This is a genomic window from Streptomyces sp. NPDC002156 (genome assembly GCF_053593675.1).
The window spans coordinates 1-50,108 of record NZ_JBSFDA010000072.1; the positions used below are offsets into that span (position 1 = coordinate 1).

The 50,108-nt window shown below is 69.4% G+C and carries 48 protein-coding genes and 1 pseudogene; 31 read left to right on the top strand and 18 right to left on the bottom strand.

The window, feature by feature from the left end; translation table 11 throughout:
- Positions 1-98 precede the first annotated feature (98 nt).
- Positions 99-1,478 (bottom strand): FG-GAP and VCBS repeat-containing protein, encoded by a 1,380-nt coding sequence (locus tag ACWCRB_RS26630; RefSeq protein ID WP_450998440.1) that lies wholly within the window; start codon positions 1,476-1,478, stop codon positions 99-101.
- A 360-nt stretch (positions 1,479-1,838) separates the two neighbouring features.
- Here ACWCRB_RS26630 and ACWCRB_RS26635 point away from each other — a divergent pair, with 360 nt between their 5' ends.
- Positions 1,839-2,501 (top strand): Uma2 family endonuclease, encoded by a 663-nt coding sequence (locus tag ACWCRB_RS26635; protein ID WP_450998480.1) that lies wholly within the window; start codon positions 1,839-1,841, stop codon positions 2,499-2,501.
- A 90-nt stretch (positions 2,502-2,591) separates the two neighbouring features.
- Here the strand turns inward: ACWCRB_RS26635 and ACWCRB_RS26640 are convergent, their stop codons facing one another.
- The 8 genes from ACWCRB_RS26640 to ACWCRB_RS26675 all read right to left on the bottom strand — a co-directional run bounded on the left by ACWCRB_RS26640 (position 2,592) and on the right by ACWCRB_RS26675 (position 8,779).
- Positions 2,592-2,741 carry a hypothetical protein gene (locus ACWCRB_RS26640; RefSeq protein WP_450998441.1) on the bottom strand — a complete coding sequence of 50 codons (150 nt, stop codon included), beginning with the start codon at positions 2,739-2,741 and terminating at the stop codon, positions 2,592-2,594.
- A 108-nt stretch (positions 2,742-2,849) separates the two neighbouring features.
- Complete coding sequence (locus tag ACWCRB_RS26645) at positions 2,850-3,650, bottom strand: hypothetical protein (protein WP_450998442.1); 801 nt, start codon at positions 3,648-3,650, stop codon at positions 2,850-2,852.
- Positions 3,651-3,721: 71 nt separating this feature from the next.
- On the bottom strand, positions 3,722-4,420 hold the full coding sequence (locus ACWCRB_RS26650) for a hypothetical protein (RefSeq protein ID WP_450998443.1): 699 nt from the start codon (positions 4,418-4,420) through the stop codon (positions 3,722-3,724).
- Between the two features lie 180 nt (positions 4,421-4,600).
- Positions 4,601-5,380: a succinate dehydrogenase iron-sulfur subunit gene (locus tag ACWCRB_RS26655; RefSeq protein ID WP_319092408.1), complete on the bottom strand. Its 780-nt coding sequence runs from the start codon at positions 5,378-5,380 to the stop codon at positions 4,601-4,603.
- Positions 5,380-7,134: a succinate dehydrogenase flavoprotein subunit gene (gene sdhA / locus ACWCRB_RS26660; RefSeq protein WP_450998444.1), complete on the bottom strand. Its 1,755-nt coding sequence runs from the start codon at positions 7,132-7,134 to the stop codon at positions 5,380-5,382. The genes ACWCRB_RS26655 and sdhA overlap by 1 nt, the downstream gene beginning before the upstream one ends.
- A 41-nt stretch (positions 7,135-7,175) precedes the next feature.
- Positions 7,176-7,673: a succinate dehydrogenase hydrophobic membrane anchor subunit gene (locus tag ACWCRB_RS26665; protein WP_450998445.1), complete on the bottom strand. Its 498-nt coding sequence runs from the start codon at positions 7,671-7,673 to the stop codon at positions 7,176-7,178.
- A gap of 5 nt (positions 7,674-7,678) precedes the next feature.
- Positions 7,679-8,059, bottom strand: a complete 381-nt coding sequence (gene sdhC / locus ACWCRB_RS26670) for a succinate dehydrogenase, cytochrome b556 subunit (RefSeq protein WP_105973587.1) — start codon at positions 8,057-8,059, stop codon at positions 7,679-7,681.
- Between the two features lie 198 nt (positions 8,060-8,257).
- Positions 8,258-8,779: a 2-oxo-4-hydroxy-4-carboxy-5-ureidoimidazoline decarboxylase gene (locus ACWCRB_RS26675; protein ID WP_450998446.1), complete on the bottom strand. Its 522-nt coding sequence runs from the start codon at positions 8,777-8,779 to the stop codon at positions 8,258-8,260.
- 292 nt (positions 8,780-9,071) lie between these two features.
- Between ACWCRB_RS26675 and ACWCRB_RS26680 the strand changes: the two genes are divergently transcribed.
- From ACWCRB_RS26680 to ACWCRB_RS26720, 9 genes are all read left to right on the top strand, one after another.
- The gene (locus ACWCRB_RS26680; protein WP_450998447.1) at positions 9,072-10,721 is read left to right on the top strand and encodes a beta-N-acetylhexosaminidase; all 1,650 of its coding nucleotides are present in this window, start codon (positions 9,072-9,074) and stop codon (positions 10,719-10,721) included.
- 145 nt (positions 10,722-10,866) lie between these two features.
- Positions 10,867-11,586, top strand: coding sequence for a DUF4328 domain-containing protein (locus ACWCRB_RS26685; protein ID WP_450998448.1), 720 nt, complete (start codon positions 10,867-10,869; stop codon positions 11,584-11,586).
- 130 nt (positions 11,587-11,716) lie between these two features.
- Positions 11,717-12,253, top strand: coding sequence for a hypothetical protein (locus tag ACWCRB_RS26690; protein WP_450998449.1), 537 nt, complete (start codon positions 11,717-11,719; stop codon positions 12,251-12,253).
- A 76-nt stretch (positions 12,254-12,329) separates the two neighbouring features.
- Complete coding sequence (locus tag ACWCRB_RS26695) at positions 12,330-12,914, top strand: hypothetical protein (protein ID WP_450998450.1); 585 nt, start codon at positions 12,330-12,332, stop codon at positions 12,912-12,914.
- 121 nt (positions 12,915-13,035) lie between these two features.
- Entirely contained in the window at positions 13,036-13,446 is a 411-nt protein-coding gene (locus ACWCRB_RS26700; protein ID WP_450998451.1) for a hypothetical protein, read from the top strand.
- 113 nt (positions 13,447-13,559) lie between these two features.
- Positions 13,560-14,150, top strand: coding sequence for an RNA polymerase sigma factor (locus ACWCRB_RS26705; RefSeq protein WP_450998452.1), 591 nt, complete (start codon positions 13,560-13,562; stop codon positions 14,148-14,150).
- On the top strand, positions 14,147-14,332 hold the full coding sequence (locus tag ACWCRB_RS26710) for a hypothetical protein (protein ID WP_450998453.1): 186 nt from the start codon (positions 14,147-14,149) through the stop codon (positions 14,330-14,332). The genes ACWCRB_RS26705 and ACWCRB_RS26710 overlap by 4 nt, the downstream gene beginning before the upstream one ends.
- Positions 14,333-14,621: 289 nt before the next feature.
- Complete coding sequence (locus tag ACWCRB_RS26715) at positions 14,622-15,284, top strand: RNA polymerase sigma factor (protein WP_450998454.1); 663 nt, start codon at positions 14,622-14,624, stop codon at positions 15,282-15,284.
- Positions 15,284-16,402 carry a hypothetical protein gene (locus ACWCRB_RS26720; RefSeq protein WP_450998455.1) on the top strand — a complete coding sequence of 373 codons (1,119 nt, stop codon included), beginning with the start codon at positions 15,284-15,286 and terminating at the stop codon, positions 16,400-16,402. The genes ACWCRB_RS26715 and ACWCRB_RS26720 overlap by 1 nt, the downstream gene beginning before the upstream one ends.
- 302 nt (positions 16,403-16,704) lie before the next feature.
- Here ACWCRB_RS26720 and ACWCRB_RS26725 read toward each other — a convergent pair whose 3' ends face one another.
- Positions 16,705-17,529 (bottom strand): L,D-transpeptidase family protein, encoded by an 825-nt coding sequence (locus tag ACWCRB_RS26725; RefSeq protein ID WP_450998456.1) that lies wholly within the window; start codon positions 17,527-17,529, stop codon positions 16,705-16,707.
- 80 nt (positions 17,530-17,609) lie between these two features.
- On the opposite strand from ACWCRB_RS26725, the gene ACWCRB_RS26730 reads away from it, so the two are divergent.
- On the top strand, positions 17,610-19,190 hold the full coding sequence (locus ACWCRB_RS26730) for an acyl-CoA mutase large subunit family protein (protein WP_450998457.1): 1,581 nt from the start codon (positions 17,610-17,612) through the stop codon (positions 19,188-19,190).
- Positions 19,191-19,264: 74 nt separating this feature from the next.
- Positions 19,265-19,915 carry a leucine efflux protein LeuE gene (gene leuE, locus ACWCRB_RS26735; protein ID WP_450998458.1) on the top strand — a complete coding sequence of 217 codons (651 nt, stop codon included), beginning with the start codon at positions 19,265-19,267 and terminating at the stop codon, positions 19,913-19,915.
- Here the strand turns inward: leuE and ACWCRB_RS26740 are convergent.
- Complete coding sequence (locus ACWCRB_RS26740; protein ID WP_450998459.1) at positions 19,912-21,336, bottom strand: FAD-dependent oxidoreductase; 1,425 nt, start codon at positions 21,334-21,336, stop codon at positions 19,912-19,914. The genes leuE and ACWCRB_RS26740 overlap by 4 nt on opposite strands.
- Before the next feature lie 74 nt (positions 21,337-21,410).
- Between ACWCRB_RS26740 and ACWCRB_RS26745 the strand changes: the two genes are divergently transcribed.
- From ACWCRB_RS26745 to ACWCRB_RS26755, 3 genes are all read left to right on the top strand, one after another.
- Positions 21,411-22,076, top strand: coding sequence for a TetR/AcrR family transcriptional regulator (locus ACWCRB_RS26745; RefSeq protein WP_450998460.1), 666 nt, complete (start codon positions 21,411-21,413; stop codon positions 22,074-22,076).
- Between the two features lie 124 nt (positions 22,077-22,200).
- Positions 22,201-23,187 carry a glycosyltransferase family 2 protein gene (locus ACWCRB_RS26750; RefSeq protein ID WP_450998461.1) on the top strand — a complete coding sequence of 329 codons (987 nt, stop codon included), beginning with the start codon at positions 22,201-22,203 and terminating at the stop codon, positions 23,185-23,187.
- Complete coding sequence (locus tag ACWCRB_RS26755; protein WP_450998462.1) at positions 23,184-24,533, top strand: polysialyltransferase family glycosyltransferase; 1,350 nt, start codon at positions 23,184-23,186, stop codon at positions 24,531-24,533. Before ACWCRB_RS26750 ends, ACWCRB_RS26755 begins: the two co-directional genes overlap by 4 nt.
- A 65-nt stretch (positions 24,534-24,598) precedes the next feature.
- Here the strand turns inward: ACWCRB_RS26755 and ACWCRB_RS26760 are convergent, their stop codons facing one another.
- The 3 genes from ACWCRB_RS26760 to ACWCRB_RS26770 form a co-directional block, all read right to left on the bottom strand.
- Positions 24,599-25,801 carry an acyltransferase family protein gene (locus ACWCRB_RS26760; RefSeq protein WP_450998463.1) on the bottom strand — a complete coding sequence of 401 codons (1,203 nt, stop codon included), beginning with the start codon at positions 25,799-25,801 and terminating at the stop codon, positions 24,599-24,601.
- A 244-nt stretch (positions 25,802-26,045) separates the two neighbouring features.
- Positions 26,046-27,416: a polysialyltransferase family glycosyltransferase gene (locus tag ACWCRB_RS26765; protein ID WP_450998464.1), complete on the bottom strand. Its 1,371-nt coding sequence runs from the start codon at positions 27,414-27,416 to the stop codon at positions 26,046-26,048.
- Positions 27,416-28,402, bottom strand: coding sequence for a glycosyltransferase family 2 protein (locus ACWCRB_RS26770; protein ID WP_369036597.1), 987 nt, complete (start codon positions 28,400-28,402; stop codon positions 27,416-27,418). The genes ACWCRB_RS26765 and ACWCRB_RS26770 overlap by 1 nt, the downstream gene beginning before the upstream one ends.
- A 198-nt stretch (positions 28,403-28,600) precedes the next feature.
- Here ACWCRB_RS26770 and ACWCRB_RS26775 point away from each other — a divergent pair, with 198 nt between their 5' ends.
- The 7 genes from ACWCRB_RS26775 to ACWCRB_RS26805 all read left to right on the top strand — a co-directional run bounded on the left by ACWCRB_RS26775 (position 28,601) and on the right by ACWCRB_RS26805 (position 35,624).
- Positions 28,601-29,917 (top strand): DUF6716 putative glycosyltransferase, encoded by a 1,317-nt coding sequence (locus ACWCRB_RS26775; protein ID WP_450998465.1) that lies wholly within the window; start codon positions 28,601-28,603, stop codon positions 29,915-29,917.
- A gap of 65 nt (positions 29,918-29,982) precedes the next feature.
- The gene (locus tag ACWCRB_RS26780) at positions 29,983-31,302 is read left to right on the top strand and encodes a cytidylyltransferase domain-containing protein (protein WP_450998466.1); all 1,320 of its coding nucleotides are present in this window, start codon (positions 29,983-29,985) and stop codon (positions 31,300-31,302) included.
- 12 nt (positions 31,303-31,314) lie between these two features.
- Positions 31,315-32,250 carry an N-acetylneuraminate synthase family protein gene (locus ACWCRB_RS26785; RefSeq protein WP_369036600.1) on the top strand — a complete coding sequence of 312 codons (936 nt, stop codon included), beginning with the start codon at positions 31,315-31,317 and terminating at the stop codon, positions 32,248-32,250.
- A 97-nt stretch (positions 32,251-32,347) separates the two neighbouring features.
- Positions 32,348-33,571, top strand: a complete 1,224-nt coding sequence (locus ACWCRB_RS26790) for a hypothetical protein (RefSeq protein ID WP_450998467.1) — start codon at positions 32,348-32,350, stop codon at positions 33,569-33,571.
- A 490-nt stretch (positions 33,572-34,061) separates the two neighbouring features.
- Positions 34,062-34,292 (top strand): hypothetical protein, encoded by a 231-nt coding sequence (locus ACWCRB_RS26795; RefSeq protein ID WP_450998468.1) that lies wholly within the window; start codon positions 34,062-34,064, stop codon positions 34,290-34,292.
- Positions 34,289-34,909: an RNA polymerase sigma factor gene (locus tag ACWCRB_RS26800; protein ID WP_235475321.1), complete on the top strand. Its 621-nt coding sequence runs from the start codon at positions 34,289-34,291 to the stop codon at positions 34,907-34,909. The genes ACWCRB_RS26795 and ACWCRB_RS26800 overlap by 4 nt, the downstream gene beginning before the upstream one ends.
- 7 nt (positions 34,910-34,916) lie before the next feature.
- Positions 34,917-35,624, top strand: coding sequence for a hypothetical protein (locus ACWCRB_RS26805; protein ID WP_450998469.1), 708 nt, complete (start codon positions 34,917-34,919; stop codon positions 35,622-35,624).
- 16 nt (positions 35,625-35,640) lie between these two features.
- Here the strand turns inward: ACWCRB_RS26805 and ACWCRB_RS26810 are convergent, their stop codons facing one another.
- Positions 35,641-36,303, bottom strand: a complete 663-nt coding sequence (locus tag ACWCRB_RS26810) for a class I SAM-dependent DNA methyltransferase (protein WP_450998470.1) — start codon at positions 36,301-36,303, stop codon at positions 35,641-35,643.
- 368 nt (positions 36,304-36,671) lie between these two features.
- Between ACWCRB_RS26810 and ACWCRB_RS26815 the strand changes: the two genes are divergently transcribed.
- Both ACWCRB_RS26815 and ACWCRB_RS26820 read left to right on the top strand, forming a co-directional pair.
- The gene (locus tag ACWCRB_RS26815; protein WP_450998471.1) at positions 36,672-37,919 is read left to right on the top strand and encodes a M20 family metallopeptidase; all 1,248 of its coding nucleotides are present in this window, start codon (positions 36,672-36,674) and stop codon (positions 37,917-37,919) included.
- A 308-nt stretch (positions 37,920-38,227) separates the two neighbouring features.
- On the top strand, positions 38,228-39,256 hold the full coding sequence (locus ACWCRB_RS26820) for a BMP family lipoprotein (RefSeq protein ID WP_450998472.1): 1,029 nt from the start codon (positions 38,228-38,230) through the stop codon (positions 39,254-39,256).
- A 102-nt stretch (positions 39,257-39,358) separates the two neighbouring features.
- Here ACWCRB_RS26820 and ACWCRB_RS26825 read toward each other — a convergent pair whose 3' ends face one another.
- Positions 39,359-40,051, bottom strand: a complete 693-nt coding sequence (locus ACWCRB_RS26825) for a DUF6445 family protein (protein WP_450998473.1) — start codon at positions 40,049-40,051, stop codon at positions 39,359-39,361.
- Between the two features lie 310 nt (positions 40,052-40,361).
- On the opposite strand from ACWCRB_RS26825, the gene ACWCRB_RS26830 reads away from it, so the two are divergent.
- From ACWCRB_RS26830 to ACWCRB_RS26855, 6 genes are all read left to right on the top strand, one after another.
- Complete coding sequence (locus ACWCRB_RS26830) at positions 40,362-41,408, top strand: BMP family lipoprotein (RefSeq protein WP_450998474.1); 1,047 nt, start codon at positions 40,362-40,364, stop codon at positions 41,406-41,408.
- 228 nt (positions 41,409-41,636) lie between these two features.
- The gene (locus ACWCRB_RS26835) at positions 41,637-43,286 is read left to right on the top strand and encodes an ABC transporter ATP-binding protein (protein WP_450998481.1); all 1,650 of its coding nucleotides are present in this window, start codon (positions 41,637-41,639) and stop codon (positions 43,284-43,286) included.
- The gene (locus ACWCRB_RS26840) at positions 43,283-44,413 is read left to right on the top strand and encodes an ABC transporter permease (RefSeq protein ID WP_450998475.1); all 1,131 of its coding nucleotides are present in this window, start codon (positions 43,283-43,285) and stop codon (positions 44,411-44,413) included. Before ACWCRB_RS26835 ends, ACWCRB_RS26840 begins: the two co-directional genes overlap by 4 nt.
- Positions 44,410-45,672, top strand: a complete 1,263-nt coding sequence (locus ACWCRB_RS26845; RefSeq protein ID WP_450998476.1) for an ABC transporter permease — start codon at positions 44,410-44,412, stop codon at positions 45,670-45,672. Before ACWCRB_RS26840 ends, ACWCRB_RS26845 begins: the two co-directional genes overlap by 4 nt.
- Entirely contained in the window at positions 45,669-46,067 is a 399-nt protein-coding gene (locus ACWCRB_RS26850; protein WP_450998477.1) for a cytidine deaminase, read from the top strand. The genes ACWCRB_RS26845 and ACWCRB_RS26850 overlap by 4 nt, the downstream gene beginning before the upstream one ends.
- A gap of 125 nt (positions 46,068-46,192) precedes the next feature.
- The gene (locus tag ACWCRB_RS26855) at positions 46,193-47,476 is read left to right on the top strand and encodes a thymidine phosphorylase (RefSeq protein WP_369036610.1); all 1,284 of its coding nucleotides are present in this window, start codon (positions 46,193-46,195) and stop codon (positions 47,474-47,476) included.
- A 48-nt stretch (positions 47,477-47,524) separates the two neighbouring features.
- On the opposite strand, the gene ACWCRB_RS26860 is transcribed toward ACWCRB_RS26855, so the two are convergent.
- Positions 47,525-48,445 (bottom strand): AEC family transporter, encoded by a 921-nt coding sequence (locus tag ACWCRB_RS26860; protein WP_450998478.1) that lies wholly within the window; start codon positions 48,443-48,445, stop codon positions 47,525-47,527.
- A 193-nt stretch (positions 48,446-48,638) separates the two neighbouring features.
- On the opposite strand from ACWCRB_RS26860, the pseudogene ACWCRB_RS26865 reads away from it, so the two are divergent.
- Positions 48,639-48,836: pseudogene (locus ACWCRB_RS26865) on the top strand (STAS domain-containing protein); the annotation flags it as partial.
- A 30-nt stretch (positions 48,837-48,866) separates the two neighbouring features.
- Here ACWCRB_RS26865 and ACWCRB_RS26870 read toward each other — a convergent pair.
- Entirely contained in the window at positions 48,867-49,898 is a 1,032-nt protein-coding gene (locus tag ACWCRB_RS26870; RefSeq protein ID WP_450998479.1) for a sigma-70 family RNA polymerase sigma factor, read from the bottom strand.
- Positions 49,899-50,108 lie beyond the last annotated feature (210 nt).

The following is a 50,108-nucleotide window of genomic DNA, read 5'->3' on the forward strand; positions in this document are numbered from 1 at the left end:
TGGCTGCCGGGCCAGCAGCAGCCCCGCGTCGACCAGTTCGGTGATCGTGTCCACGTCGGTCACCGGGCCCCTCACCGGGAGTATCGGGTCGAGGTCCCCTACTGCGGGAACCCGGCCCGAACGCCCACCTCACTCGCAGCCCCCACCGTCACACCACTCGCCCCCGCCGACCGAAGCAGCACGTTCCCGCTGCCGTTCTGCCCCGAGATCAGAAGGTCGGCATCACCATCCCCGTCGATGTCGCGCAGGCGGACGCCGAGGCCGAACATCTGGGACTGTGCGGTGTCTCCCGGCACGCCCGCCGTAGCCCGCGTGAACCACTTGGAACCGGCGCCGGTCAGGCCGTTCCTGCTGCCGCGCAGGACGTGGACGCCACCGGCGTCCGAGACCGAACCGACCTTCTCCGACACGGCGCTGACCGCCAGGTCGGGATAGCCGTCGCGGTTGGTGTCGCCCGCCGAGAGGGAGTAGCCGAAGCCGTCGCCCGTCGTGGGGTTCGTGGCGACGCCCGAAGTCGCCTGCGTGAGGCGGGAGTACGTGCTCACGGGGCCGGTGCCGCTCCCGCGCAGGATGACGACCGAGCCCGCGTTCTTGCTGTGCCGGATGTCGCTGACAGCCAGGTCGCCGTAGCCGTTCTTGTCGAAGTCGGCGATGACGCCCGTCGGGCTGTAGTCGGGCTGTGCGTTGTTGTACGTCGTGAGCCTGCCCGACGTGATCGTGGCGCCGCCGCGCAGGAACCAGGCGGCCTGGGTCATCCCGCTGTCGCCCTTGTACCCCTGGCCGAGGACGTACAGGTCCGTGGCCTTGTCCTTCGTGACCTTGCCGGCGACGAGCGCGGTGGTCTCGCCCAGGTCGCGGTGGTCGTGCTTGGTGACCTTGCCCGTCGTACCGGCCGGGCCGATGCCGCCGCGGTAGATGTAGACCGTGCCTACCCCGTCGGCCACCGCCAGGTCGGGCTTGCCGTCGCCGTTGAAGTCGCCGGTCGCGAGTGCGGCGCCGAAGCCGTAGTAGGAGTTGGCCGTGACGGGGATACGGGTTGCCTTGGCGCCCAGACCGGCCTTGGCGCCCCACAGGATGGTGACCGCGCCGGCAGCGGTCTTGCCGCTCACCCTCTCGGAGCGGTCGCCGACGACCAGGTCGGCGTACCCGTCCCGGTTGAGGTCGGCGTTCGCGAGGGAGTCGCCGAACAGGTCGGCGTACCCTCCGGCGTCTCCGGACGTGCCCGGGATGCCCGCGCTGTTCTGCGTGAACCTCTTGCTCTTCGTACCGGGGCCCGTCGCGGTCCCGTAGGTCACGGTGACGGAGTCGCCGCCGTCCCCGAACGCGTAGTCGCGGTAGCCGTCGCCGTTGTAGTCGTCGGCGTACTTGGCCTGGGTGGCCGCGGTCACGGGGCCCGCCGACAGGGTGAGCAGCCCGCCGGACAGCGCGACGGAGGTCGCCGTCGCGAGGACCAGGCGACCGGTGGTTCGTATGGACATGTGTCTCCTGCGGTACGCGGGGCCTTGCGGCTGCCCGCGGTGGGGCTTGGTCGTACCCGTCCGGACAGAGGCCGTACGGCCAGGCGTCGCCTCCGGAACGGGAAGCGCAGATAGGACCCGCGATGTGCCCAGAAGGTTGTACGCCGGGGTTCAGCGGGTTTCCTGCAGCAGGCGGCTCTCTCGTGAGGCTCTTTCGTGCGGCGATCGGTTCCGTCCGGCAGCCCTGCTCATCGCGAGTCCCGGCGCGGTGCAAATACTTCCAGGGGCTGGATCGAGCGCAGGGCGGCGGGTGTCACAGCCCGGCGCTATGGTGGAAGGCACGACACGCTCTGTAACCAGTGGAGAACTGTGGTGACCATCATGAGCGAGCGTCCGACAGTCATGGACGTAGACGCTCCTGCGGCCGGATCCTTCGAGGACATGCTCCGGATCGTCGAGGAGATGGACACACCTGCCGGCTACAAGGCCGAACTCATCCGGGGGAAGATCGTCGTGTCGCAGTGGTCGACGCTGCATTACAAGAGGGTGATGAAGGCTCTGCGGCTGCAACTGGAGCCCGACGTCCCAGAGGGGCACGACGCCGATGTGGCGCCCTTTCTCTTCAGGTTCCCTGGATCCGAGCGAGGCTTCGGGCCCGACCTCCACGTCGCAGACGAAGCCGCCTTCGACGACGAAGGCCGCCACGCCGATGGGGCCGCCCTCTCCCTTGCCGCCGAGCTGACCTCCGACTCCACAAAAGACGTCGACTGGCTCGACAAGGTGGACACCTACGGGCGGATCGTGCCCGTCTATCTCCTGCTCGACATGAAGATGCAGGAGATCAACGTCTTCTGGGATCCGTCTCCGAAGGGTTACCGGTCGCGGACCAATGTGCCCTTCGGGCGGCGCGTGCGTGTCCCCGCCCCGTTCGACTTCGAACTCGACACATCGGCGTTCATCCTCGCGGCCAATGCGGAAGCCCAGGGAACAGCCGACGGGAACGACGACGACAACGACACCGGTCGGGGAACACCGGACGCTTGACACACGTACAGGGCCTCGCTCCGGCGCGTAACCGGGAAACGGGGCCCTGACCGCCGTCCTGGAACCATACGTAGTCGGCAGTGGTCGCGGTCAGTCCCACCAGAACTCCCATTCGCGGCGCTCCATCAGCTCCTCCGGGCACCAGGAACCCCCGCGTGAGGCTCCTGCGGCGATCACGTCCAGGTCCTCGGCGTCGAAGCCCTCTCCTTTGACTTCGTCCCACGAGTGGAAGGTGGTCATGGACGTGCCCCTTTCTGCTGCCGCTTCACCCGGCGAACGATCACCCAGCGGATCGAGTCTCAGCCGGTGGGCGGAGCGGCCGACCACTCCGCCCAACGGGCTGCCTTGTCAGCCCCCGCAGCCCCCGACCCGTCCCGTACTCAACGCGATGTCATCCACCCGCATCTCGTACGACGAAGGCGACGGACCCCCCTGATACAGCTGCCACCCCACCCTCAGCTCATCGAACGTCGGGAAGACGAAGTCCGAGTCCTGCGCGCCCCCGTGATGGGTCGCGTCGACCGTCAGGTCGGACTGCTCGACCCCGTCGAAGTACACCGTGACCCGGTTGTCCGCGCCGTCGAGGTGGAATTCCACGCACTGCCAACCACCCGCCACCGCCGGCGCCGACGTCCTCCACGACGTCCAGTCGCCCGTCGGGCCCAGGTCGGAGCCGACGCCCCAGAAGTTGCCGTTGTCCGTGGGGGCGTACTGGCCGCCCAGCGGACGTACGAGGGTGGGGGAGTCGGCGCCCGAGGCCTCCGCGATCGTCCAGTGGGCCCAGTCGGGGGCCGTCGGGAACGCGGCCACGCGTAGGCGCAGGCGGGCCCAGTAGCTGTTGCCGGGTATCGACGGGGTGGGGAAGACGACGAACGCGCGGCCGTTGCCCTCCGTACGGATGCGGAGTTCGCGGCCCTTGCCGGTCGAACTCGGGGCGACGGTCAGGGTGCCGTCGGAGGTGTCCGTCGTCCAGCCACGGCCTGCCGTGACCGGGCCGAGGGGGAGGTGGTCGAAGTTCTCCCGCGCGAACGTCGCATGCGGAGCTGGGGTTGCCGAGGCTGTCGTGGGGGATGTCGCGAGCAGCGTGGCCGTCGTGGCCGCTACGGCCGACAGCGCTGCGATCGCTTTCCTCAGGCTCAGGTTGGTCATGTGCCCAGTCTGTAACGGGAGTTGACCGAGTTCCTAGTGGTACTGGTGGGTATCCGGAGGCACTTGCTCCGTCACACCCGCACGATGCCCACCGCGCCGCAGACTCCCACCACATGGATCGTGAACCCCTTTGCGGAATCCGGGGAGGCAGCCGGTTCTACCGGGTCCGCCCCCGTCTCCCCTACGTGCGTCAGCACCGCCCCCGACATGTGCACCCGCACCGCCCGATCCCTCGGCACCGTCACCTGGACATGCCCCCCGATCGCCGTGACGCGCACCGTCGTCTCGTCGTCGGGCGAAGCCTGGGTCAGATCGGCGCGCAGGTCGCCCAGTACCGCGCGGACGGTGACCGTCCCGTGCGCCCCCTTCGGCAAGACGACCCGGCCGGTCGTCAGGAACCGGCTCCAGCTGGTCGTCCGTACATCGTGCGAGGCCGCCAGCGCGAGCCCGGCACCGGCGATCACGAGTATGCCGGGCAGGCCGATGTCCTCCACCTCCTGCGGGCCGACGCTGTCGGACATCGCCAGCCCGACCAGGGCCACGGCACCGAGGACGAGCGGGCCGATGTACGAACCCGTCGGCATCGCCGAGCGGAGCAGGTTGAGTACAGCAACCGTCAGGAGGATCCACGGCCACCAGTGGGCGCCGAACGCCAGTGCCTCGCCGACCCTCCGGGCCGCGTCCCCGGCGACGAAACAGCCCACCGCGAGCAGGACGAGCCCGACCCACACCCGAAACCGTGCCGCCCGGTTCTCGACGCCGTTCACCATCGCCCGTCCACTCCCATCCGACTTCCGCCGCAATCGTAGTGACCGGTTGTGAGGCTCCTGTGGGCAGGGCGCAAACGCCAGGTGGCCATGCCTCTGTCGATACAGAAGCATGGCCACCGGAGGGCAACCAGAGTAAGAAACCCGGAAAGGAAACCCAGAGAGATCAGAACCGCCGAGTGATCAGAACCGCCGAGTGATCAGCGCCCTCTTCACTTCCTGGATCGCCTTCGTGACCTCGATGCCTCGCGGGCACGCGTCCGTGCAGTTGAAGGTGGTGCGGCAGCGCCACACACCGTCCCGGTCGTTCAGGATCTCCAGCCGCTGCTCACCCGCCTCGTCACGGCTGTCGAAGATGAACCGATGCGCGTTGACGATCGCGGCCGGGCCGAAGTACTGGCCGTCGTTCCAGAACACCGGGCACGACGACGTGCACGCCGCGCACAGGATGCACTTGGTCGTGTCGTCGAACCGCTCCCGGTCCTCCGCCGTCTGGAAGCGCTCGCGCGTCGGCTCGTTGGTGTCCTTCGTGATCAGGAAGGGCATCACGTCGCGGTACGCCTGGAAGAACGGCTCCATGTCGACGACGAGGTCCTTCAGGACCGTCAGGCCCTTGATGGGCTCGACCGTGATCGGCTTCGCGGGGTTGATGTCCTTGATCAGGGTCTTGCAGGCAAGACGGTTCTTGCCGTTGATCCGCATGGCGTCCGAGCCGCAGATGCCGTGCGCGCAGGAGCGACGGAACGTCAGCGAACCGTCCTGGTCCCACTTGATCTTGTGGAGGGCGTCGAGGACGCGTTCCTTCGGGTCGATCTCCAGCTGGAAGTCTTCCCAGACCGCCTCGGCCGCCAGCTCCGGGTTGAAGCGGCGGATGCGGAAGGTGACCGTGATGTACGGGGAGTCGGCGAAGCCGGGCTCGGGCTCGCCGGCCGCGTCCGCCTTGTCCAGAACAGGGGTTGCCATCAGTACTTACGCTCCATCGGCTGGTAGCGGGTCTGGACGACCGGCTTGTAGTCGAGACGGATGGACTCGGTGCCGTTGTCGCCGACTTCGCGGTACGCCATGGTGTGGCGCATGAAGTTGACGTCGTCGCGGTTCGGGTAGTCCTCGCGGTAGTGACCGCCGCGCGACTCCTTGCGGGCCAGGGCCGACACCGCCATGACCTCGGCGAGGTCCAGCAGGTTGCCCAGCTCGATCGCTTCCAGCAGGTCCGTGTTGAACCGCTTGCCCTTGTCCTGGATCGACACGTTCCGGTAGCGCTCGCGGAGTTCCGCGATCTTCTCCACCGCCGTCTTGATCGTCTGCTCGGTACGGAACACCATGACGTTCGCGTCCATGGTCTCCTGCAGTTCCAGGCGCAGCGCGGCGACCCGCTCCGTGCCCGTGGAGTCGCGCAGGTGCTCCACCTGGGAGACCACCAACTCCGCCGGGTTCTCGGGGAGTTCGACGAAGTCGGCCTTCTGGCTGTACTCCGCCGCCGCGATCCCGGCCCGCTTCCCGAACACGTTGATGTCCAGGAGGCTGTTCGTGCCCAGGCGGTTGGCGCCGTGGACCGATACGCAGGCGACCTCGCCGGCCGCGTACAGGCCCGGGACGACCGTCGTGTTGTCGGACAGGACCTCACCCTCGACGTTCGTCGGGATGCCGCCCATCGCGTAGTGCGCGGTGGGCTGGATCGGGATCGGGTCCGTGTACGGCTCGATACCGAGGTACGTCCGCGCGAACTCGGTGATGTCCGGGAGCTTGGCGTCCAGCTGCTCCGGCGGGAGGTGAGTCAGGTCCAGGTACACGTGGTCGCCCTCGGGGCCGCAGCCACGGCCCTCACGGATCTCCGTGTAGATCGAGCGCGAGACCACGTCCCGGCTCGCCAGGTCCTTCATCACCGGCGCGTACTTCTCCATGAAGCGCTCGCCGTCCTTGTTGCGGAGGATGCCGCCCTCACCACGGGCGCCCTCCGTCAGCAGGATGCCCATGCGCCAGATGCCGGTCGGGTGGAACTGGAAGAACTCCATGTCCTCCAGCGGCAGCCCGCGACGGTACACGGCCGCCTGGCCGTCACCGGTCAGGGTGTGCGCGTTCGACGTCACCTTGAAGAACTTGCCGCAGCCGCCGGACGCGTAGATCACGGCCTTCGCCTGGAAGACGTGGATCTCGCCGGTCGCCAGTTCGTACGCGACGACGCCGGCCGACCGCTTCACGCCGTCGACCTCGACGATCAGCTGGTCGAGGACGTAGAACTCGTTGAAGAACTCCACGCCCTCTTTCACGCAGTTCTGGTACAGCGTCTGGAGGATCATGTGACCGGTGCGGTCGGCCGCGTAGCAGGAGCGGCGGACGGGCGCCTCTCCGTGGTTACGGGAGTGGCCACCAAATCGCCGCTGGTCGATCGTCCCGTTGGGCGTCCGGTTGAACGGCAGGCCCATCTTCTCCAGGTCGAGGACCGAGTCGATGGCCTCCTTCGCCAGGATCTCGGCGGCGTCCTGGTCGACCAGGTAGTCACCGCCCTTGATCGTGTCGAAGGTGTGCCACTCCCAGTTGTCCTCCTCCACGTTGGCGAGCGCGGCGGCCATACCGCCCTGCGCGGCGCCCGTGTGGGAGCGGGTCGGGTAGAGCTTCGTCAGTACGGCGGTACGGCTGCGCTTCGTCGACTCGATCGCGGCGCGCATACCGGCGCCGCCCGCGCCGACGATGACGGTGTCGTATTTGTGGATCTTCATCAGGATTTCCTCAGTCCCTCAGCACCGTGGCCATCAGACTTCTAGCGGATGTTCGGGTCGAAGGTGAAGATCACCAGCGTGCCCAGCAGGATCGTGAACACCGTGGCGGTGTAGAGCAGGCCCTTGAGCCACAGCCGGGTGTTCGCGCGCTCCGCGTAGTCGTTGATGACGGTGCGCAGGCCGTTGGCGCCGTGCAGCATCGCCAGCCACAGCATCAGCAGGTCCCAGACCTGCCAGAACGGGGAGGCCCAGCGGCCGGCCACGAAGGCGAAGCCGATCTTGGAGACACCGCCGTCCAGCACCAGCTGGATCAGGAGGTGGCCCAGGACCAGCACGACCAGGACGATGCCGGACAGCCGCATGAACAGCCAGCCGTACATCTCGAAGTTGCCCCGGGTGGACTTGGGGGTCTTCTTCGTGCGCTTGCGCGGGGCCTCGATCAGGGGCGCCGGGTTGTCGGCGTCGTATCCCGACCCCGAGAGCGCGCCCGCGCCCTCTACGGGGCCGATGCCCGAGGCGGTGGTTTCAGTCGTCGCCATGTGCGTCAGCTCCCGAACAGTTCACGAGCGGCGTGGCCGAGGACGGGGTAGATCGCCCCGATCATCAGCACGACCCACAGGCCGACGACGGTCCACAGCATCTGCTTCTGGTAGCGCGGGCCCTTCGACCAGAAGTCGACGGCGATGACGCGGAGACCGTTGAGCGCGTGGAAGAGGATTGCGGCGACGAGGCCGTACTCCAGCACGGCGACGATCGGCGTCTTGTACGTGGCCACGACCTTGTCGTAGGCCTCGGGGGAGACACGGACGAGAGCGGTGTCCAGGACGTGTACGAACAGGAAGAAGAAGATGAGGACGCCGGTGACTCGATGAGCCACCCAGGACCACATTCCTTCCCGGCCGCGGTACAGCGTTCCAGCCGGCACGGAAAACCCTCCGGGAGCGGGGATTGGGGCCGCGCCGGCTTCGGTGTCGGACGGGCCCGGCCGGGTACGGTCCACCGGCCCTCGCCATCGTAGCGACGACTTGTCGGAACGCTTACAGCGGGCCTACTGATGTGATCAAACAGGCTTCGTACGGGCTACTGGGGGAGGGGGTGCGGTGTGTGTGCCGGGTGCGGGCCGTCAGTGGCTGGTCGCGCAGTTCCCCGCGCCCCTGAGGGAGTTCCCCAGCCGCTCTCTTGCCAGGCCACGGAGTTCCTCTGCCGCCACCACCCGTTCCTCCTCCGGGTCGTTTGTCAAACGTGACCGGATTGCCGCCAGGATCGTGTTCAACACCTCTGTGGGAGGGGTGCCGTCCAGGCAGATGACGAACACGTGTCCGAACCGGGCCTCGTACGCCGCATGTGCCGCCCCCAACGCCGTGTGGGCCGCCGCGTACACCCCGTCCGGGAGGTCGGGCAGGGACTCTGCCGACAGTGCCTCCGACAGGTCGCCCGGGGTCAGGTCGTACGCCGCCTCGTCCGCTGCCGCCAGGAGGGAGTCCAGGTCCGGGTAGGGGCGGTGGTCGGTGAGGCGGCGGGCCCAGCGGAGGCTGCGCAGGCAGGTGAGGAGTGCGCGCTCGATGTCCGCGGCGGGGTCGGTGTTGAACCGCTCCAGGCTTGTCGGCGTAGGAGAGGGGGACTCGCTGCGCGTCTGGGCCGGCATGGCGAGCCGACCGGTGAGGTGGGGAAGACGGTGCGCGGGCAGCGTGAGTCCTCGGAGTTCTGGGTTGCCGTGTGAGAAGTACCGCTCACACTATCGAGAGTGGTCAGGAGCTGTCCCTCGGGCGTCTGAAATTCACCCGAACGGGATAGTTTCGGAACATACGGTGGACCTAGGAGGTGCGTGGCATGCGGGCGATACGTGAGGCTCGGGCAGGTGGGAACCGATGACCGGGCGGAGGCGACGAGCCCCCGAGCGAACCCCTGACCGGAAGACGCACGGACAGGGGTCCCGGTTGCTTCTCGGGGCCGGTGTTCTCGTCGCCGTCGGTGCCGTGGGAGTGACCGTCGCCCTCTGGCCGGTCGGCGACACCGGCCCGGACACCGGCAGCGACACCGCGTCGACCGGCGCGGCCCGCTCCTCGGACATACCCGGAGCCACCGCCTCCGCCCCCGACGCGGCCCGCGCCCCTTCCGCCGCCGCACCCTCCTCGACCGCCCCCTCCCGCGTCTACCCCCTGTCCAGGACGCCCCGCACCATCCCCGCCGTACGCGAGCACACACCCGCCCGAGGTCCCGGCTGGCGCCCCGCCTCGACCGCCCGGGTGGTCGTCACCGCCGGTGCCCTCGCCGACGAGGGGAAGCTGCTCGCCGGTGAGCTGAAGATGACGTACGGCGGGACCGGCGCCCCTCGTGCCGGGGACGTCCAGCTCAAGCTGGCCCCGGGGCAGGCGAAGAGCGGGCCCGAGTCCTACACCCTCACCGTCACGAACGGCCGCGTCACCGTCGCCGCCCCCGCCGAGGCCGGCGTCTTCTACGGCACCCGCACCCTCAAGCAGGAGGTCAGCGGCAAGGGCACCGCCCCCGAGGGCGTCGTCCGCGACCGGCCAGCCAAGGCGCAGCGCGGGCTGATGCTGGACATCGCGCGCAAGCACTTCACGGCGGGCTGGATCGAGGACCGCATCCGTGAACTGGGCGACCTCAAGTTCAACGAGCTGGGCCTGCACTTCTCTGACGACCAGGGCTTCCGGATCGCCTCCGACAGCCACCCCGAGGTCGTCTCCGCGCAGCACCTCACCAAGGCCGAGGTCCGCGGCATCCTCGCCCTCGCCGCGAGCCGCCACATCACCGTCGTGCCCGAGATCGACTCCCCGGGCCACCTGGGCGCGGTCCTCGCCGCCCACCCCGACCTACAGCTGACCAACGCGCAGGGCACGGCGGCACGCGGGGCGATCGACATCTCCAAGCCCGAGTCCGCGCAGATCGTCGACGACCTCCTCAACGAGTACGCCGACCTCTTCCCGGGCGCCTCCTGGCATCTCGGCGGCGACGAGTACCGGGCCCTGACGGTCTCCAGCCCGGCCGCCTCCTACCCCCAGCTCGCCGCCGCGGCCACCGAGAAGTACGGGTCAGGGGCCGGTGTCTCCGACCTCGCGACGGGCTGGCTCAACGACCGGGCCGCCACCGTCCGCGCCCACGACCGGACGGCCGTACGCGCCTGGAACGACGGCTTCTACCAGTCGAGTTCGGTCCAGCCGGACAAGGCCATCCAGGTCGCCTACTGGACCGGCAAGGAGATCGGCGCCCGGCAGCCGGCCGGGTATCTGAGCGCGGGCCGCGAGGTCGTCAACTACAACGACGAGTACCTCTACTACGTGCTCGGGCAGCCGAACACCTTCGTCTATCCCACCGGCGAGCGGATCTACAAGCAGTGGACCCCGCGCGTGCTGCGCGGAAGTACGGCCGTCTCCTCGACGTACGACAGCCAGATACTCGGCGGGGTCTTCGCCGTCTGGTGCGACCTCGCCGGTTCACAGACACAGGCCCAGGTGGCCGCCGGCATCCGGATGCCCCTGCGGGCGACCGTCCAGAAGCTGTGGGACCCCCGGGCCCAGCCGTCCCTGTCCTGGAACCGGTTCAAGGCGCTGGCGGACCGGCTGGACTGAATCCCGCTGGACGGACGGGCCGGTTGGACCGTAAGTTCCGCGTAAGTAACACCAGTCGAACATCAGTCGTACGAGTCGTACCAGTACTCGTGTGTCGGGCGTGCCCCCGAGGGGGGTGCGCCCGGCTTCTTGTCGGGGGATCCGCATGTCCAGCAATCACAGCCAGTTCTCGGCGCCGACCGGGCCGGTCGTCCAGCCCCACGGCCCCGCCTGGCTCCGCTCGCCGGTCGGACTCGGCAAGGCCGTCGCCGTGCTGCTCGGCGTGGTCATCGCCGTCGACCTCTTCGCCGTCTACGCCGACCTCACCATGTACGACGTGATGGGCTCCCTCGCGAACGACGGCGACGACTACGACGCCTACCTGCGCGACGCCGACCACGCGGACTCGCTCTACGCCGCCGCCGGATACCTGCAGTCCGCGTCCCTCGTCGCGACGACGGTCGTCTACCTCATCTGGTTCCTGCGCGTACGGGTCAACGCCGAGGTGTTCAACCCGTTCGGGCACAGCAAGAAGCGCGCCTGGGCCGGCTGGGGCTGGTTCGTGCCGGTCGTGAGCCTGTGGTTCCCGCGCCGGATCATGCTGGACATCTGGGACGCGAGCAGCCGCGCCGGCACCCGCGCCCCGCAGGGGCTCGTCAACACCTGGTGGACGCTGTGGATCCTCGCGCTCCTCACCAACCGGGCCGGGTACACCGCGTACCGCAACGCCGACACCGCCGACGAGATCCAGGACGCCGTCGGTCAGGTGCTGCTCTCCGACGTCGCCGACATCGCCGCCGCCGTCCTCGCGATCCTCGTCGTGCTCCGGCTCACCCGGATGCAGCACGAGAAGGCGTCGCTCGGTCCCGCCCCCATGAGCGCCTGACACGCCCGGCGCGTCGGATCACTGGCCAACTCCCTTGCGGCTGTGGTGTATTCGGCGCGGGTAAGCGAGAAGAGCGGTAGAGCGAGAAGAGCCGAAGAGCAGGCAGGACCGAAAGGCCGGGGGGAAGGCATTGGGTTACTGGGGCTACTTGATCGTGGGCAGGAGCGAGCGGCCGCTCGCCGAGACCGACGCCCTGCGCGCGGTGCGCGACGGGCTGACCCCGCGCGAACGGCGGGACGACGGCTGGCAGGTGTGGGAGTACCCGAGCGGCGACGGTGACGTCGGCAGCATGAACACGCTCGCCCTGGAGACCGGCGCACCCGCGCTCTTCGGGTACGTCATGGACAGCCGCTGTGTGGTGCTGGAGGCGGCGGCGCCCGAGAGCGGCGCCTGGACCACCTGTCTGGCCCGCGAGGCCATGGCCGGGTACCTGGGCGCCGGACAGGACGAGGGCGACGAGGACGGTGCGGAGGACGGCGGGCTCACGCTCGACGACTACTTCCTGGAACCCGCCGACGCGGCCGGACGCGCGATCGACTGGGCCGCCGAGGCCGGCCACACGGTGAACGCCGGGCCGCTCCTCGACGTACTGACCTCAGAGCCCGACCCTTTGGCCGAAAACCTGTTCTTCCGGTTCCTTGACCGCCTCGGTGTTCTGCCGCTGTGACGCGCCGGGTACGTTGCACGCAGTAAGGGAAAGCGCGGGCTCCGTAAGGGCCGGCGCCCTGGCGAGGGAGGCGTGCATGAGCCTGGTGGAACTGATCGCTCGGGCCGACGAGCGCGGCCTGACAGCCAGCGGACTGGCTTGTTTGGATCGGTGCGTCGCCCTTCTGGGCGGCGACGACGAGATCCTGCGCCCCCTGTGGGCCAGCCTCGCCGACGGCGCCGACTCCGGGGAGTGGACGGCCCGGCTGGAACAGGCCCGGCTCAAGCTCGACCTCGACGAGCCGGACGTCCTGACCGTCTCCGGCGCCTCCGCCGAGGGCGAGGCCACCCTCCTCGCCCGGCGGATGCTCGCCGCCGCACCCGCGACCCGGACCGCCGCCGGGGTGCGCGAGTGGGCCGACGCCTGCTCCGTCGCCGCACTCCGCATCCACCGCCTCCTGGATGCCTCCGCCACCGGCGCCGCCTCGGTCGACCCCCACCGCGAAGGCCGTACGGAGGGCATGTCGCCCCTGGTCGCGGCCGAACTGCGGCGCCAGACCAGGGTCCTGGAACTGCTCGCCGAACACGGCTCCGGCGGACTGCGGCAGGCGATGGCCGTGTCGACGGAGGGGCGGCGCGTCCTGCGCGCGGTGGTGTCACGACGGGCCCGCGGACGGGCCTGAACCCCGGAATCGGGTAACTCCTGTGACTGTCCCGTGGTCGTCCTGGGGCGGTCCCGCACCGATCCCGGGCAGTCGCCGAAAACGAGTGACACCTGCCGTCACCTGCACGCTTTCCTGAAATGTGACAGCACACCGAGCAGCAGTACACGCAGCCCGAACAACCCGCCCGCACGCCGCCGCGAAACCCGTGCGCTGGGCCGCCGACACCGTCGCGACCATGCGCGAGGGCGCCCGGCTGCGCCTCGACTACTCGACCCAGAGTCTGTGGCGCGTCGACCGGATGATCGAGGAACTCCGCCGTGAACAGCCGCCGTACGCCGCCGTGGAGTCGGTGCTGCGCGGCTTCGGGGCGTACGCGGGCGAGGTCATCGTCCGGCGGGCCGGGGGCGCCGCCGAGTGGCTGGAGGCGGGCGGCGGCCACTGGGTCCGTACGGCCGACGGGCGGCTGTGGGACCCGGTCGACGAGGCCCGCCGCTGTTTCGCCGGACACGGCTCGCTGCGGCTCCTGTGCCGGGACGCGACGACGGTCTGAGCCGACGTGAGCTGTGACACTTCCGCGCCGAGCGACGCAGATGCCCATAAGGGCGGCAGTCGAACACGCGCCCGTACTCCCACTCGGTACGCCGGTACGGACGAGGACAGCGCTTGGGCCAGGGACGACGGGGAACCCGCCGAGTACAGGCGTACGACGAGGAACTGGGCGCAGCCGTCGCGCGGGCCCAGGACGGCGACGAGGCGGCCTTCGCGGTCGCGTACCGGATCGTGCAGCCCGGACTCCTCGGCTATCTGCGCGGCCTCGTCGGCGACGAGGCCGAGGACGTGGCGTCCGACGCCTGGCTGGAGATCTCCCGCGACCTGGGCCGGTTCAAGGGCGACGGAGCCGGTTTCCGCGGCTGGACGGCGACCATCGCCCGCAACCGCGCCCTCGACCTGCTGCGCCGAAGACGGGTACGGCCGCAGGGGACGGCGCTCGAAGAGGACGTACTGGAGCTGCCCGGCCCGTACAGCACCCCGGACCAGGTCCTGGAGGCACTCTCCACGGAGTACGCCCTCGGACTGATCGCCGGACTCCCGCGCGACCAGGCCGAGGCGGTCCTGCTCCGCGTGGTCGTCGGCCTCGACGCCTCCGCCGCCGCCCGCGTCCTCGGCAAACGCCCAGGCGCGGTACGTACGGCCGCACACCGGGGCCTGAAGCGCCTCGCCCGGCAACTGGGGGATCTGGGGGATCCGACATGAACGGCGACGACACGGCAGACGCCCGGCGGGCACGGGAGCGGGAACTGGCGGGGCTGCTCGCCGCCGCCCTGCGCGCGGGTGCCGGCGAAGGGGAACGGGCGGCGATCGCGGCGTTTCTGCTGGCCAGGGACTCCGGTGCGCACAAGACGGCACCCACCCGGCGCCAGGACGACTGGCGGTGAACGGGGGTCTCGCACCCCCTGAGGGCCCACTGACGGCCCGCCGATGGCAACGGCCGGAGCCGCCACCCCCCACAGGAGAGGCCCCGGCCGTCGCGCGGCACGGGCCGCGCGGCGGCCCGTATCTCCTACAGCGCCGCGCGTGCGTTTTCTGTCACACCCTCACCGCATCACGGGTTGGTTGCACGTTGTACGGACATGGACGAGCAGCGGTTTCACGCCGTAACGTGCCTTTCGCTACAGGCTGCGGACGACAGGAAACTGCATCCACTGAGGTCTTGAGGTGTGCTCGGTGCAGGGGGACGACGCGGAGCTGACCACCGCGGTGCTTGCGGCACAGGCAGGGGACGAGACCGCGTTCCGGACTGTGTACCGCTCGGTGCACCCACGGTTGCTCGGGTACGTACGGACGCTGGTCGGCGATCCGGACGCCGAGGACGTGACGTCCGAGGCCTGGCTGCAGATCGCCCGTGACCTGGACCGCTTCAGCGGGGACGCGGACCGCTTCCGGGGCTGGGCCGCGCGAATAGCCCGCAACCGCGCCCTCGACCACATACGGATGCGCGGGCGCCGCCCGGTCATAGGCGGCGACGAGACCGAGCTGTCCGGCCGGGCCGCCGACTCCGACACGGCGGGCGAGGCCATGGAGTCCCTGGCCACCGACCGCACGCTCTCCCTCATCGCCCAGCTGCCCCAGGACCAGGCCGAGGCCGTCGTCCTGCGGGTGGTCGTCGGTCTCGACGCCAAGACCGCCGCCGAGACCCTCGGCAAACGCCCCGGAGCCGTACGTACGGCGGCGCACCGCGGCCTGAAACGGCTCGCGGAGTTGCTCGGGGCGGACCCGGAGGCGACCGCCGCGCTCGACGCGCTGCCGCCCCAGCGGGAACCGCACGGACGTGCGGTGACGTCGGCCGGTGTGACGCATATGCGTTCGCGGACGCAGAAGGACATGTGATGGCCGACGACGACCGGTACAGGTGGCTGGACCGCGCCACGGCGGAACGCTTGCTGAGCGGGGAGTCACTGGAGGCTTCACTGGCGTCCGCGGGCCCCGAGGCCCGCGACCAGGCAGAGCGGCTCGCCAAGACCCTGGGCGCCCTCTCCGTGGACGCCCCGCAGAACGATGCCGAACTCCCCGGTGAGGCCGCGGCGCTCGCCGCCTTCCGCAAGGCCCGCCCGACCCCGGACACGGCCGCCGTGTCCGACCTGGGCCCGCAGGCCGGGCGGGACATGGGTCTCGTACGCGTGGGCGGCTTCGGGCGTTCCGGCTCCCGGGCCCGTCCGGCCCGTTGGGGCCGCCCCCTGCGCCTCGGGCTCAGTGCCGCGCTGGCCGCCGGCATGGTCGGCTCGGTCGCGGTGGCCGCCGGGGCCGGAGTCCTGCCGAACCCGTTCCGCGACGACGAACCCGGCCGTCCCGCCGCCACCGTGTCGGCCGCCGAGCGCGACCCGATGCTGGCCTCGCCGACGCCGGACGGCTCCCGGGGCAAGAGCGCCCCGTCCCTCAGGCCCGACAGCACGACCGGGGGTTCCGTCGACAACGGCTCCGCCGGGCGCGAGGAGGCCCAGGAGGACACGGCCGACGCGGACCAGGGACCGCGCTCCGACATGAGCCTGCCCGGCGACTGGCGCAGCGGCCTCGCCTCGTCCTGCCGCGACATGCGCAGCGGCAAGAAGCTGGAGGCGGAGCGCAGACGGGCCCTGGAGAAGGCGGCCAAGGGGTCCACGAAGGTGTCGCAGTACTGCGAGGACACCCTGAAGGACGACCCGGCCGTCAGTTCGAACTCCGACACCGGTACAGGCACGGACCCGGGACCGGGCGAGGGCGACCAGAGCGGCGCCGGTGACACGGGCGGCAACGGCAACGCCGTCACCGGCGACGACAAGGGCAACGGCGGCGGCGGTGGAGGGCGCGGCAACGGCAACGGCACAGGCCGTGGTGACCGTGCCGCGACGAAGCCGACGCCCGAGCCGACGTCCTTCGCCACCGTCAAGGCGGACGACCCCCAGAACGACCCGGCGCCGGAGGCCTCCGACCCGTCGTACGGCATCCTGCCGCTGCCGACGGCCACCTGACCCCGTACGAACTCCGTACGGCCTCCGTACGCCCCAGGGGCCCCTTGCACCTTTCCCCGCCACCGGGCCGCGAATGACCGCAGTGCACCGCCCTGACCTGCGAAGACGCGCGTCGGTGAAGTTCTCACGTGCCGGGTGTGACATTTTCAGCGGCGCCGACGCAGTAGTCAGTGAGCCGACTGGTCATCGGTTCCTCGCACAGAGCCGGGGGTTCCCCCCGTACCTACGGCTCGTGCACCTGGCGCGGGCGGGACACGTTCCCCCGGTCCCGTCCGCGCCCCCAAATCACCGTCTCCGCCGCCTCACCAGTAGACGACGACCTTGTCGCCGACACTCACCTGGGCGAAGATCGCGGCGATCGCCAGCTCGTCCCGGACGTTCACACAGCCGTGCGAGGCGCCGCCGTAGCCACGGGCCGCGAAGTCGGCGGAGTAGTGGACCGCCTGGCCGCCGCTGAAGAACATCGCGTAGGGCATGGGCGAGTCGTAGAGCGTCGACACGTGGTGCCGTGACTTCCAGTAGACGCTGAAGACGCCTTCCCGGGTCGGTGTGAACTGGCTGCCGAACCGCACGGCCACCGTCGAGACGGTCCGGCCGTCGACCATCCAGCGCAGCGTCCGGCTCGTCTTGCTGATGCACAGCACGCGGCCCGTGAGACAGCGTCGGTCGGGATAGGCGGCCGGCTGCCCGCCCATCAGGAACAGTTCCCACTGGCCGGGTTCGCGCGTCATCCGCAGCAGCCGCTGCCAGGTGACGGTGTCGGTCTTCCCGGTGCGCGGCAGCCCACGCTTGCCCTGGAAGCCCTTGACGGCGGTCTCCGTCAGGTCGTCGTACGACCCGGTCGGCCCGTCGTAGAGCCAGGCGACCTGACGCAGCCGCGCCTGAAGCTCGCGCACGTCACGCCCGCTGTCGCCGCGCGACCAGAGAACGGCGGGAGGGGGCGTGACGGGGGCCGCCTTCTTGGGAGTCGGCGCCGGTGTGGCCGTGGCGGCGGGTTTGTCGTCGGTGGGCGGGTGCGAGACCCGGATGTGCACGGGTGACCTGGCGTCGCCGTCCGTGCCGGTGGTCTGCACGGTGCAGCCGCCCAGGGCGAGAGCCGTGAGAACAGCAAGAATCGCCTTTCGCATGCCTGTAGTACGCAAGCCGGACCCCCGAAGCTCATGATTGTTGTGTGCGGCGACTGGCAAGCTACGCGGAGGTACACACCATGACGCGTGAGTCCGAGTCGGGACTACCCATCGAACCGGCGTACGGACCCGGCGCACTCGTGAACTGGGATCCTGCGGAGAAACTGGGCGAGCCGGGCGCGTACCCCTTCACGCGGGGCGTGTATCCGACCATGTACACCGGCCGCCCCTGGACAATGCGCCAGTACGCCGGTTTCGGCACCGCCGCGGAGTCGAACGCGCGCTACCGGCAGTTGATCGCCCACGGCACGACGGGCCTGTCCGTAGCCTTCGACCTGCCCACTCAGATGGGCCACGACAGCGACGCGGCAATCGCCCACGGCGAGGTCGGCAAGGTGGGCGTGGCGATCGACTCGGTGGACGACATGCGGGTCCTGTTCGAGGGAATCCCGCTGGACAGGGTCTCGACGTCGATGACGATCAACGCCCCGGCGGCCCTTCTCCTCCTGATGTACGAGCTGGTGGCCGAGGAGCAGGGAATCCCGGCCGCCCAGCTCACGGGCACGATCCAGAACGACGTACTGAAGGAGTACATCGCGCGCGGGACATACATCTTCCCGCCCGCACCCTCCCTGCGCCTCACCGCGGACATCTTCAAGTACTGCCGGGCCGAGATCCCGAAGTGGAACACGATCTCGATCTCCGGCTACCACATGGCGGAAGCGGGTGCGAGCCCCGTACAGGAGATCGCGTTCACGCTCGCGGACGGCATCGAGTACGTCCGCACGGCGGTCGCGGCCGGCATGGACGTCGACGATTTCGCCCCACGCCTGTCCTTCTTCTTCGTGGCCCGGACGACGCTCCTGGAGGAGGTGGCGAAGTTCCGCGCGGCGAGGAGAATCTGGGCGCGGGTGATGAGGGAGGAATTCGGAGCCCGGAACCCCAGGTCATGGATGCTGCGCTTCCACACACAGACGGCGGGCGTCCAACTGACGGCCCAGCAGCCGGAGGTGAACCTGGTCAGGGTGGCTGTCCAGGCCCTGGCGGCGGTACTCGGCGGCACCCAGTCCCTCCACACGAACAGCTTCGACGAGGCACTGGCCCTCCCCACGGACAAGAGCGCCCGCCTGGCCCTCCGCACCCAGCAGGTCCTCGCCTACGAGACGGACGTGACGGCGACGGCGGACCCCTTCGCGGGCTCGTACGCGATCGAGAAGCTGACGGACGAAGTGGAGGCGGCGACGCTGACGCTGATGAGGCGGGTCGAGGACCTCGGCGGCGCGGTGACCGCGATCGAACACGGCTTCCAGAAGACGGAGATCGAGAACAACGCGTACCGCATCGCCCAGGAGACGGACGCGGCGGAACGGGTGGTGGTGGGCGTCAACCGCTTCCAACTCGACGAGGAGGAACCGTACGAGCCACTCCGCGTGGACCCGAAGATCGAGGCGGAGCAGGCACAACGGCTGGCACGGCTACGGGCGGGGCGGGACCAGGTGGCGGTGGACGCGGCCCTGTCCGCCTTGCGGGAAGCGGCGGAGGGCACGGCCAACGTCCTGTATCCGATGAAGGATGCGCTGCGGGCCAGGGCGACGGTGGGGGAGGTGTGCGGGGCGTTGCGGGAGGTTTGGGGGGTTCATGTGCCTAGTGATGCGTTCTGAGGTGCTGCGGCAGGCCGTGTCCGCCCCGTGAAATCCCAGCCCGGATTGTCGTACCCCCGTGCGACACTCGCCCCATGTTCGGCGTAACTGACCTCCCCACGTATCTCACCGGCCTGGTCCTCATCGTCCTGCTCCCCGGTCCCAACTCTCTCTACGTCCTCTCCGTCGCCGCCCGTCGAGGCATCCGCACCGGGTACAAGGCCGCAGCGGGTGTCTGGTGCGGGGATGCCGTGTTGATGACCCTCTCCGCGGCCGGGGTCGCCTCGCTGCTCCAGGCGAACGCCCTGCTGTTCGGGATCGTGAAATACGCCGGCGCCGGTTATCTGACCTGGCTCGCGATAGGCATGCTCCGGGCCGCCTGGGGCATGTGGCGCTCGCGGCGGGAAGAGGCCGAGGTCCAGGACGCGGTCGTCGGTGCCGACGAGCGGCCCTATCGCCGTGCTCTCGTCATCAGCCTCTTCAACCCGAAGGCGATCCTGTTCTTCGTCGCCTTCTTCGTGCAGTTCGTCGACCCCGGATACGCCTACCCGGCTGTCTCCTTCGTCGTCCTCGGTGTCTTCGCGCAGTTCGCGAGCTTCCTCTATCTCACCGCGCTGATATTCGGCGGGACCAGGCTGGCCGCCGTCTTCCGGCGCCGTCGGCGCCTGTCGGCGGGGGCGACCTCGGCAGCGGGCGCGCTCTTCATCGGCTTCGCCGTGAAGCTGTCCCTGGCCAGCAGCGTCTAGCCGAGGACGCCCATGGCCGCCGCGTACTCCGTCAGGCCCTCCGCCGTCTCGCCCGCCCAGCCCACGTAACCGTCCGGGCGGATCAGGAACACCCCCGTGCCGTACACCTCGTACGAGAGCAGGCGGACCGTGGGCACGGCGGGGAGCGGAGGCAGGGCTGTCGCCGTGGCCACCGTCAGCAGGGTCCAGTGCGGGCCGCGGAACGTGTCGAAGAGGCGTACGCCGTCCACCGTGCCGTCCGGTGCGCGGTCGCCCGCGTGGACCGGGCCGGGGGTCGGGCGGGTCTCCAGTGTCAGGGACGAGTCCCGGTAGCCGAGGCCGAGCTGGCGGGTCGCCTCGCCGCGCCTGATCTCGCCCCGGTGGACACCCGTGGAGATGCCGAGCATCTGCGCGGCGATCGGCCGGCGCTCCTCCTCGTACGTGGCCAGCAGGGACTCCGGCGCCCCACGCCTCAGCACGGCGCCCAGCTTCCAGCCCAGGTTGTACGCGTCCTGGACGCTCGTGTTCAGGCCCTGGCCCCCGGCGGGGGAGTGGACGTGGGCCGCGTCCCCGGCGAGGAAGACCCGGTCGGCGCGGAAGGCGTCCGCCAGCGCCGCCCTCGGGCGGAAGTCCGAGGCCCAGCGGACCTCCGTCACATCCTCGGGGGCCAGATGCGAGCGGGCGGTCACCGTCTTCCGTATGGCCTCCAGGGACACGTCCAGGTGCTCTCCCTCCGGGAACTGGGCCACCAGCTGGAAGTCCTCCGTCCCGGCCAGCGGGCAGATCGCCATGAAGCCCGCGCCCTCCCCGCTCGGCGGGAAGACGTGCCAGTTGTCGCGGTCCAGGCCCGTGATCCGGACGTCCGCCACCAGGATCGGGTTCGGGTCGACCGTCTCGCCGGTCATACCGATCCCCAGCGCCCGGCGGATCGTCGAGCGGCCACCGTCGGCCGCGACGACATACCGCGCACGGACCGGCGCACCCGCCGCGAAGGCGACCGTCACGCCCTCCTCGTCCTGGTCGAGCCCCACGACCTCCCTGCCGAACTCCACCCGCCCGCCCAGCTCCGTCAGCCGCGCGAACAGGATCTCCTGCGTCCGCCACTGCGGCACCATCCACGGTTCGGCCCCGTACGGAGACGCCCCGACCTCCTCGCTCTCCTCCGCCGGGTCGAACATCCGGTGCTCGCCCACCCGTTCGCCGTTCTGCCAGATCATCCCGACCGGGTACGTGCCCCCGGCCGCCCGGATCGCGTCCAGCACCCCGAGGTCGTCGAAGACCTCCATCGTGCGCGGCTGGATCCCCTTGCCCCGCGACCCGGGGAACAGCCCCTCGGCCCGCTCCACGACCACCGCGTCCACCCCGCGCCGCGCGAGGTCCACGCCGAGCGCCAGTCCGGTCGGCCCGGCTCCCACGATCACTACATCCACTACGTCGGTCATGACTACCGCCTCCTTAACGTTGTTAAGTTGCCCTGCCCTCCGAGAGTGGACTTAACGGTGTTAAGTTGTCAAGCGTGAGTACGGAACGACGAGTCCCCCTCGACCGCAAACGCGTCGCCGACACCGCCCTGAAGCTCCTGGGCGAGGTCGGTCTCGACGGCCTCACCCTGCGGGCCATCGCCAAGGAGCTGGACGTCAAGGCACCCGCCCTGTACTGGCACTTCAAGGACAAACAGGCCCTGCTCGACGAAATGGCGACCGAGATGTACCGGCGGATGGTCGCCGGTCCGGCTCCTGGTCCCGACGTCCCGTGGGACGAGCGGCTGCTCCTCGCCAACCGCGGACTGCGCGACGCCCTGCTCGGCTACCGCGACGGCGCCAAGGTGTTCAGCGGCTCCCGTTTCACCGGTGTCGAGCACGCCGTCCAGATGGAGGCGAACCTCCGCTGCTTCGTCGAGGCCGGCTTCACCCCGGCCCAGGCCGTCCGCGCGAACATGACCGCGTACGTCTATACGATTGGCTTCGTCACGGAGGAGCAGGGCGTGGAGCCGCTGCCCGGTGAGCGCCGGGAGGGGTACGACGTCGAGGAGCGGGCCCGGCGGATGGCAGACTTTCCTCTGTCGGCCGCGGCCGGCGCCGAGGTCTTCCAGGACTACGACCGACAGTTCGAGGAAGGGCTGAAGCTGGTGCTCGCAGGAATCGGGGCGACGTACGGAATGACGTACGGAAAGTCGTCGTGAGACAGCGCGTGTGCGGCTCGGCCCTCATCTTTCGAGTGCTGTCCGGTCGGGACCGAGTTGACATCCGGCGCCGAATAACTCTTACTGTCGCGGAATCTGCAGCTGAGAGAGCCCAGGTGTACGCGTGACCAACCGTCCCCCGATACTGTCCGTCGTCGTGCCTTGTTACAACATCGAGACCTATGTCTCGGACACCGTGACGAGTCTCGTCAACAACGACCAGGACGACTTCGAGTTCATCTTCGTCGAGGACCGCTCGACCAAGGACAAGACCTACGAGGCGTTGCTGGAGCTGACGAAGCGGCTGAAGAACGGCAGGGTGATCCGGCACGAGCAGAACGGCGGTCTGGCCACCGCCCGCAACACCGGCATCGACGCGTCCGAGGGCACCTACATCACCTTCCTCGACGGTGACGACTGGCTGGGCCCGGGTTATCTCAAGGCCCTCGTCGACTCCATCCAGCGCCATGACGTCGACTTCGTGCGTACCGACCACGTACAGGTCAACGGCATAGAGCGGGCCGTCCACCGGGCGCCCGAGGGCCGCCGGAACGTGCCGCTGGACCCGCGTACCTCGATCCTCCCCGTCGACGACACCACGATGGTCGACTACCCCTACGCCTGGGCCGGCGTCTACCACCGCCGCCTCCTCGACAAGGGCATGCTGCGCTTCCACGACGGTCTGAAGACCGCCGAGGACCGCCCCTGGATCTGGGACCTGCACCGCAGGGCCGACTCCTACCTGGTCGCCAGCCTGCGCGGGGTCTTCTACCGCCGGGGCGTCACCACCTCGCTCACCCAGATCGGTGACGTCCGCCAGCTGGACTTCTTCCGGTCCTTCGACCTCGTACTCGCCGAACTCGCGAGCGACCCCGAGGTCGGGCTGCTGCGCAAGAAGGCGCTGCGCAACTACTGCGTCGTCATCGCGCACCAGCTGCTCCAGCGCAGCCGCTTCGACCGGCCGACCGCCGCCAAGCTGCGGCAGATGAGCGCCGACGCGCTGAACAAGATGTCCGAGGACGAGCTCCAGGCCGCCCTCATCGGTATGGGCGAGCAGCGCGTACACCTGCTGCGGCGCGTGCGCGGCGGTATGAAGGGAATCGCGGCATGATCCAGATCTTCTTCTCGGCGACGCAGTACGCGGCGGCGACCGTCACGGCCGCGATCCGCGCCGGGCTCTTCGGCCCGCGCGAGGAGCACCGCCGCATCCTGGTCGTCAGCAACACGGCCGCCATCCCGGAGGTCGGCACCCCGCTCGACAGAATGGCCGGCTTCGAGAAGCTGCGGCCCGAGTTCGACGAGGTGCGCTCCTGGAACGAGTTCATCTCCCCGCACCACCCGGCCGGCTGGTCCCCGCGCGCCCAGGACGCCATCCTGTGGGAGAAGGCCGTACGCCTGGCCTGGGACCTCGGTGACGAGCCCGTCGAGATCGCCTGCGAGTCGATCCAGGCGAACCCGTCGCGCGCGGTCGCCGAGATCTTCGCCGACAGCCCGATCCACGTGTACGCGGACGGCCTGATGAGCTACGGCCCCACCCGCAACCGCGTTCCGCACGGCATGAGCAGCCGCATTGCCCGCGTGCTCCACCTCGACCTCATACCGGGACTGCGGCCCCTGCTCCTCGCCGAGTACGGCGTGGAGCCGGTGCCGATCCCGAACGGGCCGATCGTCGAGGTTCTCAACGAGATCGGGGAGCAGGGCGTCGACCTGCTCGCCGAGCGCATCCCGGCCGAGAACCGTCCGACGGCCGTGCTCCTCGGTCAGTACCTGTCCGCCATCAACCTCATCACCCAGGAGGAAGAAGAGGAGCTGCACGTCCGGATGCTCCGGGCCGCGGCCAAGGCCGGCCACACGGCCGTCCTGTTCAAGCCGCACCCGAGCGCCCCGGCCGCGTACTCCACGTCCCTGCAGACCGCCGCCACGGAACTCGGCGTGCACCTGAGCGTGCTCAACGAACCGGTGCTCGCGGAGACGGTGTTCGCGTACCTGAAGCCGCAGCTGGTCGTCGGCTGCTTCTCCACCGCGCTGATGACCGCCGCGACCTTCTACGGCATCCCGGTCGCCCGGGTCGGCACGGAGTCGCTCCTCGACGCCATCACGCCGTACGAGAACAGCAACCGCATCCCGCTCACCATCATCGACGCGGCCCTGCCCGACGCCGAACGCGACCTCGCGTCCAGCATCGGCGTGCCGTCCGACGACCCCGGCCTTGTCGCACGGCTGGAGCCGCTGGTGAAGGCGGTCGGGTACTGCATGCAGTCCCGTAAGCACCCGCAGCTGCGTGAAGAGGTCGCGGCCTGGCTGTCGGTCCATCTGTCGGAGAACGCCCACTACTTCAAGCGCCGCCGCCTGACCAGCCTCCGCCTCCCCGGCGGCAGCACGGTCCGCGCGGAGACGCTGCGGCGCAACCCGACGGTCCGCAAGGTCGTGAAGAAGGTCAGGGCCGTGCGGTCCTGACGGGCAGCGGCATATGAAAGGGCCCGGGGTCGGAATCCGACCCCGGGCCCTTTCACACACTCAACTCACTTGGCCTGCTTGAGCTTCTCGCCCAGCTGCTTCGACTGCAGCGTCATCGTCCGCTTCAGACGCGGCCCGAAGGGCTTCTCGACGAACTTGTGCATGAGCCAGGCCAGCGTCAGCAGGCTCGCCACCGACGCGAGGATCGTCAGGTAGGGGTCGAGGCCCCAGCCGCGGTGCAGGACCCGGATGAAGAACCAGCCCAGGTGCTCGTGGATCAGATAGAAGGGGTACGTCAACGCGCCCGCGATCGTCAGCCAGTTCCAGTTCGCCCAGCGCGTCCAGCCCAGCGCGACCACCGCCACTGAGGCGAAGGCGAGCAGCACGATCAGCTGGATCACGTACGGGTTGCGGGAGAAGTCGCCCTGCGGGCCCGGGTGCCAGAGGGCAGTCACCGAGTAGCGCTGGCCCAGCAGGAACGACATGCCGACGATGCCCCACAGGAGCAGGTCGCTGCCGTAACGGTGGATCAGGTAGAGGGCCAGGCCGCCGATGAAGAAGGGGGCGTGGTCGCGGAAGGTCAGTTCGGAGATCAGCGGGTTGTCGGCGACCCGGGCGAAGGCGCCGGCCAGCGTCCACAGGATGCAGAAGGTCACCACACGGCGGTAGGTGACGCCCTTCCAGACCACGAACAGCGCGAACAGCACGTAGAACTTGAGCTCCACCCACAGCGTCCAGCACACGCCCAGGACACGCGAGCTGCCCAGCGGCTGCTGCATCATCGTGAAGTTGAGCAGGAACTCGTCGGCGCGCACATGGTGAACGACCACCGGCATCGCGAACGAGGCGGCGGTGACCATGACGATCGCGACCCAGTACGCCGGGTAGAGACGGGCGATGCGCGAGCGGAAGAAGTCGCCCAGCGTCTTGCCCCAACTGCTCATGCAGATCACGAAGCCGCTGATGACGAAGAAGAACTGCACCCCGAGGCTGCCGTAGGTGGCGAACCCGGACAGGGTCGGGAACATCACACCGGGCGACTGGTCCCAGGACTCGGCGACCGTGCCGTTCTTACCGGCGAAGTGGTACATGCAGACCATGAGCGCGGCCACCAGCCGCAGTCCGTCCAGCGCCCTGAGCCGACTGACCGGACGGGCGGCCTTGGCACCCTCGGCTGAGGGCGGAACGGCCGGTTCGGCACTCCCGGACCGCGGACCCGGCGGGGGAGCCGGGAGCGGGGGTGCCATGGTCTGGTCGGCCGCGGTCATCGGGTGGCCTTTCGCAGCGGGGACAAGAGAAGAGAACAAGCGAAGCTGACTCATCGACGGTAACCAGGAGAGTCAGGGGCAACCCAAAGAGGTAGCACAGAACTCCGACGGATGAATAACCGGTCAGGTCATTGACGTATGCACGCACTCGAAGGTTGCGCGCACACGCCAACGCGTCGCCACCCGTCCGTATACGAATCGGTGGCGACGCGTTCGGCAGATTAGATGCCCGCGGGGCCTGTTGTCATCGCTTCACCGTCTTGCTCAGCGCCCGGGCCCGGCGCGCGATCCGGCGCACGGTCGCGTTGCGCGGGATGAACGACAGCTGGGACGGCAGCGCGCCGGGCAGCGCCAGCGAGGTCAGGCGGCGGCGCTTGAAGTAGCGCCAGGTCTGCTCGGTGAGGTGCTTGGAGAGGTATGCCTCCGCCTCCGGGCGCAGCCTCGGGTAGATCCGGGGCTGCATGCAGAAGCCGATCGCCTTGACGAGCCCGGCGAGTTCCTTGCCGACCTGCTTGCCGGACGGCATCGACCACTTCTGCACGGCCTTGGCGTCCGTGAGGTCGGGCAGCAGTGCGTCCACGATGGTCAGCGGCATGCGGTTGCTGTTCTGGTACGGCGTGATCTTCTCCAGCACGGTGTCCGTGCCGACCCGGGCGACCGGGATGCCGTACAGACCCGCCGCCGTGAACAGGCCGGTCGAGAAGCAGCCGACGACCAGCGCGGGGCGCAGCCGCTGGAAGAGGACCTCGGCGAGCACGGGCCGGTCCAGGACGGTCAGTTCGGCGCCGAGCTTCTTCGCCTCCGCCTCCAGCGAGCCCGACCAGGCGGCGGGCGCGGTCGGGTGCGGCTTGAAGACGAGCGCGCGGTGCCCGGCCTTGACGGCGCCGCGCACCATGCGCAGATGCAGTTCCTCCTCCTCGGCCGCGGTGAGGATGTCGAGTGCGGAGAGGTACTGGCCGAGGAGCAGCGCGGGCTGTTCCTTGGCGTCCTTCTTCGCGGTGGCCGCCGTGATCTCCATCTCGGCCTCGGCGAGTTCGCCCAGGACCTTCAGGAACGCCTCGGTCGGCACCAGTTCGGCGGGCACGGCGAACTCGGTGAGCAGCAGCGGGGTGAGGCCCGGGACGAGGTCGAGGTGGAGCAGCCGTCCGATGCGGGTGCCGACCAGCGCGTCGATCTTCTCGCGTGTGGGGCCATAACTTATGAGGCCGTCCGCGTAGACGTCGACGGGGGCGCCGGTGAACAACTGGCACAGCGCCAGGGCCGGGTTGACCTGCACGGACTCGACGGTCAGCTGGATGTTGTCGTCGCCGAGGTTCCACAGCATCCGCAGATGCCGCTCCCACAGCGGGACGTCGTCGGCGCGCGGGCCCCAGCCGCTGGGGTGGAACGGGGCGATCGTCTCGTTCCAGGACAGGACCTCGTCGAACCGCTCACGGACCCGGTCGAAACCGGACATTCCATCGACCCCGGGGGTGATCTCGGGGTTGGCCGCGTTGTTGGTGATGAGCAGGATCCGGCGGTCGGCCGGCTCGAAGAGCCCCGCGTCGAGGGCGGCGGCCAGCGTGGCGGCGCCGTACAGCGTCGACGCGCAGTAGATCTGGGTGGTGCGGGACATCAGACGGACACCGTCCCGGCGGACGCGGAGACGGGCCTGCGCCGCACCTTCCGCAGCCGGTTGGCCCGCTGGGCGTCCATCGAGTCGATGGCCTCCGCGAGGACGTCCTGCGGCATCCGCTTCAGCGCGGCGGCGCTCAGCGAGCGCAGTTTTCGGGCCACGGCGGGTTCGAACCTCTCGATCGCTCCGAGATGATGAGCCATGATCGCGCAGTAGGTGCGCACTGCTTTCGGCAGCAGCCTATCCGCCTCGGGGTCCCGGGCCGTCTCCTCGATCACCTGGTCGAAGGCCCGGATGAAGTCGAGTTGGCGAACATCACCGATTTGGGTGAGCGAGGAGGCGACACCACGCCGGTAGAACACGCCGAGCAGCCCCACGGCGGCGAACGACTCCGCCTCCCGGTGCAGCTTCCAGATCCACGGCCGGTCCTCCGCCGTACGCAGCCCGTCGGTGAAGTGCAGGATGCCGCGGTCGACGAGCCGGCGGTGGTAAATGCCCGCCCAGGCATAGGCGTAGTCGACGGAGGTGGAGCGGTCGGTCGGCAGGATCGCGTCCCGCGGCGACATCACCACCCCGCGCCGGCCGTGCGGAACCCGATGGATCGCACGCGCCCTGCTGGTGCACTGGACATGATCCGTACGAACGAAATCGCAGCCCAAGTCCTCAATAGCGGCGAGGAGTTGGGGGAAATAGCCGGGAGCGAGCCAGTCGTCGCCGTCGAGGAACGTGAGGTATTCGCCACGTGCTTTGTCGATACCGGTGTTACGGGCGGTGGCCAGGCCTCCGTTCTTCTCGTGGCTGACCAGCACGGCGCCCGGCAGCTCGCGCTCTGCGCGCGCGAGGATGCTCGGAGTCTCGTCGCGCGAGCAGTCGTCGACGAGGATGAACTCGAAGTCCTCGCGCGCGTTGGCGCGCAGGCTCTTCAGAGTGTCGGGCGCGTATTGCTGCACGTTGTAGAACGGCACGATGACGGAGAGCTTGACCACGCGTCCGAGGTTAGAGCCTCTCCGGTGGTCTCACTTTACCCGGGGTTTGATGTCGGGTGAACTACATGTGTCGAGCCGGTGAATCAAGGGGGTTTCTGCACGTTTGACGTCTTGATTCAAGCCGACGCGACCTTTTGTTAACCCTTTGTTGCCCCCGGATTCGGCGGAAGCCCCCCATGTCGGCTTAAGGTCTTGGGCGTGCCAGCCAGTACCACGAGCCCCATGAGGGTCGCCGTCCTCGCCGATTCCGACACTCGGTGGAAATGGGGTGCGCTCACTGCCAGCCGTATTTCTCCTGATAATTCGGACATTCATCTTGACGGCTACCTCCTCAGAGGCCGGGCCACCCCCACCGCCCGCCAGCTCCAGGAGGTAGGGGTCAAGGCGGACTCCCTGCGTGAGGTGACCGCCCTCGAGTTCCTGCGGGCCATGGGCCAGGAGGAGCCGTACGACATCCTCGTGCTCGCCCTCGTCGGCGGCGGCGTCCAGGCGATGCTGCACGGCCTCGCGAAGGTGTGGGACGACACCGCCCTGCGCCCCGTCGTCGTCACCGGCTATGTCGGGGTCGTCTACGAAAAGCTCGCCGACGGTCTGCTGCTGCGCCACGGCGCCGACCTGGTCCTCGCGAACTCCCGTCAGGACGCCGACCGTTTCAAGGCCGTGTACGACGGAGTCGGTGCCGATTCGTCCTCTGTGACCGAAGTCGCACTCCCCTTCCTGGGGGGCGCGGCGTACACAGGTGAGCATGGTCACCCCTACACGGTCGTCTTCGCCGCCCAGCCCTCCGTCCCGGAGAGCCGCAAGGACCGTACGTATCTGCTCGACCGGCTCGTGCAGCACGCCCGGCTGCACCCCGAGCGCGAGGTGCTGCTCAAGCTGCGCTCCAAGCCCGGCGAGCACACCACGCACATCGAGGAACTGCCGTACCAGAAACTGGCCCAGCGCGCAGACCTTCCGTCGAACTTCAAGCTCGTCTACGGGCACATGGGCGAGGTCCTCGACCGCACGGACCTGCTGGTCACGATCAGTTCCACGGCCGCGCTGGAGTCCCTGCACCGCAGCATCCCGACCGTCGTGCTGAGCGACCTGGGTGTGCGCGAGGCGCTCGGCAACCACCACTTCGTGGGCTCCGGCTGCCTTGCTTCCTGGGAGCAGTTGGACGCCGGTCACCAGCCCGTTCCTGACGCCCAGTGGGTGGCCCGGCAAGGTGTCGCCGCAGATGGCTCGTACGAGACTGCCTTCGACGCGGCACGCGACAGGATCGACCGTCTTCTGGGATCCTCGAAGCTTCCGCCCCTGGCCCCGTACTACACACCGATGACGGCTCCCGGATATTTGCCGGGTATTCTCGCTCGGCACCACCTCGGCCCCGACGGCGTTCCGCTGCCCGGAGCCCCGGCCGCCGACAAGGAGCCGGGAGCGGTGCGGCAGATCGTGCGTCGCGCGGCCCGCGGCGCCTACCGGCACGGCGTGCAGCGCGTCGCGCCCGTGATCCGGCGCATGGGGGAGCTGTGACCGACCGGGTTCCCCCTCAGGCACGCGAACGTCAAGCACGCGAAGAGCGTCAAGGAGTACAGGCAATGTCCAAGCCGGAGTCCAACCCGCAAGCGGGCCGAGCGACCGCGCGGCCCCGCGTGCTCGCGGTGATCCCCGCGAGAGGCGGCTCCAAGGGCGTGCCCGCGAAGAACCTGCTGCCCGTCGGCGGGGTCCCGCTGGTCGCCCGCGCGGTGCGCGAGTGTCTCGCCGCCAAGCTGGTCACGGACGTCGTCGTCTCCACCGACGACCAGGCCATCGCCGCCGCCGCCCGCCAGGCCGGCGCCGAGGTCGTGCTGCGCCCCGCCGCCATCGCCGGTGACACCGCGACCTCCGAGGCCGCCGTTCTGCACGCCATGGACGCCCACGAGACGCTGCACAACGCCAAGGTCGACGTGGTCCTGCTCGTGCAGTGCACCAGCCCGTTCATCATCCGCGAGGACGTGGACGGCGTCGTCGGCGCGGTCGTGAACAACGGCGCGGACAGCGCGCTGACCGTCGCCCCCTTCCACGGCTTCATCTGGCGCGACGCCGCCGACGACCCGCAGCCGGCACCCGACGAGCACGCGGCCGTCGAGGGCGGCGCCGACACGGTCACCACCACCGAGACGGAGACCGTCGGCGGCGGCTATGGCGTAAATCACGACAAGTCCTTCCGGCCGCGCCGCCAGGACCGCCCCCAGGACCTCCTGGAGACCGGCGCCGTCTACGCCATGGACGCGGCGGGCTTCCGTAAGTCGAAGCACCGTTTCTTCGGTCACACCGAACCCGTGCGCACCGACCCGGCCCGTGTGCTGGAGATCGACGACCCGCACGACCTCGCCCGCGCCCGGGCCCTCGCGACGCTCTTCGACGCGGAACGCCCCGGCGCCCTCCCGACCGCCGACGACATCGACGCGGTCGTACTCGACTTCGACGGCACCCAGACAGACGACAGGGTGCTGATCGACTCCGAGGGACGGGAATTCGTCTCCGTGCACCGCGGAGACGGACTCGGTATCGCGGCGCTGCGAAAGAGCAGCCTCAAGATGCTGATCCTGTCCTCGGAGCAGAACCCGGTCGTCGCCGCTCGCGCACGGAAGCTACAGCTGCCCGTGCTGCACGGCATCGACCGGAAAGACCTCGCGCTGAAGCAGTGGTGCGAGGAGCAGGGCATCGCGCCGGAGCGCGTGCTCTACGTCGGCAACGACGTCAACGACCTCCCGTGCTTCGCCCTCGTGGGCTGGCCCGTGGCGGTCGCAAGCGCCCACGACGTTGTGCGCGGCGCCGCACGCGCGGTCACCACCGTTCCCGGCGGCGACGGCGCGATCCGAGAGATCGCCAGCTGGATCCTCGGCCCCTCTCTCGACCCCCTCAACAAGAAGTAAGGAACCAAAGTCATGACCTCCACCCGCTTGCGCTCGTTCGGTTCGAAGACCGCCGGCCCCGGTCAGCCCGTCTACGTCTGCGGCGAGATCGGCATCAACCACAACGGTGACCTTGAGAACGCCTTCAAGCTGATCGACGTGGCCGCCGAAGCCGGCTGCGACGCGGTCAAGTTCCAGAAGCGCACCCCGGAGATCTGCACCCCGCGCGACCAGTGGGACATCGAGCGCGACACCCCCTGGGGCCGCATGACCTACATCGACTACCGCCACCGTGTGGAGTTCGGTGAGGACGACTACCGCCAGATCGACGCGCACTGCAAGAAGCGCGGCATCGACTGGTTCGCCTCCCCGTGGGACACCGAGGCCGTCGCGTTCCTGGAGCAGTTCGACGTCCCGGCCCACAAGGTCGCCTCCGCGTCCCTGACGGACGACGAGCTGCTCGTCGCCCTGCGCAAGACCGGCCGTACGGTCATCCTGTCGACGGGTATGTCCACCCCGAAGCAGATCCGTCACGCGGTCGAGGTGCTGGGCAGCGACAACATCCTGCTCTGCCACGCGACGTCGACGTACCCGGCGAAGGCCGAGGAGCTCAACCTCCGCGTCATCAACACGCTGGAGAAGGAGTACCCGAACGTCCCGATCGGCTACTCCGGCCACGAGACGGGCCTGCAGACCACGCTGGCCGCGGTCGCCCTCGGTGCCACCTTCGTCGAGCGTCACATCACCCTCGACCGCGCGATGTGGGGCTCCGACCAGGCCGCCTCCGTCGAGCCGCAGGGCCTGACCCGCCTCGTCCGTGACATCCGGATCATCTCGGAGTCCCTCGGCGACGGCGTCAAGAAGGTCTACGAGTCCGAGATCGGCCCGATGAAGAAGCTGCGCCGTGTCTCCGGCGTCATCGCCGACGCGGAGATCGCGGCTGCCGCGGGCGAGCCCGTCACCGCCTGATCCGCGTCCCTCAGCGGCTTCACCGGCGCCAGCCGGTGACCACTCCGTCCACGCGGATCCCCCAGTCCGTACTCACGGAAGCGACGGTCGTACGTCGATGAGCCCTCGCGCCGGTACCACCGGCCCCCAAACTCTCGCCTTCGTCGAGAGTCCGGTCCAGCTCCTGAACGTGCTGGAATGGGCGCATGTGCATGCGCATGCGCTCAGCCCGGAGGGGGCCGGCGGTCCGGCGTCGGCTGTTTCCGCCCGCAAAAAGGGCAACGTCCCCGGGCAGGCGTCCCGCCGCTGGCGCAGAGGCCAGAACCGGCCGACGGTCCACCGGGAACCCGCCGCGGGCGGACTGACCCTGGTGGTCCTGTCCCCGGTCGACCCGATGACCCGGGGCCAGCTGCGCCGCATGGCCGAACTCGCCCGCGACGAAGGCCACGAGGTCCGCTGGGAGGACGCGCGCGCCGGAACGTCGGCGCCGTTCCGTACGATCGGCGGCCTGGCGCCCCTCCTGCGCCGCACACAGCGGATCGTCATGGGAGACCCGTTCTCCCGCTACGTACAGGTACTTCTCAACATCACCAAGGCCCGTGACCTCGTCGTGGTCGACGACGGCACGGCGACCATGGAGTTCGTCTCCCAACTGGCGCGCGGCGAGCGCCTGGTGCGCTGGCACCGCAAGTCCCGCCGCCCCGGAGCGCGGGACCTGCTGTTCATCCCGGTGTCCTCGAAGGCCCGCCGCCGGCTGACCCCGGGCGGCAAGCGCCGGGTCGAGATCTTCTCCTCGATGCCGATCGAGGAGACCCCGAAGGGCGTCGAGGTCACCTCCAACGACTTCGCCTGGACCCGCTCCCGCTTCGGCCCCCCGCACATCTCCGAGGGCGCCGACATGGTCGGCACGTCACTGGTGGAGACGGGCGTGGTCGACGCCGATCGCTATCGCGAAGCGGTCCGCACCCTCGCCAAGGCCCACGGCGTGACCCGCTACTTCGCGCACCGCCGCGAGAGCCCCGAGAAACTCCACGACCTGGCGGCCTGCACAGGCCTGGAGGTGGTCCGCCCGGACCTCCCCCTGGAACTGATCGCCCGCAGAGGCCCCATCGGCCGTACGATCCTCAGCTTCCCCTCCACGGTGGTCCACACCCTCCCCCTGGCCCTGGCGGGCACGGACGTCAAGGTCGCGGTCTGCGACATCGACCCGGCCTGGCTGACGGCGAACGCATCACCGAGGGCCCAGGGCTTCCTGTCGGGCGTCACGGGCTCGGCCCGGGACGTACAGCGGGTGTCGACGGAGTCGGAACACCCGGCCAAGGAAGCGAAGGCGACGGGCTGACGCCCGTACTCCGTAACTCCGGTACCTGGTCTCCCTCTGTTCGTCGCGTGACGAGGCGGCTCCTCCGGACCATCGACCCCGGCGCCCGCAGCCGGGCGAGTGCGGCGTGCCATGCGGTCATGGTGTCGGTCGGGACCCCTGGGGCGAGTGGGTGATGTGCATCACAGTCGTTTCGCGGTCGGGTGGGTTCGTGTTCGCGCAAATAAGGGTCGGAAATCTCCCTTTTTGACAGATGGGCAGCTGAGTCGGGGTGGCGAAGCCTGGCGGACGGCATGGCGGATCATGGCGGTATGCGTCAGCAAATCGTCAGATGATCTGTAGGTAGAAGGAAGGTCACCTTCCGTTAGAAGCGACAGCTGGGTGGACTGCACATTTCGGTGGGGCGATCCGATTGTCTGTTCCCTGGAGCAACAAGGCTCCAGGTGCCTTCCCGACCCGAACGGGGGACGGAACGGTCGGGCGCCGCCGCGAAAGAAGGAAAACGACCACTGTGAACTACGACGTAGCCGGCTTCGTGCTGGCCCTCGCCGCCGCGGCGCGATCCTTCGCGCCCGACGTGTGGTTCTTAGTGCGGCGCCTCCTCGGCGCCGGAGTACGGATCGGGGCCGACGCCCTGATCGAGCATCGGTCCCCTTCCGTACAACCCCCGTCCCGGTCCGCGCAGCCCCCGTCCGGACCGTCCCCCACCAAGGTCTCCCTGGACGAGGGAGGCCGCCGATGACCAGCCCGCCACCCGAACCCGCAGGGCATACGATCCGGCAGCCCGGCGCCCGGACCCCGGCCTCGTTCTGGGACTTCCACGCCCGCTACGACCAGCCCTACTACGAGTACAGCCGTATCCACCTCGGCAACGACAAGGCCGCCCGCCGCCTGGTCAACGGCGTCTTTCTCTACCTGGCGGTCATCTGGCCCCGGCTGGAGCGCGGCAACCGCGGTCCCTACGCCTGGGCCCTGCTCAAGCAGCGGGTCGCCGGTGAACTGGCCGTGCTGGGCCGCAGCCCGGCCACGACCACCGAGACCCTGGCGTTCGCCCGGGCCATACGGGCCGCCGCCGCACCCCTGCTCGACTCCTTCCGCGCCACCTTCCGCGCCGAATACGACAGAGAGGTGACCGAACTCGAAGAAGGCCTGGGCCTCTACTCGCGGATGGCGCGACTGAGCGAACGGCAGTTCGACGTGCTCGTCCTCCGGGACGCGCTCGGCTTCGACACCAGGCGCACCGCCCTGATCATGGGCATCAGCGAAGCGACCGTCCGCTCCACCCGCCGCACCGCCAAGCAACGGCTCGCGACCGCCATGGGCTACCACCTCGACGAGCACACCGACGACAAGGAGTGATGAGCCCGTGAACCGCACCCCGCGCAGCATCGACGAGGCACTGAGCCGTGCCCGCGTCTTCCAGGGCGAGTACGGCGAGGCCGACCTCGAAGCAGCCCGGCACAGCATCGCCGGCGAACTGCACGAGCTGCGCTGGGTGCGGTTCCTCTCGGCCCCCGTCCCGGCCCTAGAACTGCCCCCCGCCCTGCACGAACAGGCCGCACGGGACCTGCGGGTGCTGTGCCGGGGCATCGTCCACGACCACGACGCCGCACTCCACATCACGGCCTTCGACACCACGCGCGAACCCGACGGCGCCCTCACCTTCGCCTGCCTCCTCTTCCTCGCCGACAAGGAGGAAGGCGCCCAGTTCTGGTGGCAGTTCACCGCCGGCGCCGGCAACGTCACCGGCGCGCTGTGCCTGCACCTGCTGCACCTGCTGCACAGCGAACTGCGCGACGCCCAGCACTGGGCCAGACAGCTGCGCGTACTGAAACGCCTCGGCTGGAGTGCCTACACCCCCGTCGACCACGACGCGGACCTCGCGTGCGTCGGCTCGCCGCTCGGCCCCACCGTCCGCTACGCCCTGCCCGCCACCGACACGGTCGTGCCCGAAGCGGCCGTCAAGGACGCCGTCGACGACCTCGTCGAGGCACCCGCCGACGAGGACCACGGGCCGATCCCCCAGCCCAGTCCGGCTCTGGCGGACAACTGGGAGACCCTCATCACCGCGTGAGCCGTCGGGCCCCGGCCTACGCGACCGGCTTGCGCGCCAGCAGGAACGCCCGCTGGCGGGTCTCCTCCTCGTACGGCTCCCGGATCGTCTGCGCCTGCACGGTCAGGCCCGCCTTGGTCAGGAGTTCGGCGACCCGGTCCGGCGTACGGAACCAGTAGTCCAGCGACATCTCGTGCCCGAAGCGTTCCGAGAGGTGCAGATGGCCGTCGTCGGCGCCCGCCTGGAAGCCGAGCAGGACATGGCCGCCGGGGGCCAGGACCCGGTGGAACTCCGTGAACACCGTGGGCAGATCGCTGTCCGGGACATGGATGATCGAGTACAGGGCCAGCACTCCGCCCAGGGTCTCGTCGGGGAGGTCCAGGGACGTCATCGAGCCGACGTGGAACCGGAGTTCGGGGTGGGCCCGGCGGGCCAGCGCCACCATGCGCGGGGACAGGTCCACGCCGAACACCGGGACGCCGAGGGCGTGCAGTCTCGCGGTCACATAGCCGGGCCCTGAGCCGACGTCCGCGACGGGGGCGGAGCCCTCGGCCCGCACCAGCTCGGCGAAGGCGGCGACCAGGGCGCGGTCCAGGGGAAGGTCCGCCAGGTGGTCCGCGTATCGCTCTGTGTAGTCGGCGGCCATGGCGTCGTAGGACGCGCGGGTGGCGTGGATGAAGTCATGGGTCGGGGCGGTCACGGGGGTGCACGTTACCCGGGGCCGGTGCGGGGAAGGGGGCGTTTTCACGGGCCGCTGCGAGTGTGGGCGAGTGTTCACGCGGTGTGCCCTCGGCCGTTCATGTGCCGTGACCGTGGTCGTTTCGGTGGGTGGACAGAACCGGCGGGGCGACCGGCCGCGTGGCATCGTTGAGGGGGGTGGACGGACACGGGTGCCCGGAAAGTGCCCGCATGATCCGAATCGGCCGGAAAGGCGGGCGAGTCTACCCACTCCAGTGCACGAATATGCCTCTGGCGGCCAGATTTTCTTCCCCTATCGGGTTGAACTTTTGTTGATCGTGGGTCAGTTGACCGCCCGGGCGTCCTACCCTTCAAAGGGTGAACCAATTGATGTCCCGAGAGTCCGAGGCCGATCTCCCCGGGGAAGCCGCGCTTCCCGGCACACTGCCGGACGCGTTGCGCGCCGAACTCGTCGCCTTCCGGCGTGACTTGCACATGCACCCGGAGCTGGGCAACCAGGAGTTCCGTACGACCGCCGCGATCAAGGAACGGCTTGAGAAGGCCGGCTTGAAGCCGCGCGTGCTCTCCATCGGAACCGGGCTCATCTGTGACATCGGCGACATCGGTGCCGGCTCCGAGGGGGCGGGCAGCGGAACCGTTCCGCCCATGCTGGCCCTCCGCGCCGACATCGACGCCCTGCCCATCCCGGACACGAAGAGTGACTGCGCGTACCGCTCCACCGTGCCCGACCGCGCCCACGCCTGCGGCCACGACATCCACACGACCGTCGTCCTCGGCGCCGGACTCGTGCTCGCCGAACTGCACAGGCAGGGCCGGCTGCCACGGCCGGTGCGGCTGCTCTTCCAGCCCGCCGAGGAGATCCTGCCCGGCGGCGCCACCGACGCCATCGAGTGCGGCGCCCTCGACGGGGTCGGGCGGATCATCGCCGTGCACTGCGACCCGAAGGTCGACGCCGGCCGCATCGGACTGCGCCACGGCCCCATCACCTCGGCCTGCGACCGTCTCGAGGTCTCCCTCGACGGCGCCGGCGGCCACACCGCGCGCCCCCACCTCACCACCGACCTCGTCACCGCCGCCGCCCGGGTCGTCACCGACGTGCCCGCGCTGGTCGCCCGGCGCGTCGACGCCCGCAGCGGGCTCGCCGTGACCTGGGGCCGGATCGAGTCGGGGCACGCCTGCAACGTGATCCCGCAGCACGCCGAACTCTCCGGGACCGTGCGCTGCCTCGACCTCGACGCCTGGCACCAGGCGCCCGACCTGGTCCACGCGGCCATCGACGAGATCGCCAACCTGCACCGCGCCAAGTCCGAGATCAACTACGTGCGCGGGGTGCCGCCCGTCGTCAACGACCCGGTGATCACCGAGCTGTTGCGTGATGCCATGACCGCCCGGCTCGGCGCCCACTCCATCGAGACCACCGAACAGAGCCTCGGCGGCGAGGACTTCTCCTGGTATCTGGAGCAGGTGCCCGGCGCGATGGCCCGGCTCGGTGTGCGCAGGCCGGGGGAGCGCGGGGTGCGCGATCTGCACCAGGGCGACTTCGACGCCGACGAGCACGCGATCACGGTCGGCGTGGAACTGTTCACGGCCGCCGCGCTGATCGACGGACAGCGGTAGGAATGCCCGCGGAGGGGGTGCTGACAGGCGCCCCGCTCAGCACCCCTCCCCGTATCCCTTACGTACCCCTTCATCCCTTTGTTTCACCCCGACGTAACCCTGAGTGGGCAAACGTAACCCCCCTCGGCACGAATCGATAACGGCCTTTCGAAACCCCGTTCCCCTCCCTTTCTACGCGCGTTACTGTGCGCCGCAATCGCTGCCGTAGGTGGCGTATTGGGTAAGCGGGCCGGGGACGGTGCCGTGGGGATGAAGGGGTGCCTGCTGTGCGTCTTATTTCTCGGAGGACTCGGTTCTCACAAGCTGCGGTGACCGTCGCGGTCATCGCCCTCACGGCTGTCGGCTGCGGTGAGTCGAGCACCAGCTCGGGCACCTCCGACGAGGAGTCCGGCAAGTACACCGGCAAGGGCATCGGCCTCGCCTACGACATCGGCGGCAAGGGCGACCAGTCCTTCAACGACGCCGCCTACGCCGGCTTCGAGAAGGCCACCACGGAGTTCAAGATGGGCGGCCGGGACATCGAGCCGCAGGACGGCGAGTCCGACGCGGACAAGGTCCAGCGCCTCACCCAGCTCGCCCAGGCCGGCTACAACCCGGTGATCGGCGTCGGCTACATCTACGCGCCCGCCGTCAAGGAGGTCGCCGCCAAGTTCCCGAAGGTGACCTTCGGCATCATCGACGACGAGCAGGTCAGCGCGAAGAACGTCGCCGACATGGTCTTCACCGAGGAGCAGGCCTCCTACCTGGCCGGCGTCGCCGCCGCCAAGACGACGAAGAAGAACCACATCGGCTTCATCGGTGGTGTGGACATGCCGCTCATCCACAAGTTCGAGGCGGGCTTCGTCCAGGGCGCCAAGTCCATCACCCCGAACATCAAGATCGAGTCGCAGTACCTCACCGAGACGGCCCAGGAGGGCGGCTTCTCCAGCCCCGACAAGGGCAAGGGCGCGGCCAGCGGCCAGATAGAGGCCGGCGCCGACGTGATCTACCACGCGGCCGGCCTGTCCGGTCAGGGCGTGATCTCCGAGGCCGCGAGCAACAAGGTCTGGGCGATCGGCGTCGACTCCGACCAGTACGGCCAGCAGGCGCTCGCCGAGTACAAGGACTACATCCTCGGCTCGGCCCTGAAGAACGTCGGCGGCGCGGTCTACGACCTGGCCAAGTCCGTGTACGAGGGCAAGCCGCTGTCCGGCGTCCAGCGCGGCGACCTCAAGTCGGGCGGCGTCGGGTTCGCCGACTCCAACCCGAAGTACAAGGCGATGACCGACGTCGTGGCCGCGGTCGACAAGGCCAAGCAGGAGATCATCGACGGCACGGTCACCGTCAACACCAAGTGACACCGACGGGCCGCTGAGCCGAGTCGGACAACAGACAGAGCCCCGGTCCACGAGACCGGGGCGCTGTCCGTCGTACAGGCACAGATCAAGGATGGACGCGGCTCACGCCATCCAGAAGAAGACCGCCGTCATCCGCTTCTCCTCCAGCGTCGTCCCGCAGTAACCGGTCGCGCTGTGCACGAGGTTGGCGTTGTACAGGAGCAGGCGGTTGTACCTGTGGGGGACCCGTACGTCCTCCTCGAACGCGTCCGGTGCCACGAACCGGGTGCCCAGCGCCTCGACCAGGCTGTTGTGCGGGGCCTGGACCGTGTTGCCGCCCAGCCGGCCGCCGGGCAGGGACTGGCGGAAGAAGCTGGTCCCGCAGTCCTTGGGGACGCCCGGGTTGAGGTAGAGCACCGCCGCGTACCGGCACAGTGATCGCGAGTCCGTGTGCGGGCGGGGCGTGCTCTCGCCCTCGCCGACCACCTGGACGCAGTTGTGGTTGAGGGTGCCGCCGCCGGGCGTCTTCTGCACCCACAGTTCCTTCGCACCGGTCGCCTGCCGCACCAGCCGCTCGATCCGCCCCAGCTCGGCGGGTTCGAGGCCCGGCATGGCCCGCAGCCCGGGCCAGCTCTCCGACGTGTACGGGTAACCCTTCGTCCAGTCGTCCTTGGCGAGACACCGCTCGCGTACGGCGTCCACGTCGGGCAGGACGTCGTCGAGGACCCAGTAGTCGCGGCCCTTGGTGGGCTTGCGGTACGGCAGCACGGGAAGGGCGGCGGGGGCCCTGGGGGGAGGGGGTGGCTGTGGGGGCATGGGCCAGAACGTAGGGCGGGCTTGGTTTTGCCTGTGTCTGTACTCGGTCAACCTTCCGTCGGCTTTGGTCAACCTTCGGTCAGCGGACCGCCGTATCACTGGCCCTTGATACACCCGGCCGGGCATCGTTCCTGCACATACGCCCCTTGCCTCCCGTGAGGCGCGCCTTCCTGTCCGTAATGTGGGCCGCGACTGCGGCCACAGCTCGATAACGGACCGGACGGTTGGGGTTTTCCGTCTGGTCTACGCGCGTTACGCTGCGGCGGAACCAGCGCCTGGTATGGGCGCTTGCACAAAGGAGTCTCGTCCCATGCGCCGGCTGTCCCGAATCGCGGTTGCGGGTATCGCGTCCGCCACCCTCGCCGTCATCGCCACTGGCTGTGGCAGTTCGTCCTCCTCCTCAAGCAGCAGCGACAGCGAAGGCAAGGGCCTCGCCCTCGCCTACGACGTCGGCGGCAAGGGCGACCAGTCCTTCAACGACGCCGCGACCGCCGGCATGGACAAGGCCGACGCGGAGTTCGGCTACAAGAGCACCGCCGTCGAGCCGCAGGACGGCGAGTCGGACGCGGACAAGGCCCAGCGCCTGGAGCAGCTCGCCAAGCAGGGCTACAACCCGGTGATCGGCGTCGGCTTCGCCTACGCGCCCGCCGTCAAGGAGGTCGCCGCCAAGTTCCCGAAGGTGACCTTCGGTGTCGTCGACGACGAGCAGATCAAGGCCGACAACGTCGCCGACATGGTCTTCACCGAGGAGCAGGGCTCCTACCTCGCCGGTGTCACGGCCGCCCTCACCACCAAGACGAACGTCGTCGGCTTCGTCGGCGGTGTGGACATCCCGCTCATTCACAAGTTCGAGGCGGGCTACAAGCAGGGCGTCGAGGACACCAAGAAGGGCATCACGGTCAAGTCGCAGTACCTGACCGAGACCGCGCAGGAGGGCGGCTTCTCCAGCCCCGACAAGGGCGAGAACGCGGCCGAGGGCATGATCGACGACAAGGCGGACGTCATCTACGCCGCCGCCGGTCTCTCCGGCCAGGGCGTCATCAAGGCCGCCGCCGCGAACAAGATCTGGGCGATCGGTGTCGACTCGGACCAGTACAAGCAGAACGCGCTGGCCAAGTACAAGGACTCCATCCTGACCTCGGCCATGAAGGACGTCGCGGGCGCCGTCTACAACCTGGCCAAGTCGGTCAAGGACGGCAAGCCGGAGACCGGTGTCGTCCGCGCGGACCTCGCCTCGGGCGGTGTCGGCCTGGCCGACTCCAACCCGGTCTTCAAGGACAACGCCACCCTGCAGGCCGCGCTGGCGAAGGCGGAGGCCGGCATCAAGGACGGTTCGATCAAGGTCAAGACCTCCTGACGCCAGGGGACTTGAGCGTGGTCCACGAGACGCTGTAATAACGGCGTTACGGCCATGGAACGGGGCGCGGAGAGGATGGCCAATCCGCGCCCCGTTCACGCGGCAGAATGCTCGGAACGGATCGGTACGGATCAATCAGTAAATGATCAAGTCCGGTCGGGTCCGGGCACTATTTAAAGCAGGGGCGCTACGCGCGTAGAGAGGCCCCTTTCCAGAGGAGAGTGCGCCATCGACGCGTCCAGCAGCCCTCCGCTCGCCGCGCAATCGACTACCGCGGTCGAGCTGACGGGCATCACCAAGCGGTTCCCCGGTGTCGTCGCCAACCACGACATCCACCTCACGGTGAAGAAGGGCACCGTCCACGCCCTCGTCGGCGAGAACGGGGCCGGCAAGTCCACCCTGATGAAGATCCTCTACGGCATGCAGAAGCCGGACGAGGGCACCATCGCGGTCGACGGTGAGCAGGTGGCCTTCTCTTCGCCGGCCGACGCCATCGCACGCGGCATCGGCATGGTCCACCAGCACTTCATGCTCGCGGACAACCTCACCGTCCTGGAGAACGTGGTCCTGGGCAGCGAGAAGCTCCACGGCATCGGCGGCGGCGCCCGCCGGAAGATCAAGGAGATCTCCGACCGCTACGGGCTGAGCGTCCGCCCGGACGTCCTCGTCGAGGACCTCGGCGTCGCCGACCGCCAGCGCGTCGAGATCCTCAAGGTCCTCTACCGCGGCGCCAAGACCCTCATCCTCGACGAGCCGACCGCCGTCCTCGTCCCGCAGGAGGTCGACGCCCTCTTCGAGAACCTGCGTGAACTCAAGTCCGAGGGCCTGGCCGTCATCTTCATCTCCCACAAGCTGGGCGAGGTCCTCTCGGTCGCCGACGAGATCACCGTCATCCGGCGCGGTACGACGGTCGGCACGGCCGTCCCCGCCGACACGACCCCGCGTCAGCTCGCCGAGCTGATGGTGGGCAGCGAGCTGCCGACGCCGGAGACCGCGGAGTCGACGGTGACGGACCGGCCGGTGATCGAGGTCCGCGACCTCATCGTCATCGACAAGGGCACCATCCAGCTCAGCAACCAGACACCGGCCGGCATGCTGATGTCCGAGGTGCAGCGCGGCACGGTGAAACTCGCCGTGGACAACGTGTCCTTCACCATCCACGCGGGCGAGGTTCTCGGTATCGCCGGCGTCGAGGGCAACGGCCAGACGGAGCTGATCGAAGCCCTCATCGGCCTCAAGAACGCCGACTCCGGCACCATCGCCCTGGCCGGCGACGAGATCACCCCCTGGCCCACCCGCAAGCGCCGCGAGCACGGCATCGGCTACATCCCCGAGGACCGCCACCGCCACGGCCTCCTCCTCGAAGCCCCCCTGTGGGAGAACCGCATCCTCGGCCATGTCACCGAGAAGCCCAACAGCAAGGGCAAGCGCGGCTTCTGGCTCGACCCGAAGGGCGCCCAGGAGGACACCCGCCGCATCGTCGAGGCGTACGACGTCCGCACACCCGGCATCGACGTCACCGCCGCCTCGCTGTCCGGCGGCAACCAGCAGAAGCTGATCGTCGGCCGCGAGATGACCCACAAACCCCGCTTCCTGATCGCCGCCCACCCCACCCGGGGTGTGGACGTCGGCGCCCAGGCACAGATCTGGGACCAGATCCGCGAGGCCCGCCGCGAAGGCCTGGCCGTCCTGCTGATCTCCGCCGACCTGGACGAGCTGATCGGCCTGTCGGACACCCTGCGCGTCATCTACAACGGCAGGCTGGTCGCCGACGCCGACCCGGCCACCATCACGCCGGAAGAGCTGGGCTCGGCCATGACGGGTGCCGCGACCGGCCACCTGGAGCACGTCGAGTCCGGGGAGGACGAGGCCCGATGAAGAAGTTCGACAAGGAGCGGCTGCTCCTCGCGGTGGCCGGGCCGGTCATCGCGCTCGTCGCGGCGATCGCCCTGACCTCGGTGGTGCTGCTCGCCTCGGGCCGCAACCCGTTCGAGCCGTACGCCCTGATGCTGGAACAGGCGTCGTTCTCCGACGTCCAGGTCCTCATCGTCAACCAGGCGTCGATGTACTACATCGCCGCCCTCGCGGTCGCCCTCGGCTTCCGGATGAACCTGTTCAACATCGGCGTCGACGGCCAGTACCGCCTCGGCGCGATGATGACGGCCGCCGTAGGCGCCAACATCTCGCTCCCGTCCTTCCTCCAGATCCCGCTCCTCCTCCTGGTCGCCATGCTCACCGGTGCCTTCTGGGCCGGTATCGCGGGCATCCTGAAGGTCACCCGTGGCGTGAGCGAGGTCGTCGCGACGATCATGCTCAACGCGATCGCCACCAGCCTCATCGGCTGGCTGATGCTCTCCGACAACTGGGGCGTGCAGGTCGGCAACAACAACACGACCGGCATCATGAAGGAGTCCGGCTGGGTCCCGGGCATCGACCTCGGCGCGGACGTCGGCGAGATCTACGGCCTGGTCTTCCTCGCCGTCCTCCTCGGCATCCTGTACTGGGCCGTCCTCAACCGCACCCGCTTCGGCTTCGACCTGCGCGCCACCGGCGAGTCCGAGTCCGCCGCCGCGGCCTCCGGCGTCGACGCCAAGCGCATGGTCCTCATCTCGATGCTGATCTCCGGCGGTGTGGCGGGCATGTCCGGCCTGCCGCTGCTGCTCGGCGAGGTCCACACCTACAGCCTGAGCTTCCCGGCGGGCCTCGGCTTCACCGCCATCGGCATCGCCCTCCTCGGCCGCAACAACCCCGGCGGCATCGCGTTCGCCGCGCTGCTGTGGGCCTTCCTCGACAAGGCGTCCCCCGCCCTCGACTACGCGACCCCGGTGGCGTACGAGAAGGAGATCGCCACCATCATGCAGGGCCTGATCGTCTTCGCGGTCGTCATCTCGTACGAGGCCGTACGTCAGTGGGGTCTGCGCCGCCAGCAGCGTCAGGTGGGCGCCGAACTGGCCGCAGCCGCCGCCGACAACAACACCACCCAGAAGGAGGTGGCGGCCCGATGAGCACCCAGACCATCGCCAAGCCGCAGGCGCAGCAGCCCGGCAAGGGCAGCCGCCGGATCTCGCTCCCGGTACTCCTGCTGATCATCGCGGGCGTGCTGGTCCTGACATCGGTCGTCCGCCTGATCACCGGCGCCGACGGCATCACCTCCACCGGCCAGATGTCCACGGCCCTCCGCCTCGCCGTCCCGATCGGCCTCGCGGGCCTCGGCGGACTGTGGGCCGAGCGCGCGGGCGTCGTCAACATCGGCCTCGAAGGCATGATGATCCTCGGCACCTGGTTCGGTGCCTGGGCCGGCTACCAGTGGGGCCCGTGGACGGGCATCATCTTCGGCATCATCGGCGGTGCCCTCGGCGCCGTCCTGCACGCCGTCGCGACGGTGACCTTCAACGTCAACCACATCGTCTCCGGTGTGGCCATCAACATCCTGGCCCTCGGCACCGCCCGCTACCTCTCGAAGTTCACCTTCGAGAACGCCGAGGGCGGCTCCTCCAAGCAGTCCCCGCCGATCGACTCCCTCGGCACCTTCGACATCCCAGGGTTGTCCAGCTGGCTGGACACGCTCAACCAGAAGCACTGGTTCCTGATCTCCGACATCGGGGGCCTCCTCGGCGGTCTGGTCACCGACCTCTCCCCGCTGACGGTCATCGCGGTGGCCCTCGTACCCGGCACCTGGTGGGTCCTGTGGCGCACCGCCTTCGGCCTGCGCCTGCGCTCCTGCGGCGAAAACCCGGTGGCGGCGGAGTCATTGGGCGTCAACGTCTACAAGTACAAGTACCTCGCCGTGATCATCTCGGGCGGCTTCGCCGGTCTCGGCGGCGCGTTCCTGTCGATCGTCGCCTCGAACGTGTACCTCGACGGCCAGACCGCCGGGCGCGGCTACATCGGTCTCGCCGCGATGATCTTCGGCAACTGGATGCCGGGCGGACTCGCCCTCGGCGCGGGCCTGTTCGGCTACACCGACAGCCTCAACCTGCGTGGCGGCACGACCAACGTGCACGCGCTGATCCTGCTCCTGGCGATCCTGCTGGTGGTCGGCGTGGCCTACCTGGTGTGGAAGAAGCGGTACGTGCCCGCCGTGATCACGGCCGTCATCTCGGCGCTGATGTTCTTCTGGTACGCCGACACGAACGAGGTCCCGCGTCAGCTGGTGACGGCGGCGCCGTACATCGTGACCCTGCTGGTGCTCTCCTTCTCGGCGCAACGCCTGCGGATGCCCAAGGCCGACGGTATGCCGTACAGGAAGGGACAGGGCAAGTGACCGCCGGCGGGGCCGACTGGGAGAAGCTGCGGGCGGTGGCGCGGGACGCGATGTCCCGGGCGTACGCCCCCTACTCCGGCTACCCGGTCGGCGCCGCGGCCCTGGTCGACGACGGCCGCACGGTCTCGGGCTGCAACGTCGAGAACGCCTCGTACGGGCTGGGCCTGTGCGCCGAGTGCGGCCTGGTCTCCGAGCTTCAGCTGACGGGCGGCGGCCGGCTGACGCACTTCACGTGCGTCGACGGCAAGGGCGACATCCTCGTCCCGTGCGGCCGCTGCCGACAGCTGCTGTACGAGTTCGGGGGCGCGACCCTGCTCCTGGAGACCCCGGCGGGCATCCTGCCCCTCTCCGAGATGCTTCCCCAGGCCTTCGGCCCGGACCATCTCACCAAGTAACTCCCGTACGGCCCCCTGGAGTTGGTCGGCTGAGTTGATCAGTCACTCGGACTCCGGGGGGCCGCACAGTTTCGCAGAACGACCGGTTCTCAGAACTACTGGAACCACCGGAAGGAAGCCAAGCCATGGCCATGGACGTCATCTCCGTCATCCGCACCAAGCGGGATCGCGGTGAACTCGGCGACGACCAGATCGACTGGGTCATCGACGCGTACACGCGCGGCGAGGTCGCCGACGAGCAGATGTCCGCGCTCGCCATGGCGATCCTCCTGAACGGCATGAACCGCCGCGAGATCGCCCGCTGGACGGCGGCGATGATCGCGTCCGGCGAGCGCATGAACTTCGACGCCCTGTCCCGCCCGACGGCCGACAAGCACTCCACGGGAGGCGTGGGCGACAAGATCACCCTCCCGCTGGCCCCCCTGGTGGCGGCATGCGGTGCCGCCGTACCGCAGCTCTCCGGCCGGGGCCTCGGCCACACGGGCGGCACCCTGGACAAGCTGGAGTCGATCCCGGGCTGGCGCGCCCTGCTCTCCAACGAGGAGATGCTGCACGTCCTGGACTCGACGGGCGCGGTGATCTGCGCGGCGGGCGACGGTCTGGCCCCGGCCGACAAGAAGCTGTACGCGCTGCGGGACGTCACGGGCACGGTCGAGGCGATCCCGCTGATCGCCTCGTCGATCATGTCGAAGAAGATCGCGGAGGGCACCGGCTCCCTGGTCCTGGACGTGAAGGTGGGCACGGGAGCCTTCATGAAGACGATCGAGGACGCGAGGGAACTGGCGTCCACGATGGTGGGCCTGGGCACGGACCACGGCGTCAGGACGGTGGCCCTCCTGACCGACATGTCGACACCGCTCGGCCTGACGGCGGGCAACGCGCTGGAGGTACGGGAGTCGGTCGAGGTCCTGGCAGGCGGCGGCCCGGCCGATGTGGTCGAACTGACGCTCGCCCTGGCCCGCGAGATGCTCGACGCGGCCGGTGTGAAGGACGCCGACCCGGCGAAGGCGCTGGCCGACGGTTCGGCGATGGACGTCTGGCGCCGCATGATCGCGGCCCAGGGCGGCGACCCGGACGCCCCCCTGCCCACGTCGAAGGAGCAGCACGTCATCAAGGCCCCGGCCTCGGGCGTCCTGACCCGCCTGGACGCGTACGGCGTCGGCGTCGCCGCCTGGCGGCTCGGCGCGGGGCGTGCGCGCAAGGAGGACCCGGTACAGGCGGGCGCGGGTGTGGAACTCCACGCCAAGCCGGGCGACACGGTCACGGCGGGCCAGCCCCTGCTGACCCTCCACACGGACACCCCGGAGCGCTTCGAGTACGCCCTCCAGGCGGTCGAGGGTTCGTACGACATTGGGGCGGCGGGGACGGACTTCGCGGCGGCGCCGGTGGTGTTGGAGCGGATCGCGTGAGCAGGTAGGCGGGCGCCTGGGAGGGGGGAGGCCTCTCCCAGGCTGTGGTCAGCCCAGCAGCGCCGCCACGACCACCAGCACCGGTACGGCCAGAATGGTCGACAGCAGGATCGACTCGCGGGCCAGGGTTTCCGCCACGCGGTAGCGGCCCGCGTACGTGAACAGGTTCTGGGCGGCGGGCAGGGCCGAGGTCACCACCACGTCGAGCAGGGGCGCGCCGCGCAGGCCGAAGACACCCGCGCCCAGCGCCCAGGCGGCCAGCGGCTGACCGACCGACTTCAGGGCGACCGACAGCAGTACGGGAGTCCGCTCCGAGCCGCGCAACGGCAGGGTGCTGCCGGACAGCGAGATACCGAAGGCCAGCAGCACCGCAGGCACGGACATGTTGCCGATCAGGGTCAGCGGGTCCATGACGGGAGCCGGAACCGTGAGCCCCGTCGCCGACACCAGCACCCCGGAGAGCGAACCGACGGCGATGGGATTGCGCAACGGCGTGATCAACTGCCGCCAGAGCGGCCCCTTCTCACCGCCGCTCGTCAGATCGAGGACGGTCAGCGCGATCGGCGTGACCACGATCTGCTGGAACAGCAGCACCGGCGCGACGAGCGAGGCGTCCCCCAGCACATACACGGCGATCGGGATACCGAGGTTGCCGGAGTTGACGTAGCTGGAGCAGAGGGCACCGATCGTCGTACGACCGATGCCCCAGCGGCGTACGACGCCCACCGCGATGAAGACACTCGCCGCCGCGATCGTGCTCAGCGCGGTGACCAGGAGCCGGCTGGAGAAGATCACCGACAGGTCGGCCTTGGCGAGCGTGGTGAACAGCAGGGCCGGGGTCGCCACGTGGAAGGCGAGCTTGGTCAGGACCTCGCGCCCGTTGTCCCCGAGGTAGCCGCGCAGCCCGATCGCATACCCGACGCCGATGACCACGGCGATCACCGCGAACCCGGTCAACACCCCCTGCACGGAGCCTCCTTCGTGGGCGGGGAGGGAAGGAGGCCGTGGGGTATCGCGGGCGGGGCCGGTTCGTGGGGCATACACGCAACTCTCCGGGGCAGGAGCGGTGCGAGTCAAAGCGATCTCAACGGGTGGGCGAGAGCCGAGGTGGAGGCGGGCGATGAGTTACGGGTGGCTGCCCGGTCTACCGATCGTGGATGCCATGACACCGGCTGTACTCGTGCTGACCGGCCCCGTCACCAGGGATGAGGTGCCGGGGCTGTGCGAGGACGTGCGTGCGCTGCTGGGCGCCGACGGGAGCGGGGTGGTGGTGTGCGATGTGGCGGGGCTGGGCCCGCCGGGCCTGGACGCGGTGGAACTACTGGCCCGCCTCCAGCTCACGGCCCGCCGGTCCGGAGGCGCGATTCGCCTCCGGGACCCGACCCCCGCCCTACTCGCCCTCCTGAACCTGGTCGGCCTCTCCTTCGCCATCGAGGGGGAGACGGAGGGGGAGCCCGAAGAGCGGGAACCAGCGCTTTGTGTCGAGGAAGCAGTGGAACCCGGTGATCCGGCCGTCTGAGATCTCCAGCACCTGGACCGCCCAGGGGGAGAAGCCGCCCGTCTCCTCGTCCGGCTTGTACTGGGCGAACCCAGGCAGGCCGTTGACGGCGACCGGCACGAGGCGCGAGCCCGCGCAGGCGGCACCGAGGGTCGTCATGAAGCCCGTGATGTCCGACGGCCCGGTCAGCCACAGGTCGAACGGCGGCATCGTCATGACGGCGTCCTCGTGCAGCAGCGCGGTGAGCGCCGTCATGTCATACCCCTCGAACGCGGCGACATAGCGCTCGAGCAGCTTCTGCTGCTCCTCGTCGAGGGGGTCGGAGACGGCGGCGTCGGCGGCGCTGTGGTCCCTCTCGGCGAGGGTGGCGCGGGCCCGCTGGAGGGCGCTGTTCACGGACGCGACGGAGGTGCCGAGCAACTCGGCGACCTCGCTCGCCTTCCAGGCCAGCACTTCCCGGAGGATCAGCACGGCCCGTTGTTTCGCGGGGAGTTGCTGCAGGGCGGCCATGAAGGCGAGCCGGACGGACTCCTTGGCCACGGCTGCCTCCGCCGGGTCCTCGACGGTGGGCAGTACGCGGGCGTCCGGCATCGGCTCCAGCCAGGTGTTGTCCGGGCGGGGGGAGAGGGCGGCGCGGGCGAGAGGGGTGGAGTCGGTGAGGTCCATGGGGCGGGCGCGTTTGTTGCCGGCGGTGAGCATGTCCAGGCAGACGTTGGTAGCGATGCGGTACAGCCAGGAACGCAGACTGGACCGCCCCTCGAACTTCTCGTAGCTCCGCCAGGCACGGACCATCGTGTCCTGCACGGCGTCCTCGGCCTCGAAGGAGGAGCCGAGCATGCGGTAGCAGTAGCCGGTCAGCTCGACACGATGTCGTTCGAGCTGCAGATCGAGATCCGTCGTAGCGGTAGCAGTGCCGTCACTCATCGCCAACCCACCCCATGGCTGCCTTCGTCGCCCCATCGCGACCCAACACGACGAAGCTAGCGCAGCCCACTGACAACGGCGCGTGGTGTGAGGGAAGGTGCAGGTGAGAGGGTTTTCGCCCCCGCCGCCCCTACCCGTTCCCATCCCTGGGGGCTGCGCCCCCAGACCCCCGCTCCGGCCCTGAACGGGCCTTGTCCTCAAACGCCGGAC

Bases quoted from the DNA above. Each gene is read 5' to 3' on its own strand.
- ACWCRB_RS26630 (WP_450998440.1), bottom strand. From the start codon at position 1,478: ATGTCCATACGAACCACCGGTCGCCTGGTCCTCGCGACGGCGACCTCC.
- ACWCRB_RS26635 (WP_450998480.1), top strand. From the start codon at position 1,839: ATGAGCGAGCGTCCGACAGTCATGGACGTAGACGCTCCTGCGGCCGGA.
- ACWCRB_RS26640 (WP_450998441.1), bottom strand. From the start codon at position 2,741: ATGACCACCTTCCACTCGTGGGACGAAGTCAAAGGAGAGGGCTTCGAC.
- ACWCRB_RS26645 (WP_450998442.1), bottom strand. From the start codon at position 3,650: ATGACCAACCTGAGCCTGAGGAAAGCGATCGCAGCGCTGTCGGCCGTA.
- ACWCRB_RS26650 (WP_450998443.1), bottom strand. From the start codon at position 4,420: ATGGTGAACGGCGTCGAGAACCGGGCGGCACGGTTTCGGGTGTGGGTC.
- ACWCRB_RS26655 (WP_319092408.1), bottom strand. From the start codon at position 5,380: ATGGCAACCCCTGTTCTGGACAAGGCGGACGCGGCCGGCGAGCCCGAG.
- sdhA (WP_450998444.1), bottom strand. From the start codon at position 7,134: ATGAAGATCCACAAATACGACACCGTCATCGTCGGCGCGGGCGGCGCC.
- ACWCRB_RS26665 (WP_450998445.1), bottom strand. From the start codon at position 7,673: ATGGCGACGACTGAAACCACCGCCTCGGGCATCGGCCCCGTAGAGGGC.
- ACWCRB_RS26675 (WP_450998446.1), bottom strand. From the start codon at position 8,779: ATGCCGGCCCAGACGCGCAGCGAGTCCCCCTCTCCTACGCCGACAAGC.
- ACWCRB_RS26685 (WP_450998448.1), top strand. From the start codon at position 10,867: ATGTCCAGCAATCACAGCCAGTTCTCGGCGCCGACCGGGCCGGTCGTC.
- ACWCRB_RS26695 (WP_450998450.1), top strand. From the start codon at position 12,330: ATGAGCCTGGTGGAACTGATCGCTCGGGCCGACGAGCGCGGCCTGACA.
- ACWCRB_RS26710 (WP_450998453.1), top strand. From the start codon at position 14,147: ATGAACGGCGACGACACGGCAGACGCCCGGCGGGCACGGGAGCGGGAA.
- ACWCRB_RS26720 (WP_450998455.1), top strand. From the start codon at position 15,284: ATGGCCGACGACGACCGGTACAGGTGGCTGGACCGCGCCACGGCGGAA.
- ACWCRB_RS26725 (WP_450998456.1), bottom strand. From the start codon at position 17,529: ATGCGAAAGGCGATTCTTGCTGTTCTCACGGCTCTCGCCCTGGGCGGC.
- ACWCRB_RS26730 (WP_450998457.1), top strand. From the start codon at position 17,610: ATGACGCGTGAGTCCGAGTCGGGACTACCCATCGAACCGGCGTACGGA.
- leuE (WP_450998458.1), top strand. From the start codon at position 19,265: ATGTTCGGCGTAACTGACCTCCCCACGTATCTCACCGGCCTGGTCCTC.
- ACWCRB_RS26740 (WP_450998459.1), bottom strand. From the start codon at position 21,336: ATGACCGACGTAGTGGATGTAGTGATCGTGGGAGCCGGGCCGACCGGA.
- ACWCRB_RS26755 (WP_450998462.1), top strand. From the start codon at position 23,184: ATGATCCAGATCTTCTTCTCGGCGACGCAGTACGCGGCGGCGACCGTC.
- ACWCRB_RS26760 (WP_450998463.1), bottom strand. From the start codon at position 25,801: ATGACCGCGGCCGACCAGACCATGGCACCCCCGCTCCCGGCTCCCCCG.
- ACWCRB_RS26765 (WP_450998464.1), bottom strand. From the start codon at position 27,416: ATGTCCCGCACCACCCAGATCTACTGCGCGTCGACGCTGTACGGCGCC.
- ACWCRB_RS26780 (WP_450998466.1), top strand. From the start codon at position 29,983: ATGTCCAAGCCGGAGTCCAACCCGCAAGCGGGCCGAGCGACCGCGCGG.
- ACWCRB_RS26785 (WP_369036600.1), top strand. From the start codon at position 31,315: ATGACCTCCACCCGCTTGCGCTCGTTCGGTTCGAAGACCGCCGGCCCC.
- ACWCRB_RS26790 (WP_450998467.1), top strand. From the start codon at position 32,348: ATGAGCCCTCGCGCCGGTACCACCGGCCCCCAAACTCTCGCCTTCGTC.
- ACWCRB_RS26800 (WP_235475321.1), top strand. From the start codon at position 34,289: ATGACCAGCCCGCCACCCGAACCCGCAGGGCATACGATCCGGCAGCCC.
- ACWCRB_RS26815 (WP_450998471.1), top strand. From the start codon at position 36,672: ATGTCCCGAGAGTCCGAGGCCGATCTCCCCGGGGAAGCCGCGCTTCCC.
- ACWCRB_RS26825 (WP_450998473.1), bottom strand. From the start codon at position 40,051: ATGCCCCCACAGCCACCCCCTCCCCCCAGGGCCCCCGCCGCCCTTCCC.
- ACWCRB_RS26830 (WP_450998474.1), top strand. From the start codon at position 40,362: ATGCGCCGGCTGTCCCGAATCGCGGTTGCGGGTATCGCGTCCGCCACC.
- ACWCRB_RS26840 (WP_450998475.1), top strand. From the start codon at position 43,283: ATGAAGAAGTTCGACAAGGAGCGGCTGCTCCTCGCGGTGGCCGGGCCG.
- ACWCRB_RS26845 (WP_450998476.1), top strand. From the start codon at position 44,410: ATGAGCACCCAGACCATCGCCAAGCCGCAGGCGCAGCAGCCCGGCAAG.
- ACWCRB_RS26855 (WP_369036610.1), top strand. From the start codon at position 46,193: ATGGCCATGGACGTCATCTCCGTCATCCGCACCAAGCGGGATCGCGGT.
- ACWCRB_RS26870 (WP_450998479.1), bottom strand. From the start codon at position 49,898: ATGAGTGACGGCACTGCTACCGCTACGACGGATCTCGATCTGCAGCTC.